Origin of the sequence: Pannonibacter phragmitetus DSM 14782 (assembly GCF_000382365.1) — a bacterium.
Lineage (GTDB): Bacteria > Pseudomonadota > Alphaproteobacteria > Rhizobiales > Stappiaceae > Pannonibacter > Pannonibacter phragmitetus.
Genome location: NZ_KB908226.1, coordinates 57,672 through 113,647 on the forward strand (window position 1 = coordinate 57,672; position 55,976 = coordinate 113,647).

53 protein-coding genes and 1 pseudogene (2 of these 54 cut by a window edge) are annotated in these 55,976 nt (G+C 63.5%); 32 read left to right on the forward strand and 22 right to left on the reverse strand.

What is annotated here, in order from left to right; all coding sequences use genetic code 11:
* A protein-coding gene (locus tag H163_RS0115735; RefSeq protein ID WP_019965564.1) for a LysR family transcriptional regulator crosses the window boundary here: on the forward strand, positions 1 to 284 show its final stretch. Its footprint begins 667 nt before the window's first position; only the last 284 of its 951 coding nucleotides appear in the window; its start codon lies beyond the left edge, outside the window; its stop codon occupies positions 282 to 284.
* A gap of 129 nt (positions 285 to 413) precedes the next feature.
* Complete coding sequence (locus H163_RS0115740; protein WP_019965565.1) at positions 414 to 767, forward strand: cupin domain-containing protein; 354 nt, start codon at positions 414 to 416, stop codon at positions 765 to 767.
* A 229-nt stretch (positions 768 to 996) separates the two neighbouring features.
* On the opposite strand, the gene argE is transcribed toward H163_RS0115740, so the two are convergent.
* A complete protein-coding gene (gene argE / locus H163_RS0115745) occupies positions 997 to 2,148 on the reverse strand; it encodes an acetylornithine deacetylase (protein WP_019965566.1) in 1,152 nt (383 codons plus the stop codon).
* A 268-nt stretch (positions 2,149 to 2,416) separates the two neighbouring features.
* Here argE and H163_RS0115750 point away from each other — a divergent pair.
* From H163_RS0115750 to H163_RS0115760, 3 genes and pseudogenes are all read left to right on the forward strand, one after another.
* Positions 2,417 to 2,662: pseudogene (locus tag H163_RS0115750) on the forward strand (aldehyde dehydrogenase family protein); the annotation flags it as partial.
* Between the two features lie 6 nt (positions 2,663 to 2,668).
* Positions 2,669 to 3,703: a tartrate dehydrogenase gene (locus H163_RS0115755; protein WP_019965568.1), complete on the forward strand. Its 1,035-nt coding sequence runs from the start codon at positions 2,669 to 2,671 to the stop codon at positions 3,701 to 3,703.
* 34 nt (positions 3,704 to 3,737) lie between these two features.
* Positions 3,738 to 5,189 (forward strand): NAD-dependent succinate-semialdehyde dehydrogenase, encoded by a 1,452-nt coding sequence (locus H163_RS0115760; RefSeq protein ID WP_026355921.1) that lies wholly within the window; start codon positions 3,738 to 3,740, stop codon positions 5,187 to 5,189.
* 283 nt (positions 5,190 to 5,472) lie between these two features.
* Here the strand turns inward: H163_RS0115760 and H163_RS0115765 are convergent, their stop codons facing one another.
* The 3 genes from H163_RS0115765 to H163_RS0115775 form a co-directional block, all read right to left on the reverse strand.
* Positions 5,473 to 5,883, reverse strand: a complete 411-nt coding sequence (locus H163_RS0115765) for a VOC family protein (RefSeq protein ID WP_019965570.1) — start codon at positions 5,881 to 5,883, stop codon at positions 5,473 to 5,475.
* A 351-nt stretch (positions 5,884 to 6,234) separates the two neighbouring features.
* Positions 6,235 to 7,512, reverse strand: coding sequence for an NAD(P)/FAD-dependent oxidoreductase (locus H163_RS0115770; protein WP_019965571.1), 1,278 nt, complete (start codon positions 7,510 to 7,512; stop codon positions 6,235 to 6,237).
* 39 nt (positions 7,513 to 7,551) lie between these two features.
* A complete protein-coding gene (locus H163_RS0115775; protein WP_026355922.1) occupies positions 7,552 to 8,217 on the reverse strand; it encodes a haloacid dehalogenase type II in 666 nt (221 codons plus the stop codon).
* A gap of 350 nt (positions 8,218 to 8,567) precedes the next feature.
* Here H163_RS0115775 and H163_RS0115780 point away from each other — a divergent pair, with 350 nt between their 5' ends.
* The 8 genes from H163_RS0115780 (at position 8,568) to H163_RS0115815 (ending at position 17,916) form a co-directional block, all read left to right on the forward strand.
* Complete coding sequence (locus H163_RS0115780; RefSeq protein ID WP_019965573.1) at positions 8,568 to 9,425, forward strand: GNAT family N-acetyltransferase; 858 nt, start codon at positions 8,568 to 8,570, stop codon at positions 9,423 to 9,425.
* A gap of 48 nt (positions 9,426 to 9,473) precedes the next feature.
* On the forward strand, positions 9,474 to 10,850 hold the full coding sequence (locus H163_RS0115785; protein WP_019965574.1) for an aspartate aminotransferase family protein: 1,377 nt from the start codon (positions 9,474 to 9,476) through the stop codon (positions 10,848 to 10,850).
* Between the two features lie 4 nt (positions 10,851 to 10,854).
* On the forward strand, positions 10,855 to 11,769 hold the full coding sequence (locus tag H163_RS0115790) for a 2-hydroxyacid dehydrogenase (protein WP_019965575.1): 915 nt from the start codon (positions 10,855 to 10,857) through the stop codon (positions 11,767 to 11,769).
* 227 nt (positions 11,770 to 11,996) lie between these two features.
* Complete coding sequence (locus tag H163_RS0115795) at positions 11,997 to 12,713, forward strand: HAD-IA family hydrolase (RefSeq protein WP_040679063.1); 717 nt, start codon at positions 11,997 to 11,999, stop codon at positions 12,711 to 12,713.
* A 68-nt stretch (positions 12,714 to 12,781) separates the two neighbouring features.
* Positions 12,782 to 14,395, forward strand: coding sequence for an ABC transporter substrate-binding protein (locus H163_RS0115800; RefSeq protein ID WP_019965577.1), 1,614 nt, complete (start codon positions 12,782 to 12,784; stop codon positions 14,393 to 14,395).
* Positions 14,396 to 14,468: 73 nt separating this feature from the next.
* A complete protein-coding gene (locus tag H163_RS0115805; protein WP_019965578.1) occupies positions 14,469 to 15,422 on the forward strand; it encodes an ABC transporter permease in 954 nt (317 codons plus the stop codon).
* Positions 15,419 to 16,258: an ABC transporter permease gene (locus tag H163_RS0115810; RefSeq protein WP_019965579.1), complete on the forward strand. Its 840-nt coding sequence runs from the start codon at positions 15,419 to 15,421 to the stop codon at positions 16,256 to 16,258. The genes H163_RS0115805 and H163_RS0115810 overlap by 4 nt, the downstream gene beginning before the upstream one ends.
* Positions 16,258 to 17,916, forward strand: coding sequence for an ABC transporter ATP-binding protein (locus tag H163_RS0115815; protein WP_019965580.1), 1,659 nt, complete (start codon positions 16,258 to 16,260; stop codon positions 17,914 to 17,916). Before H163_RS0115810 ends, H163_RS0115815 begins: the two co-directional genes overlap by 1 nt.
* A 234-nt stretch (positions 17,917 to 18,150) precedes the next feature.
* Here the strand turns inward: H163_RS0115815 and H163_RS0115820 are convergent, their stop codons facing one another.
* On the reverse strand, positions 18,151 to 18,627 hold the full coding sequence (locus H163_RS0115820) for an Lrp/AsnC family transcriptional regulator (protein WP_019965581.1): 477 nt from the start codon (positions 18,625 to 18,627) through the stop codon (positions 18,151 to 18,153).
* A gap of 209 nt (positions 18,628 to 18,836) precedes the next feature.
* On the opposite strand from H163_RS0115820, the gene H163_RS0115825 reads away from it, so the two are divergent.
* Complete coding sequence (locus H163_RS0115825) at positions 18,837 to 20,153, forward strand: NAD(P)/FAD-dependent oxidoreductase (protein WP_019965582.1); 1,317 nt, start codon at positions 18,837 to 18,839, stop codon at positions 20,151 to 20,153.
* 50 nt (positions 20,154 to 20,203) lie between these two features.
* Here the strand turns inward: H163_RS0115825 and H163_RS0115830 are convergent, their stop codons facing one another.
* Both H163_RS0115830 and H163_RS0115835 read right to left on the reverse strand, forming a co-directional pair.
* Complete coding sequence (locus tag H163_RS0115830) at positions 20,204 to 21,067, reverse strand: GNAT family N-acetyltransferase (RefSeq protein ID WP_019965583.1); 864 nt, start codon at positions 21,065 to 21,067, stop codon at positions 20,204 to 20,206.
* A 73-nt stretch (positions 21,068 to 21,140) separates the two neighbouring features.
* The gene (locus H163_RS0115835) at positions 21,141 to 22,184 is read right to left on the reverse strand and encodes a LacI family DNA-binding transcriptional regulator (RefSeq protein ID WP_160118274.1); all 1,044 of its coding nucleotides are present in this window, start codon (positions 22,182 to 22,184) and stop codon (positions 21,141 to 21,143) included.
* Between the two features lie 125 nt (positions 22,185 to 22,309).
* Between H163_RS0115835 and H163_RS23010 the strand changes: the two genes are divergently transcribed.
* Genes H163_RS23010 through H163_RS0115850 form a run of 3 tightly spaced genes read left to right on the forward strand, consistent with a single transcriptional unit; the run spans position 22,310 to position 25,098 of the window.
* Positions 22,310 to 22,801, forward strand: a complete 492-nt coding sequence (locus H163_RS23010) for a TRAP transporter small permease (RefSeq protein WP_019965585.1) — start codon at positions 22,310 to 22,312, stop codon at positions 22,799 to 22,801.
* Positions 22,798 to 24,078: a TRAP transporter large permease subunit gene (locus tag H163_RS0115845; RefSeq protein ID WP_019965586.1), complete on the forward strand. Its 1,281-nt coding sequence runs from the start codon at positions 22,798 to 22,800 to the stop codon at positions 24,076 to 24,078. The genes H163_RS23010 and H163_RS0115845 overlap by 4 nt, the downstream gene beginning before the upstream one ends.
* A gap of 42 nt (positions 24,079 to 24,120) precedes the next feature.
* Positions 24,121 to 25,098, forward strand: coding sequence for a TRAP transporter substrate-binding protein (locus H163_RS0115850; RefSeq protein ID WP_019965587.1), 978 nt, complete (start codon positions 24,121 to 24,123; stop codon positions 25,096 to 25,098).
* A gap of 552 nt (positions 25,099 to 25,650) precedes the next feature.
* Here the strand turns inward: H163_RS0115850 and H163_RS0115855 are convergent.
* From H163_RS0115855 to H163_RS0115875, 5 genes are all read right to left on the reverse strand, one after another.
* Entirely contained in the window at positions 25,651 to 26,667 is a 1,017-nt protein-coding gene (locus H163_RS0115855) for a LacI family DNA-binding transcriptional regulator (protein ID WP_019965588.1), read from the reverse strand.
* A gap of 66 nt (positions 26,668 to 26,733) precedes the next feature.
* The gene (locus H163_RS0115860; protein ID WP_019965589.1) at positions 26,734 to 27,072 is read right to left on the reverse strand and encodes a hypothetical protein; all 339 of its coding nucleotides are present in this window, start codon (positions 27,070 to 27,072) and stop codon (positions 26,734 to 26,736) included.
* The gene (locus H163_RS0115865; RefSeq protein WP_019965590.1) at positions 27,069 to 27,956 is read right to left on the reverse strand and encodes an NAD(P)-dependent oxidoreductase; all 888 of its coding nucleotides are present in this window, start codon (positions 27,954 to 27,956) and stop codon (positions 27,069 to 27,071) included. Before H163_RS0115865 ends, H163_RS0115860 begins: the two co-directional genes overlap by 4 nt.
* Positions 27,953 to 28,459 (reverse strand): gluconokinase, encoded by a 507-nt coding sequence (locus H163_RS0115870; RefSeq protein ID WP_019965591.1) that lies wholly within the window; start codon positions 28,457 to 28,459, stop codon positions 27,953 to 27,955. The genes H163_RS0115865 and H163_RS0115870 overlap by 4 nt, the downstream gene beginning before the upstream one ends.
* Positions 28,459 to 29,214 (reverse strand): SDR family oxidoreductase, encoded by a 756-nt coding sequence (locus H163_RS0115875; RefSeq protein ID WP_019965592.1) that lies wholly within the window; start codon positions 29,212 to 29,214, stop codon positions 28,459 to 28,461. The genes H163_RS0115870 and H163_RS0115875 overlap by 1 nt, the downstream gene beginning before the upstream one ends.
* 100 nt (positions 29,215 to 29,314) lie before the next feature.
* Between H163_RS0115875 and H163_RS0115880 the strand changes: the two genes are divergently transcribed.
* The 4 genes from H163_RS0115880 (at position 29,315) to gndA (ending at position 33,777) form a co-directional block, all read left to right on the forward strand.
* A complete protein-coding gene (locus H163_RS0115880) occupies positions 29,315 to 30,262 on the forward strand; it encodes a 2-hydroxyacid dehydrogenase (RefSeq protein WP_019965593.1) in 948 nt (315 codons plus the stop codon).
* A gap of 11 nt (positions 30,263 to 30,273) precedes the next feature.
* Entirely contained in the window at positions 30,274 to 31,305 is a 1,032-nt protein-coding gene (locus H163_RS0115885; RefSeq protein WP_019965594.1) for an L-idonate 5-dehydrogenase, read from the forward strand.
* 178 nt (positions 31,306 to 31,483) lie between these two features.
* Positions 31,484 to 32,374 carry an SMP-30/gluconolactonase/LRE family protein gene (locus H163_RS0115890; RefSeq protein ID WP_019965595.1) on the forward strand — a complete coding sequence of 297 codons (891 nt, stop codon included), beginning with the start codon at positions 31,484 to 31,486 and terminating at the stop codon, positions 32,372 to 32,374.
* Positions 32,371 to 33,777, forward strand: coding sequence for an NADP-dependent phosphogluconate dehydrogenase (gndA, locus tag H163_RS0115895; RefSeq protein WP_040679077.1), 1,407 nt, complete (start codon positions 32,371 to 32,373; stop codon positions 33,775 to 33,777). Before H163_RS0115890 ends, gndA begins: the two co-directional genes overlap by 4 nt.
* 282 nt (positions 33,778 to 34,059) lie before the next feature.
* Here the strand turns inward: gndA and H163_RS0115900 are convergent, their stop codons facing one another.
* A complete protein-coding gene (locus H163_RS0115900) occupies positions 34,060 to 35,067 on the reverse strand; it encodes a LacI family DNA-binding transcriptional regulator (protein ID WP_019965597.1) in 1,008 nt (335 codons plus the stop codon).
* Positions 35,068 to 35,210: 143 nt separating this feature from the next.
* Here H163_RS0115900 and H163_RS0115905 point away from each other — a divergent pair, with 143 nt between their 5' ends.
* From H163_RS0115905 to H163_RS0115945, 9 genes are all read left to right on the forward strand, one after another.
* Positions 35,211 to 36,704, forward strand: coding sequence for a sugar ABC transporter ATP-binding protein (locus H163_RS0115905; RefSeq protein WP_019965598.1), 1,494 nt, complete (start codon positions 35,211 to 35,213; stop codon positions 36,702 to 36,704).
* 8 nt (positions 36,705 to 36,712) lie between these two features.
* Entirely contained in the window at positions 36,713 to 37,735 is a 1,023-nt protein-coding gene (locus tag H163_RS0115910; protein ID WP_019965599.1) for an ABC transporter permease, read from the forward strand.
* 36 nt (positions 37,736 to 37,771) lie between these two features.
* Positions 37,772 to 38,863 (forward strand): substrate-binding domain-containing protein, encoded by a 1,092-nt coding sequence (locus H163_RS0115915; RefSeq protein WP_026355924.1) that lies wholly within the window; start codon positions 37,772 to 37,774, stop codon positions 38,861 to 38,863.
* Positions 38,864 to 39,023: 160 nt separating this feature from the next.
* Positions 39,024 to 40,544, forward strand: coding sequence for an ABC transporter substrate-binding protein (locus tag H163_RS0115920; RefSeq protein WP_019965601.1), 1,521 nt, complete (start codon positions 39,024 to 39,026; stop codon positions 40,542 to 40,544).
* The gene (locus tag H163_RS0115925) at positions 40,544 to 41,512 is read left to right on the forward strand and encodes an ABC transporter permease (protein WP_019965602.1); all 969 of its coding nucleotides are present in this window, start codon (positions 40,544 to 40,546) and stop codon (positions 41,510 to 41,512) included. The genes H163_RS0115920 and H163_RS0115925 overlap by 1 nt, the downstream gene beginning before the upstream one ends.
* Positions 41,512 to 42,327 carry an ABC transporter permease gene (locus H163_RS0115930; protein WP_019965603.1) on the forward strand — a complete coding sequence of 272 codons (816 nt, stop codon included), beginning with the start codon at positions 41,512 to 41,514 and terminating at the stop codon, positions 42,325 to 42,327. The genes H163_RS0115925 and H163_RS0115930 overlap by 1 nt, the downstream gene beginning before the upstream one ends.
* The gene (locus H163_RS0115935) at positions 42,324 to 43,721 is read left to right on the forward strand and encodes an ABC transporter ATP-binding protein (protein ID WP_026355927.1); all 1,398 of its coding nucleotides are present in this window, start codon (positions 42,324 to 42,326) and stop codon (positions 43,719 to 43,721) included. The genes H163_RS0115930 and H163_RS0115935 overlap by 4 nt, the downstream gene beginning before the upstream one ends.
* A 219-nt stretch (positions 43,722 to 43,940) precedes the next feature.
* Positions 43,941 to 45,371 (forward strand): alanine/glycine:cation symporter family protein, encoded by a 1,431-nt coding sequence (locus H163_RS0115940; protein WP_019965605.1) that lies wholly within the window; start codon positions 43,941 to 43,943, stop codon positions 45,369 to 45,371.
* A 73-nt stretch (positions 45,372 to 45,444) separates the two neighbouring features.
* Positions 45,445 to 46,818, forward strand: coding sequence for an aspartate ammonia-lyase (locus H163_RS0115945; RefSeq protein WP_019965606.1), 1,374 nt, complete (start codon positions 45,445 to 45,447; stop codon positions 46,816 to 46,818).
* A 102-nt stretch (positions 46,819 to 46,920) separates the two neighbouring features.
* Here the strand turns inward: H163_RS0115945 and H163_RS0115950 are convergent, their stop codons facing one another.
* Together H163_RS0115950 and H163_RS0115955 are read right to left on the reverse strand one after the other, a co-directional pair.
* Positions 46,921 to 47,997, reverse strand: coding sequence for a hypothetical protein (locus H163_RS0115950; protein WP_026355928.1), 1,077 nt, complete (start codon positions 47,995 to 47,997; stop codon positions 46,921 to 46,923).
* Positions 47,994 to 48,689, reverse strand: a complete 696-nt coding sequence (locus tag H163_RS0115955) for a hypothetical protein (protein ID WP_019965608.1) — start codon at positions 48,687 to 48,689, stop codon at positions 47,994 to 47,996. The genes H163_RS0115950 and H163_RS0115955 overlap by 4 nt, the downstream gene beginning before the upstream one ends.
* 183 nt (positions 48,690 to 48,872) lie before the next feature.
* Between H163_RS0115955 and H163_RS0115960 the strand changes: the two genes are divergently transcribed.
* Positions 48,873 to 49,745 (forward strand): hypothetical protein, encoded by an 873-nt coding sequence (locus H163_RS0115960; RefSeq protein ID WP_019965609.1) that lies wholly within the window; start codon positions 48,873 to 48,875, stop codon positions 49,743 to 49,745.
* Positions 49,746 to 49,750: 5 nt separating this feature from the next.
* Here the strand turns inward: H163_RS0115960 and H163_RS0115965 are convergent, their stop codons facing one another.
* The 4 genes from H163_RS0115965 to H163_RS0115980 form a co-directional block, all read right to left on the reverse strand.
* Positions 49,751 to 50,356 carry a hypothetical protein gene (locus tag H163_RS0115965; RefSeq protein ID WP_019965610.1) on the reverse strand — a complete coding sequence of 202 codons (606 nt, stop codon included), beginning with the start codon at positions 50,354 to 50,356 and terminating at the stop codon, positions 49,751 to 49,753.
* Between the two features lie 8 nt (positions 50,357 to 50,364).
* A complete protein-coding gene (locus tag H163_RS23755; protein ID WP_019965611.1) occupies positions 50,365 to 51,000 on the reverse strand; it encodes a hypothetical protein in 636 nt (211 codons plus the stop codon).
* Between the two features lie 119 nt (positions 51,001 to 51,119).
* On the reverse strand, positions 51,120 to 51,965 hold the full coding sequence (locus H163_RS0115975; protein ID WP_019965612.1) for an asparaginase domain-containing protein: 846 nt from the start codon (positions 51,963 to 51,965) through the stop codon (positions 51,120 to 51,122).
* The gene (locus tag H163_RS0115980) at positions 51,965 to 52,693 is read right to left on the reverse strand and encodes an aspartate/glutamate racemase family protein (protein ID WP_019965613.1); all 729 of its coding nucleotides are present in this window, start codon (positions 52,691 to 52,693) and stop codon (positions 51,965 to 51,967) included. Before H163_RS0115980 ends, H163_RS0115975 begins: the two co-directional genes overlap by 1 nt.
* Before the next feature lie 109 nt (positions 52,694 to 52,802).
* Here H163_RS0115980 and H163_RS0115985 point away from each other — a divergent pair, with 109 nt between their 5' ends.
* On the forward strand, positions 52,803 to 53,609 hold the full coding sequence (locus H163_RS0115985) for a helix-turn-helix domain-containing protein (RefSeq protein WP_019965614.1): 807 nt from the start codon (positions 52,803 to 52,805) through the stop codon (positions 53,607 to 53,609).
* A gap of 8 nt (positions 53,610 to 53,617) precedes the next feature.
* Here the strand turns inward: H163_RS0115985 and H163_RS0115990 are convergent, their stop codons facing one another.
* The 3 genes in view from H163_RS0115990 to otnK are tightly spaced (each overlapping or abutting the next) and all read right to left on the reverse strand, a layout consistent with a single transcriptional unit that may run on beyond the window.
* Positions 53,618 to 54,382, reverse strand: a complete 765-nt coding sequence (locus tag H163_RS0115990; protein WP_019965615.1) for a hydroxypyruvate isomerase family protein — start codon at positions 54,380 to 54,382, stop codon at positions 53,618 to 53,620.
* Positions 54,382 to 55,029, reverse strand: coding sequence for a 3-oxo-tetronate 4-phosphate decarboxylase (otnC, locus tag H163_RS0115995; RefSeq protein ID WP_019965616.1), 648 nt, complete (start codon positions 55,027 to 55,029; stop codon positions 54,382 to 54,384). Before otnC ends, H163_RS0115990 begins: the two co-directional genes overlap by 1 nt.
* On the reverse strand, positions 55,026 to 55,976 hold the 3' portion of the coding sequence (gene otnK, locus H163_RS0116000; RefSeq protein ID WP_026355931.1) for a 3-oxo-tetronate kinase. It continues 303 nt past the right edge of the window; 951 of the gene's 1,254 nt are visible here — the last part of the coding sequence; its start codon lies off the right edge, out of view; its stop codon occupies positions 55,026 to 55,028. The genes otnC and otnK overlap by 4 nt, the downstream gene beginning before the upstream one ends.

Sequence of the window (55,976 nt, forward strand, 5' to 3'; positions counted from 1 at the left end):
GCTTGAGCAGCCTTGGGCTTCCCCCGCCGCGCCAGCAGCTCTCCACCGCCTCCTTCCTGCTGACGCTCGCCATCATCCGGGAGAGTGACTCCATCGCGCCCGTCGCCAAGGCCGTCGCCGACGCCTTTGCCCAGGACGAGGGCACCGTCTACGGCGTGCTGCCTGTGGAACTGGGCATAGAGGTGGAACCCTATGGCCTCATCCGCCGCAGCGGCAGCGAACTGACGCCAGCCGCCAGCAAGATCGCCGGTCTCATCCTCGAAGGCAGCCGGGCGAAGAGCTAGCCGCAGGATCTTGGGCACAGAGTGGGTAATACGGCAGAATTTCCTGCCGTGCGGCAGCGGACGGCAGCACCCGCGTGCGGCGGACGGGTCTAATGGCAGTGATCATCCCCCTAAGCTCAGGAGCCTGTCATGAGCCTCATCAAGACCATCGACCACAACCCCACCTTCGAGCCCACCCACGCCCTGCCCGCTCCCGAACGGCTGATTTCCGGCAATCCGGAATTCTCCACCTGGGCCATGGACGAATCGCGCGACGGCAAGATCAAGTCCGGCATCTGGCAGGCCACTCCCGGCCTCACCCATTCGATCAAGGGCGAAACCTTCGAATTCTGCCACATCCTTGAAGGCGTCGTCGAAATCACCGAAAACGGCAAGGAGCCCATCACCTACCGCGCCGGTGACAGCTTCGTCATGAAGCCCGGCTTCGTCGGCACCTGGCGCACCATCGAAACCGTCCGCAAGATCTACGTGGTTTGTTACTGAGCCGTTCTATACACGCAAACACCAGCCACCACGCAGTCCCGGCCTTGTGCCGGGACCTGTCAGGCGAGCAACGCTTCTCTACACTCTTTCTTTTGAAATCAACGTCTTAACCAACCCAGCACAAAAGCCGCCGTGCCCATATCACAGGTCCCGGCACAAGGCCGGGACGGCGCGAGTGGGGGTGCTGCGCCTTCAAATTTGCGTCCAGACGGTGAGCTTCCAATGCCCCCTACCCCGCCAGTTCCCCCGCTAGCCGTTCCAGCATGGCCATGCAGGCGGCGAGTTCCTCGCGCAGGATAAATTCATCGGGCCGGTGGGCGCGGGTGATGGAACCGGGGCCGCAGATGATCGAGGGCACGCCTGCGGCCTGAAACAGCCCCGCCTCCGTGCCATAGCTGACCGACTGGATCGCTGCGCCGCCCGACAGCCGCTCCATCAGCGTGATGAAGCCTGCATCCGGCGTGGGGGCCAGCGCGGGATAGCTCGCCAGTTCCTGCCAGCTTGCCGACAGCGCCCGCCCTTCCGCCTGTGCCTGCGCCAGCAGCGCATCGAGCTTTGCCAGCACCTTTGCACTCACATCCTGCGGCGCGGCACCGGGCACGGAACGCACCTCGAAAGCCAAACGGCAGAGATCGGGAATGATGTTGACGGCGCTGCCGCCGGACACAATCCCCGCCACTACCGTTGAGGAGGGCGGCGAGAAACGCGCATCAAACGGGCCTTCCACTTCCATCTTCGCCGAGAGATCGCGGATGAACAGCAGCAGTTCCGCCGCCGGATAAAGCGCATTCTCCCCCAGCGCCGGCTGGGAACTATGCGCCGCCTTGCCGGTGAAGGTAATTTCCACCGCCTGCTTGCCCTTGTGGGAGAGGACGGGCCGCATGTCCGAGGGCTCGCCGACGATGCACCCCACTGGCAGGGCGCACAGCTCCGGCAGCCTCGCAATCATGTGCGGCACGCCCCGGCAGCCGATTTCCTCATCATAGGAAAAGGCGATATGCACCGGCCGCTTCAGGTTTGCGGCCTTGAACAGAGGCACCGCCGCCAGCACGCAGGCGAGAAAGCCTTTCATGTCCGTGGAGCCGCGCCCCGTCAGGCGCCCGCCAAGGTCCGTCAGGCGGAAGGGATCAGCCGTCCACACCTGCCCCTCCACCGGCACCACATCCATATGGCCGGACAGTACATAGCCCGGCACGTCCTTCGGCCCGATGGTGGCAAAGAGGTTCACCCGGTCGCCTTCCGGCCCCGGCAGCACGGCACAGTCCAGGCCATGGCCCGCCAGATAGTTGCGCACATAATCCGCAATCGTGCCATTGGCCGCCCCGGGCAGCACGTTGAAGCCAACCAGATCCGCCAGCAGTGCCTCAGCCGAATGCGCCATTCCCATTTCTCCAGTCAGTCCACAAAGTCTCTGCCTGCCATCATCCGCGCTTTGCCGCGCAGTTCCTGCCGAAGACACGCCGCCCCGCAGGATATCCTGCGGCAGGCTGGCCTCCTGCTTGCGGATGGACTTTACCAGCCCCTCGGCCCCGCCGCACAGAATTGCGCCGAAGGGCTCCCGAACAGCGCAATCCGCCGCGCGCTGCAAACATATGGCGCATGGTTGTGCCGCCTGAAGCCTAGGATCGCTCCAGATTTACCGGAGCCTTGCAGTGTCCCTGTCCTTTCACCCCACCTATGGCCTTGCAGCCGGGGTCGATACCCGCGATGTTTCGCGGGCGCTGAAAAGCCTCAAGCTTATTGAGGCAGGCACCACCCGTATCAACCGCAACGGCCGGTCGCGCGTTTCCATCCTGCCGGCGGGAGGCTCCAAGTCCTCCGGCACCCGCAAGGATCCGGGCCGCGACGCCTGCAACGCCAACCGCCGCTCCAAGAGCGTGCTCATCGACCTGTGAGAGAACATGGCACCCTATCGTATTGCAGTCATCCCCGGCGACGGCATCGGCATTCCGGTCACGGAAGCCGCACTCGCCGTTGCGGCCAAGGCCCTGCCCGGCAAGCTGGAAACCGTCACCTTCCCCTGGTCCTGCGACTATTATCTGCAAACGGGCCGGATGATGCCGGAAGACGGCATCGAGACCCTGCGCGGCTTTGACGCCATCTACCTCGGAGCCGTCGGCTGGCCGCAGAAGGTGCCGGATTCGGTGTCGCTCCACGGCCTGCTGCTGCCGATCCGCAAGGCCTTCGTGCAATATGCCAACATCCGCCCGCACCGCCTGCTGACAGGCGTCGAAGGCCCGCTGCGCAAGGGCGGGTTCGACATCCTGTGCATCCGCGAGAACACCGAGGGCGAATATTCCGGCGCCGGCGGGCGCGTGCATCAGGGCACGGCCAATGAAGTGGCCGTTGAAACCGCCGTCTTCACCCGTGCGGGCGTCGAGCGCATCCTGCGCTTCGGCTTCGAGCAGGCCCGCAAGCGCAGCAAGCGCCTTGCCTCGGTCACCAAGTCCAACGCGCAGAAATACTCCATGGTGTTCTGGGATGAAGTGACGAAGGAACTGGCCGCCGAATATCCGGACGTTGCCGTCAGCCACTACCATATCGATGCCATCGCCGCCCGCATGGTGATGGCACCGGAAAGCCTCGACGTGGTGGTCGCCTCCAACCTCTTCGGCGACATTCTCACCGATCTGGGCGCAGCCATTCAGGGCGGCCTCGGCTTTGCCGCTTCGGCCAACATCAACCCGGACCGTTCCGCCCCGTCCATGTTCGAGCCGGTGCATGGCTCTGCGCCCGATATCGCGCATCTGGGCATCGCCAACCCGCTGGCCGCCATCTGGTCCGCCGCCATGATGCTGGAGAATCTGGGCGAGGCAGAAGCCGCCAGCCGCATCATGACCGCCATGGAACAAGCCACCGCGCAAGGCATCGGCACAGTGCCGGGGCAGAACAAGACGGATGAAATCACCCAGGCCGTCATTGCGGCGCTGGATTGAGGATAAAGCTATGACGATTGCAATTTCTGACCTTCTGCCCGGCCTCAAGGATGCAGACCTGTTCCGCCAGCAGAGCGTGATCGGCGGCGTCTGGTGTGACGCCTCGACGGGCAAGACCATTGAGGTCACCAACCCGGCCACCGGCAAGGCCATTGGCACCGTGCCGGACATGTCCGCCGAAGACACCCGCCGCGCCATCGAGGCCGCAGACTCCGCCTTCCGCGCCTGGCGCAAGGTTCCCAATGGCGAGCGCGCCGCCAAGCTGGAGCGCTGGTTCACCCTGATGGAAGAGCATGCGGATGACCTCGCGCTCATCCTGACACTGGAACAGGGCAAGCCGCTCAGCGAGGCCAGGGGCGAAATCACCTATGGCGCCTCCTTCGTGAAGTGGTTTGCCGAGGAAGCCCGGCGCATCGAGGGCGGCATCATCCCCGCCCCCACGAATGACCGGAAGATCCTGGCGCTGAAGGAGCCGGTGGGCGTTTCGGCCATCATCACGCCGTGGAACTTCCCCAACGCCATGATCACCCGCAAGGTCGGCCCGGCGCTCGCCGCCGGCTGCACCGTGGTGATCAAGCCCTCCGACTTCACCCCCTATTCCGCGCTGGCGCTGGCCGTTCTGGCCGAGAGGGCCGGCATTCCGGCGGGTGTCATCAACATCATCACCGGCCTGCCAACAGAAATCGGCGCGGAACTGACCTCGAACCCGGTGGTGCGCAAGCTCTCCTTCACCGGCTCCACCCGCGTCGGCTCCCTGCTGATGGCACAGTGCGCCCCGACGGTGAAGCGGCTCAGCCTCGAGCTGGGCGGCAATGCACCCTTCCTCGTCTTTGACGACGCAGATCTCGATGCAGCCGTGGAAGGCGCCATCGCCTCCAAGTTCCGCAACGGCGGCCAGACCTGCGTCTGCTCCAACCGCATCCTCGTCCAGTCCGGCATCTACGATGCCTTTGCATCAAAGCTCGCCGAGAGGGTGGCTGCGATGAAGGTGGGTGCAGGCCTTGAGGCGGGCGTCGCCATCGGCCCGATGATCAACCGCGCTGCAGTGGAGAAGATCGATCGGCACGTGGCCGACGCTGTCGCCAAGGGTGCAAACATCGCCGCGAAGGCCGCAACGCCGGAAGGCAGCCAGTTCGCCGCCCCGGTGGTGCTGACTGGCTGCACCACGGACATGCAGCTGGCGAGCGAGGAAACCTTCGGCCCCGTCGCCCCGCTCTTCCGCTTCGAGACGGAAGAAGAGGCGGTGCGGATCGCCAACGACACGCCCTTCGGCCTTGCTGCCTATTTCTACACCCGCGACATGGCCCGCGCCTGGCGGGTAGGCGAAGCACTGGAATCGGGCATGGTCGGTCTCAACACCGGCGCCATTTCCATGGCCGTCTCGCCCTTCGGCGGCGTCAAGCAATCCGGCCTCGGCCGCGAAGGCGCCCGCGCCGGCATTGAGGAATACCTCGAAACCAAATCCTTCCACATGTGCGGGCTTTGACGAGACCGGAGCGGGCCAAACGGCCCGCTCCTTGGGTTTCAGGGGTGGAAAGCAGCCCCCCTCTCCTCGTTCAGCATCCCCAAGATCCCCCTCCTCCTTCGTCATGCCATGACTTGATCATGGCATCCATTCCCTGACCTCTCAGACAGGGACAAACCAAAGAAAATACAGAGGGTTACGGGCCAACCACGCCGTCATGAAAGGCAACGGCGTGGATGCCATGGTCAAGCCATGGCATGACGGAGAGGGATGGGAGGGCGCCTGAGCAGCACCGGAGTTGGTATTAGCTGACCGTTCCGCTGCGATCCGGCCTGGCGAATTCGATCAGATCCCACCGGTTACCCCAAGGATCGTTCCAGACGGCAACCCTGCCATAGGGTTCATCGCGCGGCCCGGCTTCAAACTGCACCCCTTCGGCCAGCATACGGGTGTAGTCGGCTTCAAAGTTCTCTGTTTCAAGGAACAGCCACACACGCCCGCCCCCTTGTTCTCCTATGGCAGCCGACTGCCTGTCACCCACGGCGCGGGCGAGCAGGATTTCCGTCTCGCCGCCGGAAGGAGCAATCCGGACCCAGCGTTTTCCATTACCCAGATCGGTATCTTCGCGGCATTCGAAGCCTATCCGGAGAAAGAAATTCAGGGCTTCGTCATAATCTGGAACGAGCAGGGAGAAGAGCGCAATACGTCTTGGCATGAAGACAGCCCGTCATTGAGTGATCAAATCTGCCTGCCGATGATCGTCTGAGTCGGCGGCTGCCCAAAGACGTTTCTGACGCAGTCAGCACTTCCTCCACCGCCCTCCGCCGCATTCGTCTTGCCATGGCTCGACCATGGCATCCATTCCCTGACTTTTCAGTCCGGGGTAAACGGAAGAAATACAGATATTACGGGCCTGTCCGCCGCAATGAAAGGCAACGGCGTGGATGCCATGGTCAAGCCATGGCATGACGGAGAGAGATGGAGAGCCGCGAGCGTGAACGCCGCTCACAACAAAAAAGGCAGGCCCATTCCCGCCTTTTTCACTGCCATGCTACCCGCCTGCCCCTCACCCGATCATGTCCTTGAACTTGTAGTAAGCCCCGACGAGCGGCAGGAACCAGGGCTGGCCGAGGTGGCCGGGGATGGCGGGCCAGGGGAGGCTGGCCCAGGGGTTGGCGCGGGTGCGGCCAAGGATCTGGTCGGCGACGATTTCGCCCATGTGGGTGGCGATCTGCGCGCCGTGGCCGGAGTAGCCCATGGCGAAGTGCACGCCATCAGCTTCGCCTGCACGGGGGAAGCGGTCCTTGGTCATGTCGACGAGGCCACCCCAGCAGTAATCCACCTCGATATCGCCGAGTTGCGGGAAGATGCCTTTGAGCGCGTCCTTGAGGATGCGGCCGCTCTTTTCGTCCGAGGTCTGGTTGGAGGTGGCGGAAAAGCGGGCGCGGCCGCCGAAGATCAGGCGGTTGTCCGGCGCCAGGCGGAAGTAGTTGCCCACATTCAGCGACGTGACACAGGTGCGGTTGCCCGGCATCACCGATTGCACTTCCGCGTCCGTCAGCGGGCGGGTGGCCAGCAGGAAACTGCCGACGGGCACGATGCGGCGGCGGAAGAAGCTGAAGGTCTTGGGCGTATAGGCACCGGTCGCCAGCACCACCTTGGCCGCCCGCACAGTGCCCTTCGGCGTTTCCAGCTCGTGGCCGGCAGCCGTCTGGCGGCGGCCGGTGACGGGCGTGTTCTCGTGGATCTCCGCTCCATGCCGGGCGGCAGCATGCGCAAGGCCAACGACAAATCGGCCCATGTGCATCATGGCACTCTTCTTCTGCAGCATGCCACCGTGGAAGATGTCCGAGCCTATTTCCCCCGCGAGCCCGGCTTTGCTCAGCATCGCCGTTTCGGGATCAACCGTGCGGTTGATCGCTTCAAAATTACGGGCAAGCACCTCATAATGCTGCGGTTTGGAAGCAAGCTTCAGCTTGCCGGCGCGGCGGAAATTGCAGTCGATGCCTTCTTCCCCAACGATGCGCTCGATGGTTTCGATGCCATCGTCAAAGGCCTTGTACATGGCCTTGGCGGTTTCGACCCCATAGGTGGCAATGGCGCCGGTGAAGCTGTGGGCCACCCCGTTGTTGAGGTGGCCGCCATTGCGGCCCGAAGCTCCGAAGCCGACCGTTGCCGCCTCCAGCACGATGACCCGGCGGCCTTCCATGGCCAGACGCCGCGCCGCGCCAAGGCCGGTGAACCCGGCCCCGATCACCGCAACATCATAAAGCCCGGAGGGGGCTGCCGTGGCGCCGCCGGTGAAGGCGGGCGCCGTATCCTGCCAGTAGGATGCAAATTTCATGGGTCAGCTCCCGGAGCTTGCGCGGATCACAGCCGGATTTCAGAGACCGAACACGCCGGGCAGGCCGGAAATGTCCTTGATTTCGGTGTATTCGTAGAAGGGGTTGGCCGGCTCGTGCTTGCGGTTGACCCAGACCTTGGACTTGATGCCGAGATCATAGGCGGTCATCAGGTCATAGCGGAAGGAGGACGACACATGGGTGATGTCCTCCGGGCCACAGCCGAGCACGTCGAACATGTACTCAAAGCCGTTCATCTGCGGCTTGTAGCTGCCGGCCTGTTCTGCCGTGATCACCTTGTGGAAGGGCGCGCCGAGCTTCTCCACGTTGGACATGATCTGGCTGTTCATGGCGTTGGAGAGGATGACGAGCGGGATTTCCTTCGCCAGTTTGGCAAGGCCTTCCGGCACATCCGGATGCGGCCCCCAGGTCGGCACTTCATTATAGATGCGCACTGCGTCTTCCTCGCGGAAGGTAACGCCATTGCGCTTGCAGGTGCGCTTGAGGGAGTTGTGCACCACATCCGCATAGGGCTTCCAGGCGCCCAGCACCTCGTCCAGCCGGTAGGCCGAGAAATCACGGATGAAGACGTTCATCTTCGCTTCGTCGAGCATTTCGCCATAGATGCGGCGCGCAGCGCCTGCCATGTCGAAGTTGATCAATGTGCCGTAGCAGTCGAAGGTCACGAATTTCGGGCGGAAGGTCATTTGGGTCCCCGTGCTGAAAGTGCCGGAAGGAAGAAGGCTGAGGCAGGTCATCGCTTGCCTGCTGATCTATCCTAGACAGCCGGCAAAAAAGCCCCCGCCGCTTTCGCGCCGTCCCAAAGCACATTCCGCCGTATCACAAGGGCTCCACGGCACCTTATTGCGCAAGCGCCGTCTGGCGTCCGCTCCCGCCCCAGGTCCGCTCCGGCCATCGCCACACGCCTGTGGCAGATCATGCTTAGAAAGCCCCGGCGAACAGCGGAAGATACCGCCAGCACAGAGGCCAAGGGCGGTAAGTTTGCCTGCGCGAGGCATAGGCTCTCATCATCACACGTTTTCCAGCGCAGGTTCACATGCTGACAGATGAAACACTGACCATCCAGCCGATGGAACCGGAACACCTCGCCGGGGCGCTGCGCCTGTCGCAAGCTGAAAAGTGGCCCCACAGGGCTGAGGACTGGAGCCTCCTTCACAGCCTGTCGAAAGGTGCCGTCGCCATCGAGAATGGCGAGGCCGTCGCCACCGCGCTGACGACCCCCTTCGGTGACGTGGCGACCATCAACATGATCATCGTTGACGGGCGCATGCGCGGGCGCGGACTTGGCCGCAAGATGATGACCAGCGTCATGAGCCTGATCCAGCCGCAGCAGTGGCGGCTGGTGGCAACGAAGGACGGCTTGCCGCTTTATGAAAAGCTGGGCTTCCGTGCGGTGGGCGGAATCTTCCAGCATCAGGGCATCGCCCGAGCACCGGAACAGGTACCAGCTCTTGCCGGAGAAGGTGCTGACGGGCTGCATCTGGCCGGTCCTGAGGATGCACCCGTTCTGGCGCAGCTTGACAAGGCAGCCACCGGCATGGACCGGACCTCGCTGATCAGCGCGCTGTTCCGGACCGGCAAGTTCCTCACGATCCGCGAAAACGGCCGGATAACGGCCTTTGCTGCCCTGCGCCCCTTCGGACGCGGCGAAGTGGCTGGTCCCGTCATCGCCCACGATGCTGATCAGGCCCGGCAGCTGCTGTCCTGGTGCCTCAAGGAATGCGAAGGCCGCTTCCTGCGGGTGGATACGGGTGCGGAGACCGGCCTTGCCCCCTGGCTGGCAGAACATGGCCTTGGCCATGCGGGCGGCGGCATCCCCATGCGCCTTGGAGCCGCCAGCGATGCGTCTGGCCCGGTTCACACTTTTGCCCTCGCCGCACAGGCGCTCGGCTGAACGAATGATCCGGCGGCCGCAGAGCCGGCCGGAGAGAAAGGACGTCCCATGCTTGCCAACTCACTGGTCGAACTCGACCGTGCCCATCTCATCCATCCGGTTGCCAGCTGGCGCGGCCATGAGGCCGCCGGTGTCCGCGTGCTGAAATCCGCCAAGGGCGCCACGGTAACGGACGCCAGCGGCCGCACCCTGCTGGATGGCTTTGCCGGCCTGTGGTGCGTCAATGCCGGCTACGGGCATGAAAGCATCATCGAGGCCGCCACCAAGCAGCTGCGCGAGCTGCCCTATGCCACCGGCTATTTCGGCCTCGGCTCGGAACCGGCGATCCGCCTGGCTTCGCGTCTTGCCGAACATGCACCAGGCGATCTCAGCCATGTCTATTTCACGCTTGGCGGCTCGGATGCGGTGGACACCACGGTCCGCTTCGTACGCTACTACTGGCAGGCCAAGGGCCAGCCGGAGAAGGAACACTTCATCTCCGTCGAGCAGGGCTACCACGGCTCCACCACCGTGGGCTCCGGCCTCACCGCCCTGCCCGCCTTCCATGCCGGTTTCGGCGTTCCCTACACCTGGCAGCACAAGATTCCCTCGCACTACAGCTACCGCAATCCGGCCGGGGATAGCCCGGAGGCAATCATTGCCGCCTCGCTGGCGGCCCTGAAGGCCAAGGTCGCGGAACTGGGCGGCGCAGAGAAGGTCGCGGCCTTCTATCTGGAGCCGATTCAGGGCTCGGGCGGCGTCATCGTGCCGCCGAAGGGCTGGGTCAAGGCCATGCGCGACGCCTGCAAGGATATGGGCATCCTGTTCATCGCCGACGAGGTGATCACCGGTTTCGGCCGCACCGGCCCGATCTTCGCCTGCCTTGAGGAAGGCATCGTGCCGGACATGATGACCACCGCCAAGGGCCTCACCTCCGGCTATGTACCGATGGGTGCGGTGTTCCTGTCGGACCACATGTATCAGGTGATGGCAGATGCGGCGGGCGCTGCCGCCATCGGCCACGGCTTCACCTATTCCGCCCATCCGGTCAGCGCGGCTGTCGGCCTTGCGGTGCTGGATCTTTACGAAAACGGCCTGTTCGACAACGGCGTGAAGATGGGCAACCTGCTGCAACAGGGCCTTGCCTCTCTCGCAGACCACCCGCTGGTGGGTGAGGTGCGCGGGCGCGGCATGCTGGCGGCGGTGGAGCTTGTCACCGACAAGGCGAAGAAGACGCCCTTCCCCGCAGCCGCCAAACCTGCCACCCGCATCTTTGACCGGGCCTGGGAGAACGGCCTCGTCATTCGCGCCTTCGCACAGGGTGTGCTGGGCTATGCCCCGCCGCTGTGCTGCACGGAAGACGAGATCGCCCAGATCGTCGAGCGCACGAAGCTGACGCTGGACCAGACACTGGCGGACCCGGACGTCCGCGCGGCAATGGCCTGACCCGGTGGCAGTCCTCTACACCTCAGAGGCAAAGCGCGGCGAAGTGTTCGCCGCGCATTTTGCCGCCGAACTGCCCGCCCTGCCTTTCCACCGCAACGAAGCGCCCGACCCGGCAGCGGTGGAATATCTCGTCGCCTGGACGGCGCCGCAGGATGTTGGCACCCGTTACCCCAATCTCAAGCTGCTGTTCTCGGTGGGCGCAGGCGTCGATCAGCTGAACCTTGCCGCCCTGCCGCCGCAGGTGCGCGTGGTGCGCATGCTGGAGCCCGGCCTTGCCGAGCAGATGAAGGAATATGTGACGCTCGCCGTCCTTGGCCTGCACCGGGACCTGCCGCGCTACATCAGCCAGAAATCCGCCAGCCTCTGGCAATCGGGACGCAATGTTCCGGCGCGGGAACGGCGCGTGGGCGTCATGGGCCTTGGACAGCTCGGCAAGGCGGTGCTGGAAGCCCTTGCCCCCTTCGGCTTTCCGCTGGCCGGCTGGAGCCGCAGTCCGCAGGACATTCCGGGCACCGGGACCTTTACGGATCTTCCCGCCTTCCTCGCCCGAACGGACATTCTCATTTGCCTGCTGCCGCTGACGGCTGAAACCACCGGCCTTCTGAATGCAGAGCTTTTCGCGCAATTGCCGCGCGGCGCCGCGCTGGTTCATGCCGGGCGCGGGCGCCAGCTGGATCACGATGCCCTGCTGCAGGCGCTGGAAAATGGCCAGCTCTCCAGCGCCTGGCTGGACGTGACGGACCCGGAGCCGCTGCCACCGGATAATCCCTTCTGGCAGCATCAGCAGATTGTGCTGACACCGCATGTGGCCTGCCAGACGCGGGCAGATGACGGGGCAAGACATGTGATCGCCGGAATCCGCGCGCATCAGGCGGGATTGCCGGTGCCGGGGCTGATCGACCGCGCCAGAGGTTACTGAGGCAGCGAACTCATAGGTGCACCCAAAACAGCAGATTGTGCCGAAGCGGGGTTGGATTCGGAGCATATGCCGCGCAAAAGACCCGCAAACTGACCTGCAGAAATCAAGGCAATGCATACAAAATGCAAGCCAAGCCCGGAAATCAGGCTGGGCCAACAAAACTGGCAGAAAATGCCGGAAACCAACCAGAGAACGCCGCGGCTAATGCGGCAGATACGGGGCTCAGTATGACGGCACAGCCTCTCGCTTCGTTCCGGTATATGACATTTGATGTCGTCGGAACGCTCATCGACTTTGAAGGCGGGTTAATATCCGCCCTGTCTCAGATCGCGGCAGATCAGGGCGTCAGCCTCGACGGAGAGGAAGCCCTCAGCCATTACCGCGCTGCCCGCTACATGCCGGAGGCGCTGCGCTTTCCCGATGACCTCGCCCGCGTTTACACGGTCATCGCTCCGAAGCTTGGCCTTGATCCGGATCCGGCGCATGGGGAAAGGCTGCGGGATGCAGTGGCGGACTGGCAGCCCTTTGCAGACAGCGTCGAGGCGCTGACGGAACTGAAGAAGACCTACCGCCTGATCGCCATGACCAATGCGCAGCGTTGGGCTTTCGAGCATTTCAACGAAAAGCTCGGCCATCCCTTCCACGCGGCCTTCACCACCGATGACACAGGCACGGAAAAGCCGGACCCGGCCTTCTTCGAGCAGGTCTTCCGCTTTGTGGAACAGGAAGGCGCGGACAAGAACGCGATCCTGCATGTGGCACAGAGCCAGTATCACGACATCGGCATCTCCCGCAGCCTTGGCATGACCAACTGCTGGATCGAGCGCAGGCACGCCCAGCCGGGCTACGGTGGCACCATCGAGCCCGCGCAGTTCACGAAGCCGGATTACCACTTCACCTCCATGGCCGGGCTCGCTGCGGCTGCGGAGGCCGGACCCTCCTGACAGCCGGCAGGCAGGTTCGCGGCAATAAAAACAACAAGCCGGGCATATCTACGACAAGGGGAACACTGATGAGCAAATTCGAAATCAACAACTGGACCCGCAACGATGATGCGATGGTCGAGGATGCAATCCGCCGCGGCGCCAGCCGCCGCGACATCATGCGCATGTTCCTTGCTGGCGGTATCGGCCTTGCGGCCGGTGGCTCCATCTTTGCCCGTGCCACATCGGCACTCGCTGCCACTCCGGTCAAGGGCGGCCACTTCAAGGCAGCAGGCTGGTCTTCGTCCACCTCGGACACGCTGGACCCGGCCAAGGCCTCGCTCTCGACTGATTATGTGCGCTGCTGCTCACTCTACAACCGCCTGACGTTCCTGTCGGACGGCGGCGTTCTGAACATGGAACTGGCCGACAGCATCGAAAGCTCGGACGCCAAGGTCTGGACCGTGAAGCTGAAGTCCGGCGTCACCTTCCATGACGGCAAGTCCCTCACCTCTGCCGATGTGGTGTTCTCGCTGAAGCGCCACCTCGACAAGGAAACCGGCTCAAAGGTCAACGCCATCGCCAAGCAGATGCAGGAGATCAAGGCCGTTGATCCGCTGACCGTGGAAATCACGCTGGAAGCCCCCAACGCCGACCTTCCGACTATCCTGGCCATGCACCACTTCATGATCGTGCAGGACGGCACCACCGACTTCTCCAAGGGCATCGGCACCGGCGCCTTCAAGCTGGAAAGCTTCGAGCCGGGCGTGCGCTCGCTGATGAGCCGCAACGAGAACTACTTCAAGCCGGGCGGCGCCCATGTCGACAGCTTCGAGTATTTCGCCATCCCCGATGAAATGGCCCGCGTCAGCGCTGTCATCTCAGGCGACATCCACGTCGGCGCCTCAATCAAACCACAGTCCATGCGCCTGCTGGAAACCGCAAGCGGTGTTGATCTGGTGAAGTCCACCGCGGGCAACTACACCAACCTGAACTTCCGCATGGACATGGAGCCGGGCAGCAAGTTCGACCTCATCGAAGGTGTGAAGTACCTGTTCGACCGCGAACTGATCCAGATGGCAGTGATGCGCGGCCTCGCCGAAGTCGCCAACGACCAGCCGATTTCGCCGATGAATGCCTATCACAACGCGGACCTGAAGCCGCGTGCCTTTGACCCGGAGAAGGCCAAGCACCACTTCGAGAAGGCTGGCGTTCTGGGCCAGACGATCCCGGTCGTCGCCTCCGATGCCGCCACCGCCTCCGTCGAAATGGCCACCGTGCTGCAGCAGGCCGGCAGCAAGATCGGCATGAACTTCGACATCCAGCGCGTGCCGTCCGATGGCTACTGGTCCAACTACTGGCTCAAGGCCCCGGTCCACTTCGGCAACATCAACCCGCGCCCGACGCCGGACATCCTGTTCTCGCTGCTCTATGCCTCTAACGCACCGTGGAACGAGAGCCAGTACAAGTCCGAGAAGTTCGACAGCATGCTGGCCGAGGCCCGCGGCGAACTGGACAACGAAAAGCGCAAGACGATCTACGGCGAAATGCAGGTGATGGTGGCCAACGAAGCAGGCACCGTCATCCCAGCATACCTCTCCAACGTGGACGCCAAGCAGACCAAGCTGAAGGGCCTGGAGCCGAATCCGCTGGGCGGCCAGATGGGCTATGCCATGGCAGAGTACATCTGGCTCGAAGCCTGACATATTGCCAGCATCGAACCGGAGGCGCTTGCCGCCTCCGGTCTCCTTCCTCCCATCTGCAGAGGCTGCCTGAATGTCGGGGCAAATCGCTTTCCTGGTTCTTGGACGGCTCGGCGTGACATTGCTCACGCTGCTGATCGTGTCCTTCGTCGTCTTCGGCGCAACCCTCCTGCTGCCGGGCGATGTGGCGGAGATCCTGCTGGGTCAGGCTGCCACGCCCGAAGCCGTCGCAGGCCTGCGCGAAGCCATGCATCTCGATTCCCCCGCAATCGTCCGCTACGGCCAATGGCTTCTTGGCATGGTCCAGGGCGATTTTGGCATCTCCTATGCCAACAACATGCCGATTGCGGACATGATCGGCGGCCGCCTTGCCAACACGCTGCGCCTTGCGGCGGTAACAACCGCCATCGCAGTTCCTCTGGCCCTGTTTCTCGGCATCACCATGGCCGTCTACAAGGGGTCCATCTATGACCGGGCCGTCACCACCACCGTGGTTTCGGTCATCTCCGTTCCCGAATTCATGATCGCCACCTTTGCGGTGCTGGTCTTTGCCGTCTGGCTGCGCTGGCTGCCTGCCCTGTCGCTGGCCAATGATGTCAGCAGCTTTGGACAGCTTCTGAAGGTCTTCGCCATGCCGGTGATCACGCTGACCTGCGTCATCTCGGCCCAGATGATCCGTATGACCCGCGCCGCCGTGATCGAATCGCTGAAAATGCCCTATGTGGAGATGGCGCTTCTCAAGGGAGCCTCGCGCAGCCGCATGGTGATGCGCCACGCCCTTCCCAATGCCATCGGCCCGATCGCCAATGCGGTCGCCCTGTCCCTGTCCTATCTGCTGGGCGGCGTCATCATCGTCGAGACGATCTTCAACTATCCCGGCATCGCCAAGCTGATGGTGGATGCGGTTGCCACCCGCGACCTGCCGCTCATCCAGAGCTGCGCCATGATCTTCTGCTTCGGCTTCCTGCTGCTGATCACAATCGCCGACATCGTCGCCATTCTCTCCAACCCGAGGCTGCGCAAATGAGCCAGACACCCGTCTCTTCGCCCCGCTTCGGATTCCGGATCAACGCGACCGGCATCATCGCCGGGCTGATCGTCCTGTTCTGGGCGCTCGTGGCCATCGCCGGCCCCTCGGTTGCCCCTTACGCTCCCGGCGATATCGTCGATTTCGATTTCTACGGCCCCATCTCGGAAAGGCTGTGGCTGGGTTCGGACTATCTGGGACGGGATATCTTCTCCCGCATCCTGCTGGGCACGCGCTACACCGTCGGAATGTCGTTTGCCGCCGTCTGCATCGCCTGCTTCTCCGGCGTAGTGCTGGGCATGACGGCGGCCGTCACCGGCGGCTGGTTCGACACTGTGCTGAGCCGCCTGCTGGATGCCCTGAACTCGATCCCGTCGAAGCTCTTCGGCCTCGTCATGGTCGCGGCCATCGGCTCGTCCATTCCGGTGCTGATCATCCTGCTGGCCGTCATCTATACCCCCGGCTCCTACCGCTTTGCCCGGGCGCTGGCGGTCAATTGCAACACGATGGATTACGTCACCGTGGCGCGGGCGCGCGGCGAGCGGACGCTGTATCTCATCTTCCAGGAGATCCTGCCCAACATCACCGGCCCGGTGCTGGCTGACCTTGGCCTGCGCTTCGTCTTCATCGTGCTGCTGCTGTCGGGCCTCTCGTTCCTTGGCCTTGGCGTGCAACCGCCCAATGCGGACTGGGGCTCTCTGGTGAAAGAGAATATCGGCGGCCTGCCCTTTGGCGCCCCGGCTGTAATTGCACCATGCCTCGCCATCGCCAGCCTGACGATCAGCGTCAACCTTCTGATCGACAACCTGCCAGTCAAGATCCGGGACCGCGCCTGATGACCAAACCTCTTGCCGAAATCCAGGATCTGCATGTCGAAGCCCGCACCGACTCGGGCCGCCGGGTGGAGATCATCAGAGGCGTCAGCCTGACCATCAACCCGGGCGAGATCGTTGCGCTGATCGGCGAAAGCGGATCAGGCAAGACCACCATTGCCCTCACCCTGATGGGCTACACCCGCACCGGCTGCAAGATCAGCGGTGGCAAGGTCCTGCTCGGCGGGCAGGATCTGGTGACGATGAGCGAATCCTCGCGCCAGAAACTGCGCGGCACGGATGTCGCCTATGTGCCGCAAAGTGCAGCCGCTGCCTTCAACCCCTCGCACCGGCTGATCGATCAGGTCGTCGAGGTAGCCAGCATCCACAAGCTGATGAGCCGGACGGAAGCCCGCGCCAAGGCCGTGGAACTGTTCCGTGCGCTCGCTCTGCCGGAGCCGGAAACCATCGGCGAGCGCTATCCGCATCAGGTTTCCGGCGGCCAGCTGCAACGCCTTGCCGCTGCCATGGCTCTCATCGGCGGTCCGCAGCTCGTCATCTTCGATGAGCCCACCACCGCGCTGGACGTGACCACCCAGATCGAGGTTCTGCGCGCCTTCAAGTCCGTCATGCGCAAGGGCGGCATGGCCGGTGTCTATGTCTCCCATGACCTTGCCGTCGTCGCCCAGATCGCGGACCGGATCATCGTGCTCAAGGGCGGCGAGATCCAGGAAGAAGGCTCGACGGAGCAGATCCTGCACGCGGCCACTCACCCTTATACGAAAGAGCTTCTGGCCGCGTTCCAGCCGGTACCCTTCGCAGCTCCTGCTGACGCCGAGGTGGACATGCCCGTCAAGCGGCCCATCCTCGAGGTCAGCGGCGTTTACGCAGGCTATGGCCCGCTCGAACCCACCGGCCTGCCCTTCAAGACCGTGCTGAAGAACGTCAGCTGCAGGCTGGAGCGCGGGCATAATCTCGGCGTCATCGGCGAAAGCGGCTCGGGCAAATCCACCCTCGCCCGCGTCATCGCCGGTCTGCTGCCGCCGGTGCGCGGCCATGTGCAGCTGGATGGCCGGGAGCTGGACCCGAAAGCCAGATCGCGCAGCAAGGAAGAGCTGCGGCGGATGCAGATCGTTTTCCAGCTCGCCGATACGGCGCTGAACCCCTCCCGCTCCGTCGCCGATATTCTTGGCCGCCCGCTTGCCTTCTACCATGGCCAGAAAGGCGCTGCGCAGGAGGCCCGCGTCAACGAGTTGCTGGACATGGTGCGGCTGCCGCGTGCCCTGCGCCATCGTATGCCGGGCGAACTTTCCGGCGGCCAGAAGCAGCGCGTCAACTTCGCCAGAGCCCTTGCCGCCAAACCGGATATCATCCTGTGCGACGAAATCACCTCCGCCCTCGACACGGTGGTGGCGGCAGCAGTGATCGAACTGTTGAAGGAGCTGCAGCGGGAGCTGGGCCTCTCCTACGTCTTCATCAGCCACGACCTCTCCACCGTCCAGTCGATCTGCGACCAGGTGATGGTGATGCAGCATGGCGAAATGGTGGAGCTCCTGGCAAACGATCAGCTCCCGGCCGGCGCCACGCACCCCTATTCCAAACTGCTCTTCTCCTCCGTGCCGAAACTCGACACCGGCTGGCTCGACAGCCTGCCAGAGAACTTCGCCAGCACGGCAGCCTGAGAGGCTGGGCTTTGGGAGCACAAGTTCTCGCCGGAACAGATCCGGCGGGGACCTTCGCAGGCTGATTCCCATCGTCACCCCGGACGCAGCGAGGCGGAGATCCGAGGCCGGTGGGTCGAAGCGTCCCGGCTTTAACTTATTGAATGAACATACCGCACGGCTCACCGGCCCCGGACCCGCGAGGCGCCTCCGGGATCACGGCGGAGGAGCACAACCAGCGATCTGAGCGCCCCCTCACATCGGAAAAATCGTCTTCAGCGGCAGGTGGGATTTCACGAAAGGGGACTTCATCACCACGAAGCTGAAGTATTTGTCGATGCCGATGTCCATGTCGATCATGCGTTCCATGATCGCCTGATAATCGCCGATGCTGCCGGTGACGAATTTCAGCAGGTAGTCATAGCCACCCGAGATCAGGTGGCACTCGATGATCTCCTCCACCTTTTCCGCCGCCTGCTGGAAGCGGTCGAAGTCCATCTTGCGGTGGTTCTTCAAGGTGATCTCGGTGAAGACGGTCAGCGTCGGGCCTAGCCTGGCAAGGTCGATCTGGGCCGCATAACCGGTGATGTAACCCGCCTGCTGCAGCTTCTTCACCCGCATCAGGCAAGGGCTGGGCGACAGGTGAACCAGTTCAGCCAGCTCCACATTGGTGATGCGGCCATTTTTCTGCAGCTCGTGCAGAATACGGATATCGATCCGGTCCAGCTTCATGATGCCCTCTTATGACAAGATGAGAGTAAGCAGAAAATGCCGGATAGGCAATCAGCCAAATTCCACTGAATACAAAAAGATTTCCTGAAAGGGAGAATTCCCTGAGCCAGCGTCACCCCCAACTTCAGCATAAAATGCCGCATCACCGCACCTGTGCAGTAGCCACGCCTGACAGGCTGCCGCTAGGGTGCAAGGCAAAGGAGTTTTCCATGCGCGCACCCCTGCTGACGATCGAGACTGCCGGTGACCTGCCAGCCGAGGCCGATGTTGTAATCATCGGCGCCGGCATTGTGGGCACTTGTGCGGCCTATTACCTCGCAAGACGCGGCGTGAAGGTGGTACTGGTGGAAAAAGGCCGCCCCGGCGCCGAGCAGTCCAGCCGCAACTGGGGCTGGTGCCGCCAGCAGAACCGCGACGCGCGCGAGCTTCCGATGGCAACACGCAGCCTTGCGCTCTGGGATGAGCTTGCCGCAGAAATTGGCCCCAGCCTCGGTTTCCGCCGCTCTGGCCTTTTGTATTTGTCCAACAATGAGGCCGAGATCGAGGGATGGGCGCGCTGGCGTGATTTTGCCCGTAAGCAGAATGTCATCACCCACATGCTCACCGCCGAAGAGGCCGCCGAACGCGGGCGGGCCACAGGCAAGAGCTGGAAGGGCGGCGTCTTCTCCCCCACCGATGGCATCGCCGATCCGGCCAGCGCCGTGCCGCTGATTGCCAGGGCCGTTGAAACCCACGGCGGCCGCGTGCTGCAGAACTGCGCCGTGCGCGGGCTGGAGCTCTCCGGCGGACGGGTCAGTGGCGTTGTCACGGAACGGGGCACCATCGCCACGAAAATCGCCGTCATGGCGGGCGGCGCCTGGGCCTCCAGCTTCTGCCGCCAGCTCGGCATCCGCTTTCCGCAGGCCTCCGTCCGCGCCTCGATCCTTGCCGTCAGCGAGGCAGCAGGCATTCCGGATGCACTGCACACGGCACGCGTGTCGCTGACCGCACGCAAGGGCGGGCACACGCTGGCCATTTCCGGCCGCGCCCGCGTGGACCCGACCGCGCAGATGCTGCGCTTCGGCACCACCTTCATTCCAATGTTTCTAAAGCGGCACAAGTCGCTCGCCGTAGGCGGACTTGAAGGCCTGCGCAGCGGCCACGAGAGCCTCTCACGCTGGCGGCTGGACCGGGAAACGCCGATGGAACGCATGCGCATCCTCGATCCGACGCCTGATCCGTCCCAGATCCGTGAAACCCTTGCCCGTGCCCGCGAACTGATTCCGGCTCTCAAGGAAAGCCAGGTCACCGCCGCCTGGGCCGGCTATATCGACAGCACGCCGGACGGCGTGCCAGCCGTTGGCGAAACCCAGATCCCCGGCTTCGTGCTTGCCGCCGGCTTCAGCGGCCATGGCTTCGGCATTGGCACGGGTGCGGGCGAAATGATTGCCGATATCGTCATGGGCCAGGAGCCCGTGCTGGATGCAAAACCCTACCATCCTTCCCGCTTCAGCGAGAGTTCCTGGGGCAAGGTCGCCGATTTCTGAGATGGAAGGGGCGGTCACACCCGTGCTGCCGCCCCCATCAGCCACCCGGCTCACCCCAGGGCGTGATTGACGAGGCCGAAGGTGATGGCGGGGCCGCATTCAGGCACGCTGCCAAGGGTCATGGTCGTCACCGTATCGAAGACGCCAAGACCGGCGTCCTGCAGGAAACGGCGCAGCGGGCCATCTTCGGCCCACGTATCCATGCGCAGGAACACGCCTTGATGGGCGGCAACATGCGGGCGGATGAGGGCAATGGCGTCCTCTTCCGTATCCGCCACCACCGGACCGATCACACGCCCGCGCCCGAATTCGCGGCAGAGGGCAAAGCCGGCCACCTTACCATCGCGCAGGATGATTGTGCCTTCGGAAAGCTCGAAGAGCCGCTCGAACACCTGACTGCGGTCTGCGCCATAGGCACTGGCATCAAGAGCCACGATCTCCGAAGCATGCTCGGGGAGCATCGGCACCGCGGTTTCAGGCCCATCAGGCAGTTTTACCGCCATGCCCTGATGCTGATAGACGGTCGCCCGGGGAATAAAGCCGAGCGACAGATAGAGCCGGTAGGCGGCCTTGGTGGCATTGAGCACCTTGCCCCGGTCTGCCGTATCAGCCAGCACGTGCTGCATCAGCCAGGCCCCTGCCCCGTGCTCCTGCATCCGGGGTGAGGTGATGACCATGCCCACTGTTGCCAGCTTCGGTCCCATGGGAAACCACATGGCAGAGCCCAGCACACGGCCGATTTCGTCGCGGGCAACGTAGCCATGGCCGAGGCCGATGGCGAGTTCCCAGTCCTTGGGACGGTGCGGCCAGTTGACGCCAATCGACAGCTCATGCAACCGGGGAATGTCATCCGGCAGCATGTCCGTGCGGGTCACCTCGTAGGTGTCGAGCGTCTTGGTCAGACCGGCCTCCACGCGCTTGCTCCCTCAAGTTGCGGTCAGGACGAGTCTAACAGCTGACGGCGGAATTTCGTGCCATTTCCGGGTGTTACGAAGCAGAATCTGCCACAGCCCGCTGTTTGCCCCATTCCGGCAGCAAGGGGCGCGCCGTGTTACCCTCAACAATGCGCAATCCGATCTCCTGTCCGGGCACGGCAGAATTCTTGCGGCAAAGCTGGAGCAGGCAGCAGGCCGCATCGCGCCCAAGCTGCAGACGCGGCAGGTCCAGCGTGGTCAGCCGCGTGCGGATGGAGAAGGCATCTGACGTGCCGTTGAAGCCGATGACAGACACCTGCCCCGGCACATCGATCCCCGCCTCGAAAAGATAACGCAAGCCGCCTGCCGCCATCGCATCATTGAGGAAGTGGATCCCTTCCACATCCGGCACGCTTCCCAGCAGCTGACGGACCAGCTGATTGCCGCTTTCCACCTGCCGCGGCAAAGTGCCGCCATCCAGAACGGTCAGGCGCGCACCGGCAGCCGAGACCTCTGCAGCAAATCCCTTGAAGCGCTCACGGGCGCACAGATCGGCCTCCAGCTGCGAGCCGACATAGGCCAGGCGCCGGAGGCCTGCATCCAGAAGACGGCGTGCCGCCATGCGTCCGGCCCCGGCGTGATCAACCCCCACCGCCGCATCGAGACCGGCATTGCGCTGATCCCACATCTGCACCGCCGGCACCTGCCGCCGCTCCAGCAGCACCCGCGCCTTTTCCGTGCGCAGGATCCCGCCGGACACCAGCAAACCCGCAGGCTTCAGCGACAGCATGGTCCGCAGCAGGCTCTCTTCCAGCCCGGGATCGAAGAAGGTTTCGCCAATGAAGGTCTGCATCCCCTCCGGCCGCAGCACGCCATGGATACCGCCCAGAACCTCCGCATAGACGTGGTCACTGATGGAGGGAATGAGAACGGCCACAAGCTTGCTGGTGCGCGAACTGAGCGCGCCCGCAAGCGAGTTGGGCACATAGCCCAGTTCATCGGCCAGCTGCTTGATCCGTGCCCGCGTCTCCGCACTCAGGCGCCCGGTATCCCGGAGCGCTTTCGATACGGTCATGGGACTGACGCCAGCCCGCGCCGCCAGATCGGCAATGGTCACGGGACGCTCTTCGGGAAGAGCTTGACGCTCAAATTTGTTATCGATATCATCCATGGTGGGTTAACGATAACCCAAACGCACAGCCCGTGCAATTTGAAGCATTCCAACTTCTGGGAGGAGGACGGATGCACAGCATAATCCGCCTCATCTGGCGCTCGATCGATCTCATCATGGCGGCGCTTCTGACCGCGATGATCGCCATCGTCTTTGCCAATGTCGTCCTGCGCTACGGTTTCTCATCCGGCATCCGCGTCTCGGTGGAATTGTCGCGCCTCTGGTTCGTCTGGGTGGTCATGCTCGGTGCTGCCGTCACCCTGCGCCGGGGCGAGCATCTGGCGCTGGCCGAATTCGCCGAAGGTGTCTTCCCGAAGTACATCGGCATCCTGCGCCGCGCCTGCTGGCTCGTCATCCTCGGCACCGTGCTGCTTCTGTTCTGGGGCTGCATGAAGCAGACCATGATGAACATGGCCAACATCTCGCCGCTCACGGGCCTGCCCTCCGGGCTGTTCTATCTGTCCGGTGTTGTTTCCTCGGTGCTCATGGCCGCCATCGCAGTGGTCCGCATCATCAATCCTGACAGTGTGAAGCAAGTCCTTGCGGAGGATGGCGCGGAATGACCCTCGTTCTCTTTCTGGCCGTCCTGATTGGCTCGATCCTGCTTGGCCTGCCGGTCGCATTCGCACTGCTGCTCGCCTCCATGGCGCTGATGCTGCAGATGGATCTGCTCAGCACCGACATTCTGGCGCAGAACCTCATCAACGGCGTCGACAACTTCCCGCTGCTGGCCATTCCCTTCTTCCTGGTTGCCGGCGAAGTCATGTCGCGCGGCGGGTTGTCCACGCGCATCGTGCGCCTCGCCTCCTCGCTCGTCGGCCACCGCAAGGGCGGGCTCGGCTATGTGGCGATCATGACTTCCATCGTGCTGGCCGGCCTGTCCGGTTCGGCCGTGGCCGATGCTGCCGCACTCGTCTCGATCCTTTATCCGATGATGCGCGACGGCAACTATCCGGAAGGCCGCAGCCTTGGCCTTCTGGCTGCAGGCGGCATCATTGCGCCGATCATCCCCCCGTCGCTGCCGCTGATCCTCATCGGCGTCTCGGGCAACATCTCCATCGCCAAGCTGTTCCTGGCCGGCATCGCCCCGGGCCTGATGATGGGCCTGACGCTGGTGCTGGTGTGGAGCTTCATGATCCGCAAGGAAAACCTGGAAGTCCTGCCCAAAGCCTCTGGCGCGGAACGCTGGAAGGCCCTGAAGGATGGCGTCTGGGCACTGCTGCTGCCCGTGATCATCATCGGCGGCATCCGCACCGGCGCCTTCACGGCCACGGAAGCGGCTGTGGTCGCGGCAGTCTATGCGATCCTTGTTTCCACGCTTGTCTACCGCGAGCTGACATTCCGTGACTTCCTGCAGGTGCTGATCAGCGCTGGCCGCTCTACCGCCATGGTGATGTTCCTCGTCGGTGCAGCCATGGTCGCCGCCTGGCTCATCACGGTTGCCCAGCTGCCGCAGCAGCTTGCAGCCCTGCTCCAGCCGCTGATCGACAGCCCGCGCCTGCTGATGCTGGTCATCATGCTGATCGTGCTGGCTGTGGGTATGGTCATGGATCTTTCACCAACAGTGCTGATCCTTGTGCCGTTGTTCATGCCCGTTATCAAAATGGCAGGGATCGACCCTGTCTATTTCGGGCTCATGTTCATCATGAACTGCTCCATCGGCCTCATCACCCCGCCGGTCGGAACAGTTCTCAACGTCATCTGCGGCGTAGGCCGTGTTCCGATGAGCCGCGCCGTTCAGGGCGTCTGGCCTTTCGTGATCGCCTACGCCCTTCTGCTCGGCCTGTTCATCCTGGTGCCCGAGCTGATCACCGTTCCAGCCCGTTTCATGGGCGGATAACCGTACCCTGGCTCAACGCCATCATTCTGGGAGGAGTACAGCATGAAGAAAGTCCTGAAAGCCCTTGGCCTCGCCACTGCCCTGACCCTTGCCGCTGTCAGCGCACAGGCGCAGACCACGCTGAAGTTCGCACATGCCGCACCGGAAACGGATCTGCAGCAGAACCTTGCCGTTTTCTTCAAGGAGCAGGTCGAGGCCCGCACCAATGGTTCGGTAACGGTCAACATCTTCCCTCAGGGCCAGCTGGGCAATGATGCGGCCATGATCGACGGCACCCGTTCGGGCATCATCGACATCGCCATGTCGGGCCTCAACAACTTCACCGGCCTCGTCAAGGACGCCGGCGTGGTCGAGCTGCCCTTCATGTTCCCGAACCGCGAAATCGCCTACAAGGTTCTGGATGGTGAAATCGGCCAGGGCATTGCCGCCAAGTTCGAGCCGCTGGGCATGAAGGTTCTGGGTTTCCCGGAAAACGGCTACCGCAACATGACCAACAGCCGCGGCCCGATCAAGACGCCGGCTGACCTTGCGGGCCTGCGCATGCGCGTCAACAACTCCAAGGCCCTGAACGACATGTTCACCCTGCTGAGCGCAAACCCGCAGCAGCTGCCGGTGGCCGAGCTCTACACCGCGCTGGAAACCGGCGTTGTGGACGCGCAGGACCATCCGATCGGCATCGTTCTGTCCTTCAAGTTCTACGAAGTGCAGAAGTACCTGTCGCTCACCCAGCACGCCTACTCCAACCTTGCTCTCGTCATGAACAATGACAAGTTCAAGGGCCTCACCGCTGACGAGCAGAAGGTCATCACCGAAGTGGCTGCCGAAGCCGTCGCCATGCAGCGCAAGCTGGCCCAGGAAAAGGAAGCGACCATGATCGCCGAACTGACCTCTGCCGGCATGACCGTCAACAGCGACGTCGACGCCGCCGCCTTCCAGGAAGTCGTCCGCCCGGTGTGGGACAACTTCATTGCCGAGAACGGCGACACCCTCGTCAACGCCATCGTCGCCCTGCAGAAGTAATCTGCAGCGCATGAGTGTTCAGAAGGGCGGTCCGGCAACGGGCCGCCCTTTTGTATTTGGTGAGGGGAGAGGCGGGAAAAATCAATAGCTTTCGTCATGCCATGGCTCGACCATGGCATCCACGCCGTTCCCCACCCGCACGGCACAGCCTCGCCCCCCCCCCGTCACGCACCCCCAATCACACGCCTACACCGCTGAGGCGGCAGGGAATGGATGCCATGATCAAGTCATGGCAGGACGGAGGATGGAGCGGGCGCAACACGAGAGAACAGAAAACCCATTAAAATCAATAACTTTCGTCATGCCATGGCTCGACCATGGCATCCACGCCGTTCCCCACCCGCACGGCACAGCCTCGCCCCCCCGCACCGTCACGCACCCCCAATCACACGCCTACACCGCTGAGGCGACAGGGGATGGACGCCATGATCAAGTCATGGCAGGACGGAGGATGGAGCGGGCGCAACAGGAAAAATCAGAAAACCCATTAAAATCAGAAACATCACTATACCATCATCACCCCATGACGGAGGATGGGGGCAACCGAATGCCTTAAACGCTGCTGCCGCGGATCTGCAGGACGGGGGCGATGGCGATGGTCTGGCGGGAGATGGTCTTGCCACCAAGGGCCTCGATGATGATCCCGGCGGCCCGCTCGCCGATCTGGCGCGGATGCGGGTTGATCGTGGTCAGCGAGGGCACGGAAATGCCGGCAATTTCATAGTCACCGAAGCCAGCGATGGAAATGCGCTCCGGCACCGGCACGCCCCGGCGCTGGCATTCGGTGAGAGCGCCGAAGGCCGAAAGATCGGACACGCAGATGACGGCTTCCGTGTCCGGCATTTCTTCCAGAAGGCGGCCCATGGCATTGGCCCCTTCCCGCATGGAAATAGGCGGCACACCGGCCGCAATCAGCCGGCCTGTGTCCAGTCCGTAAGCCTTCATGGCCAAGATGAACCCGTTGCGGCGGTCGGTGCCGCGTGTGTCGCGGTCCGCATCCCCGCCGATGAAGGCGATCTTGCGCAGGCCCCGCGCCACGAAATGCTCCACCATCGCGCGCACGGCAGCCTCGTTGGAAAAGCCGACCACATGGCCGATGGGCGCGCGGGGCAGATCCCAAGTCTCGATGACGGGAATCGCAGCGTTTTCCAGCAGCTTGCGGGCACGCGGCGTATGCCTGCCGCCGGTGACGACAATTGCCTCGGGCCTGCGCTGCAGCAGCTGCTCGATCAGCTGCTCTTCGGCGTGAATATCGTAATTGGTGTAGCCCAAAAGGATCTGGAGGCCATGTTTCTTCAGCGTGTCGGACAGGCCGCCGACCGTCTCGGCAAAGTTGGCGTTGTTCAGCGAGGGAATGCTGACGGCGACGAAGCCCGTGCGCTGCGAGCGCAGGTTGGAGGCCGTGCTGTCGAAAACATACCCCAGCTCCTCGGCCGCCTGATGGATCGCCGTGCGCGTTGCCTCGGAGACCGAACTGCCGTCCTTGAAGGCCCGGCTGACGGTCATGGGTGAGACGCCCGCGACGCGGGCGACATCAGCCATGGTGGGCGGTTTGCGGGTCTGGCGCATCGGGGGCCGTGGAGCTGGAGTTAATGTGACCTTCCGGTATTACCGCAAGGCTCTCCGGCTGGAAACTCAGCCAGCCAGAACGTGGTCGTGTGCCGTGGTGATGTGGTGATGGATCCGGCCCGTGAAGAAGCGCTCCAGCACGGACTCGGTCGCAGCACGCGCCTCGGCCCGGATCGGGCTGGCAAGAGCAGCTTCAACCGTGGCGAGGTCCGGATAGCTGATGGCGAGGATCATCGGATATTCCGGAGCGCCCTCGTCGCGGCTTTCCGCGAAGGTGACACGCACGGCCAGCGCACCGGGGAAACCCTTCCACTTCGGCAGGATTTCAGACAGAACGGCCTCACGGAAAGCTGCGTCCTGGCCTTCATGAACCTTGCCCTCGAACAGGGCGTAGCGGGTGATCATTCGAAGTTCTCCTGGTTGGGCCCCTTGAAGAACTCCATCAAGGCGGCCTGATCTTCTCCGCCAAGGCCCGCTGCGGTCAGCATGCGGTGCACCTCGGCGCAAATGGCGGTCAGCGGCATGGCGGTGTGGGTCAGGCGGGCAAGATCCTGCGCGCCGTTGAGGTCCTTCACCATGTTGTCGATGCGCCCCGTGCGGCGGTAGTCGCGCGCGGCAAAGCGGGGCATGTATTCCTGCAGGATGGCGCTATCGGCGCGCCCGCCCTTGAGCGCCTGCGGAATGCGGGTCACTTCCACACCGGCGGCTTCCGCCAGCGCGGTGGCTTCGGCGACGGCCAGGAAGCCAAGGCCGCAGAGCACCTGGTTGATCAGCTTGGTGGTCTGGCCTGCGCCCGCCGGGCCCATGTGGGTCTGGTTGCTGGCAACGCCGGAAAGCACCTGCTGCGCTTCCTTCACGTCTGCCTCTGCCCCGCCCTGCATCAGGGTAAGCTGGCCGATGGCCGCCTTCGGAATGCCGCCGGACAGCGGGCTGTCCACCCAGCGCAGGCCCTTTTCAGCCGCATCCGCAGCAAGCTGGCGCGTGGCTTCCGGATCGATCGACGACATGTCGATGATCAGCGTGCCCGATGCCGCCCCTTCTGCAACGCCGCCAGCGCCGAAAACGGCGGCACGGACGATGCGAGGAGCATTGAGGCTGAGGATCACGGCCTTGGCGCCAGATGCAGCTTCCGCAGCACTGGCCGCAGCCACAGCGCCCTTGGCCACGAGCACATCCACCTTGGCGGTGTCCAGATCGAACACCTTCAGCGGCGTGCCGGTTTCAACGATACGGGCGCCAATTGCACCGCCCATGGCGCCTGCGCCAATCAGCGCAACATGTCCAGTCATGCCTTGATCTCCTCCAGATTCAGCCCCTTGACGATGCCATCCACCAGCACATCGAGCGGCTGGCTGATGTCGGCGGTCAGCGCGCCTTCATCCGGCTGCGGCACTTCCAGCGCCGCGAACTGGCTGTCGAGCAGCGACAGGGGCATGTAATGCCCCGTGCGCTGCGCCATGCGCCCGGCGATGAGATCGCGCGAGCCGGCCAGATGCACGAAGGTCACCGGCCCGCCGGCCAGCGCCCGGATGCGGTCGCGGTAGACCCGCTTCAGCGCCGAGCAGCCGATGATGAGCGGTGCCTTGTCCGCAAGTTCCCGGCCCACCTGATCGAGCCAGGGCCAGCGGTCCTCGTCGGTCAGGGGAATGCCTGCGCGCATCTTCTCGACATTGGCAGCCGGATGCAGGTCGTCACCGTCCCGGTAGGCAATGCCAGTGCGGGCGCTGATGGCCTCGCCCACGCTCGACTTCCCGCAACCGGCAACGCCCATGAGAATGATGCGGGTGCTCATCACAGCGAGGCCGTGATGCCGCCGTCAACGAACAGCACGTGGCCGTTGACGAAGGAGGCTGCTTCCGAGGACAGGAACACGCAGGCGCCAACCAGTTCCTCGACCTTGCCCCAGCGGCCCGCAGGCGTGCGCTTTTCCAGCCATGCGGAGAAGGCTGGATCGGCCACGAGCGCGGCGTTGAGCGGCGTGTCGAAATAGCCCGGCGCGATGGCGTTGCAGTTGATGCCATACTTGGCCCAGTCGGTGGCCATGCCCTTGGTCAGGTTGCCGACAGCGCCCTTGGTGGCGGTGTAGGGGGCGATGGACGGGCGGGCGAGCGCGGTCTGCACGCTGGCGATGTTGATGATCTTGCCCTTGCCGCGCTTGATCATGTGGCGGGCAACGGCCTGACCCACATGGAAGATGCTGGCAATGTTGGTCTGCAGCAGGCGCTCGAAGGCATCCGCCGGGAAGTCTTCCAGCGGGGCGCGGTGCTGCATGCCGGCGTTGTTCACAAGAATGTCGATGGCGCCATTCTTCGCCTCGAAGGCATCGACGGCAGCGCGGACACCTTCGTGATCCGTCACGTCAAATGCGAGGGTTTCCGCACCCGGAATCTGGGCCGCAGCTTCGGCCAGACGCGCCGCATCCCGGCCATTCAGGACCACCTGCGCACCGGCCGCAGCAAGCCCCTTGGCAAGCGCAAGACCGATACCCTGCGAGGAACCGGTTACCAGTGCACGGCGTCCGGTCAGGTCAAATAGCTGAAGGCTCACTCTCTTCCCCTTTGTCAGAAAACCACTCGACAAGTTCGTGTGACCCTGTTTATGTTATCGATAACATTTGATGTCAAGCACGAAGCTTACGGAGACAAGAATGAGCAAGCCCCACCTCCTCCAGGTTGGACCGTACCCGGAGTGGGACCAGATTCCCCTTGATGAAGCCTTCACCGTGCACCGCTATTTCGAGGCGGCGGACAAGGCGGCTTTCCTTGCTGAAGTAGGCCCGCAAATCCGCGGCATCGCCACACGCGGCGAGCTGGGCGCCAATGCTGACATGATCGCAGCCTGCCCGAATCTCGAAGTCATCAGCGTCTATGGCGTCGGCTATGATGCGGTGGATCTGAACGCGGCCAAGGCCCGCGGCATCCGCGTGACCAACACGCCGGACGTGCTGACCAATGACGTTGCCGACCTTGGCGTTGCCATGATGCTGGTGCAGTCGCGCGGCATGATCGGCGCGGAAACCTGGGTGAAGGACGGCTCGTGGGCTGCCAAGGGGCTTTATCCGCTGAAGCGCCGCGTCTGGGGCCGCAAGGCTGGCGTGCTGGGCCTTGGCCGCATCGGCTATGAAGTGGCCAAGCGCCTCGCTGGTTTTGACATGGAGATTGCTTACTCGGACGTGTCCGCCAAGGATTACGCCTCGCAGTGGGAGTTCATTCAGGACCCGGTTGCACTGGCTGCCCGTTCCGATTTCCTGTTCGTCACCCTCGCCGCATCGGCTGCCACACGGCACATCGTTGGCCCGAAGGTGATCGAGGCTCTGGGGCCGGAAGGCATGCTGATCAACATCAGCCGCGCTTCCAACATTGACGAAGAGGCGCTTCTGGATGCACTGGAGAGTGGCAAGCTCGGTTCGGCCGCGCTTGACGTGTTCGAAGGCGAGCCGAAGCTCAACCCGCGCTTCCTCAAGCTCGACAACGTGCTGCTGCAGCCGCACCATGCCTCGGGCACTATCGAGACCCGCAAGGCCATGGGCCAGCTGCTGCGCGACAACCTGACCGCCCATTTCGCCGGCAAGCCCCTGCCGGCGCCGGTTCTGTAAGGATCACACCCATGCGTGCCATCGTCATTCACGCCGCCAAGGATCTTCGCGTCGAAGAGCGCCCGGAGGAAACCCCGGGCGAAGGCCAGCTGCGCCTGCGCCTTGCCACCGGCGGCGTCTGCGGCTCGGACCTGCATTACTACAACCACGGCGGCTTCGGCACCGTGCGCCTGCGCGAGCCGATGATTCTCGGTCACGAAGTCTCCGCCTATGTGGAGAGCGTCGGTCCCGGCGTCACCGGTTACACCGAAGGCCAGCTTGTGGCCGTGTCCCCGTCCCGCCCCTGCCGCGCTTGCAAGTACTGCCTTGAGGGCCTGCCGAACCAGTGCCTCAACATGCGCTTCTACGGCTCGGCCATGCCCTTCCCGCACATTCAGGGCGCCTTCCGCGAAGTGCTGGTGGCTGACCAGTTCCAGTGCGTCGACGCAACCGGCCTGACGCCGGGCGAAGCTGCCATGGCTGAGCCGCTGGCCGTGACCCTGCACGCCACCCGCCGCGCGGGCGACATGCTGGGCAAGCGCGTGCTGGTGACCGGCTGCGGCCCCATCGGCATCCTGTCGATCCTCGCCGCCCGCCGCGCCGGCGCGCAGGAAATCGTGGCGACCGACCTGTCGGACTTCACGCTGGCGCTGGCACGCAAGGTAGGCGCAGACCGCACCATCAACATGGCGAGCGAACCGGACGCGCTGGCTGCCTACAACGCTGACAAGGGCTATTTCGACGTGCTCTACGAGTGCTCGGGTGCGGCCCCGGCGCTGGCTGGCGGCATCGCGGCCCTGCGCCCGCGCGGCATCATCCTGCAGCTTGGCCTTGGCGGCGACATGAGCGTGCCGATGATGGCCATCACGGCCAAGGAACTGGATCTGCGCGGCTCGTTCCGCTTCCATCCGGAATTCGCCGTGGGCGTCAGCCTGATGCAGAAGGGCCTCATCGACGTGAAGCCGCTGATCACCCACACGGTTGGCCTCGACAAGGCAGAGGAAGCCTTCCTGCTGGCCTCAGACCGCAGCCAGGCCATGAAGGCACAGATCGCCTTCTCCTGACGGGGTCCTCACCCAGCTGCCGCGCCCGGCACCCCACTGGCCCGCGAGGGCCGCCGGGCGCGGCCTTTCTCAAACTCAGACCGCCTCGTCGCGTAAACGCCTTTCTTGCCCACGCCTCAGGTGGTAACGCTACCTGCAATCAGGCCGGACCAGCGGCCCGCAGGGACAGGGAGGTTTCATGTCGTTCTTCGAGGTCATTGACCCGGTTTTCCAGACCTACGTCCTCGGCAATGCGCCGGTGAAACGGATCGCCGCCGGCTTTGACTGGGTGGAAGGCCCGGTCTGGTTCGGCGATGCCGGGCACCTGCTTTTCTCCGACATCCCCAACAACCGCATCATGCGCTGGACGCCGGACGGGGTGACCACCTACCGCGCGCCCTCCAACTATGCCAACGGCCACACCCGTGACCGGCAGGGGCGGCTGATCTCCTGCGAGCATGGCACGCGCCGCGTCACCCGCACAGAATGGGACGGCTCGATCACCGTGATCGCCGGCCAGTTCGAGGGCAAGCGGCTGAATTCCCCCAATGATGTCATCGTCTCGCGCGATGGCGCCATCTGGTTCTCCGATCCCCACTACGGGATCATGACCGATTACGAGGGCTTCAAGTCCGAACAGGAACTGCCCTGCGCGGTCTACCGGGTTGACCCCGACGGCACCATTGACAAAGTGATCGATGATATGGCCTGTCCCAACGGACTGGCATTAAGCCCGGATGAGAGCCTGCTCTATGTTGCCGATACCGGCCGCATGTTCGGCAGCGATCCCCAGCACATCCGGGTTTATGCCATGAAGAACGGCAGACCCAGCGAGGGGCGTGTGTTCCACACGATCCAGCCAGGCTGTGCCGATGGATTCCGGGTAGACGAGGACGGCAATCTGTGGTCCTCGGCTGCCGATGGCGTCCACTGCATCGCCCCGGAGGGCCACCTCATGGGCAAGATCCTTGTGCCGGAACTGGTGTCCAACCTCTGTTTCGGCGGCAGGGCGAAACATCAGCTCTTCATCACGGCGACGACCAGCGTCTACTCCGTGATCCTGAACCGGAAAGGACTACAATGGCCATGACTTCGGCAGAGATCGGGCTCATCGGACTTGGCACGATGGGTGCCGCACTGGCGCTGAACATCGCCGAAAAAGGCTTTCGCATTGCAGTGTGGAACCGCACCACGGACGTGACCCGCCGCTTCCATGCAGAAGCCGGCGGTCTGGCCGCGAACGTGGTTCCCACCGAGAGCCTGAAGGAGCTGGTGGCGGCCATCAAGCCGCCGCGTGCCATCATCCTCATGGTCCCGGCCGGCAAGGCCGTGGATGACCAGATCGAGGCCTTGGCTCCGCTGCTCGGCAAGGACGACCTGATCATCGACGCGGGCAACGCCAACTTCCACGACACCAACCGCCGCGCCGCCGCAGACCTTGGCGTCCGCTTCATGGGCATCGGCGTGTCCGGCGGCGAGGAAGGGGCCCGTCACGGCCCCTCGATCATGGCTGGCGGCAACCCGGCCGATTTCGAGCGGGTGAAGCCGGTTCTCACCGCCATTGCCGCCCGCCACGGTGACACGCCTTGCGCCACCTGGATGGGCGAAGCTGGCGCCGGCCACTTCGTCAAGGCCGTGCACAACGGCATCGAATATGCCGACATGCAGATGATCGCCGAAGTCTACGGCATCATGCGCGACGGCATGGGTCTTGGTGCAGCCGATGCAGCCGCCATCTTCCAGAAGTGGAACGAAGGCACCCTGCGCTCCTATCTGGTGGAAATCTCCGGCGCCGTCGCCGCCGCCACCGATCCGCTGACCGGCCAGCCGATGCTGGACGTGATTCTGGATGCTGCCGGGCAAAAGGGCACGGGCCGCTGGACCGTCATCGAAGCCCAGCATCTCGGCGCTCCGGTGCCGGTGATCGAGGCTGCCGTGATGGCGCGCAACGTTTCGTCCCGCGTGGACGAGCGCAAGGCCGGTGAAGCGCTCTATGGCGCAGCCCCGCAGAAGCTCGCCGATGCGCCTTCTGCTGACGAGCTGGAGCAGGCCCTCATCGCGGGCAAGATCCTGTGCTATGCGCAGGGCTTCACCATGATGACCGCAGCCTCGGCCACCTTCGGCTGGAATCTGCCGCTGCCGGACATCGCCCGCGTGTGGCGTGCTGGCTGCATCATCCGCTCGGACATGCTGAACGACATGGCCAGCGCCCTGACGGAAGATGCCACGCGCAACCTGATCATGGCGCCGGACTTTGCCCGCCGCATCGAGGCAGCGCTTCCGGCCCTGCGCAAGATCGTCGCCCTCGGCGCGCTCAACGGCCTGCCGGTTCCGGCTCTGGCCTCGGGCCTTGCCTGGTTCGACCTGATGCGCACGGCACGCGGCACCGCCAACATGATCCAGGCCCAGCGCGACTTCTTCGGCGCCCACGGCTTCGACCGCCTCGACGGCAAGGACGCCCACCACGGCCCCTGGGGCCTGTCGGCGTCCTGACAACAAAACTGAACACTGCCCCTCCTCTAAGGGATGGGGCAGTGTTTGAAGCGGACTGCGGGCGGAGCAGACCGCAGAGCCCCTCTCCCCCCTTGAGGGGGAGATGTCAGCGCAAGCTGACAGAGGGGGGTAGCAGCGCCTCAGTACGGCAGAATCTCTCTCGCAAGCAGACAGCCCCTTACCCCCCTCTGCCCCCTGCCGGGGGCATCTCCCCCTCAAGGGGGGAGAGGGATCGGAGCCCAGCGGCTGTAGCCTTCACAAGGCTGAAGCCGACACTCCCTCCTACGCCGTCTCCCCCGGGACCAGCCGCGTCGGGACAACCGTGATATCCTGCCCCGGTTCGCCGCGCAGGCGGGCGACGAGGGCTTCGGCGGCGGATTTGCCGATGGCGGTGGCGGGAACAACCGTGGTCGTCAGGCGGCGCGGCAGGACGGAAGCCGCTTCCATGCCGCCCCAGCCGGCGATGCCCAGATCCTCCGGCACGCGGATGCCTCGCGCCTCGCAATAGGCAAGGCCGCCGATGGCCATTTCGTCGTTGTGGAAATAGACCGCATCAAGATCCGGCTCGCGCGCGAGCAGGGTCTCCAGCCCGTAGAAGCCCCGGTAGAAGCCGGGGTTGTCGATGAGGATTTCCTTCGCCGCCAGCGGATGACCGCCCGCCGAGAGCGCCGCCTCGAAGCCGTCCAGCCTGGCCGAGCTGATCACATCCGACAGGCCCAGCGCCCCGACATAACCAACCTTGCGCCGCCCGCGCCGCAGCAGGAACTGGCCCATTTCCATGCCGCAATCGAAATGGGAAAAGCCGACCGCCATGTCGACGGGGCTTGTCGTCAGCTCCCACACTTCCACCACCGGCATGGCGGACTGGCGCAGCAGCTCGACTGTGGCCGGCGTGTGGAGACGCCCGGAGAGGATGACGCCGGCCGGCCGCCAGCTCACCACCTGCCGCACCCAATCCTCTTCCTGCTCCACCGCATGATTGCTGGCCCCGATCATCAGCTGATAGCCGAGCCGGGACAGGGCGCGGTCCACGCCGTCCAGCACCTGGCCGAAGAGGCTTGAACTCAGGCGCGGCACGCACATGCCCACCAGCGTCGAGGCCTGATCCGAACCGAAAGCAGCGGCCAGACGGTTGGGCACATAGCCAAGCGTCTCCGCCGCGGCGAGAACCTTCCCGCGCGTTTCCTCGGAGAATCCGCTGCCGCCGCGCAGAACGCGGCTCACCGTCATCTTCGACACCCCCGCCACGCGGGCGATGTCATCCATATTGGCCTTGTTCCGCCGGTCCATCACGCTTTCAGCCTACCGCATACGCAGAACATGTTATCGATAACTTTGCCCTTGACAACCCATCAGAGGCGATACAGGCTACATAACGTTACCGGTAACTCAGCCGCAAGAGCAGAGACGGAGACATGGGAGGAGATACCGGTATGCAACCGGCTAATGATGGTCTGTTTTTTGACCGTATCGTCAAGTCATTTGGCGGCACGCAGGCCCTGCGCGGGGTTTCACTGAAGGTTGAGCGGGGAGAAATCCTCGCACTTCTGGGCGAAAACGGCGCGGGCAAGTCAACCCTTATCAAGGTTCTGTCCGGCACCCACAAGGCCGACACCGGAACGGTGTCGATCGATGGCGTGCCCTATCATCACGAAGCGGGCAAGGGCGGCCATCAGAAAGTCGCCTTCATCCACCAGGACCTCGGCCTCATCGAATGGATGAGCGTTGCCGAGAACATCGCCCTGGCGCTCGGCTATGTGCGCAAGCGCGGCCGGATCGACTGGAGCGCCACGGAGGCCATGGCCACCGAAGCGCTGAAGCTGGTGGATGCGGATTTCCCCGCCACCGCCCGCGTTGCCAATCTGACGCGCACGCAGAAGTCCCTCGTCGCCATCGCCCGCGCGCTGGCTGCCGATTGCGACTTTCTGGTTCTGGACGAGCCCACCGCCAGCCTTCCCGCCGACGAGGTGGAGCGCCTGTTCAACGCGCTGCGCCCGCTGAAATCCCGTGGCGTCGGCATGATCTATGTCAGCCACCGGCTGGACGAGATCTTCCGCATTGCCGACCGGGTGGCTGTGCTGCGCGACGGACAGATGGCAGGCCTGCGCGCCATCGGCCACACGACGCCGGAAGAACTGGTGAGCCTGATCGTTGGCCGCAAGACCCGTGAGATCAGCCGCCCCGAGGTGCAGGAAGGCACGGCCATACTCTCCGTCCGCTCCCTGCTCACCCGGCAGGTGGGGCCTGTCGATTTCGAGCTCAGGCGCGGCGAACTGCTGGGCCTTGCGGGCCTGCGCGGTGCGGGTCATGAGGACATTGGCCGCGCGCTCTTCGGCGTCATGCCGCATTCCGGCACTGTGGTGCTGGACGGGCGCACGCCGGATCTGACGTCGCCGATCACCGCCATGGCTTCGGGCATCGGCCTTGTCGCCCGCGACAGGGTGGCGGAAAGCGTCGCCACAGGCCTGACCATCCGCGAGAACGCCTATGTCAATCCGGCGGCGACCGGACGGGGCATGCTGTCGCTGATGAGCCCGCGCAAGGAAGAGGACATGGCGGCGGAAATCGGCCGCCGGGTCGGTCTTTCGCCCAACGACCCCACCTTGCCGATCGAGGCGCTGTCGGGCGGCAACCAGCAGAAGGTCATCGTCGGCCGGTGGCTGGACAGCGGCCGGCGGCTGCTGATCACCGAAGATCCGACTGCCGGTGTCGATGTCGGCGCCAAGGCGGAGATCTATCACCTGCTTTACGAAGCTCTCGCCAGCGGCATGGGCGTGCTCGTGGTCTCCACCGACTTCGAGGAAATCGCCAACATCTGCCACCGCGCCATCGTCTTCTCCCGCGGCCAGGCGGTCGCGGAGCTGAGCGGCGTCGAACTGTCCACTGAATCCCTCATCCAGGCCGCATCGGCCGGTGAAGCTGCCTGAGGCCCCTCATGCCCTCCATCGAATCCAACGCCATCGAACCGACCAAGGATGAACTGCAGGGCCTGTCCCTGATGGGCCGGGCCCTGCGCCTTGCGCCCACTTATGGCCTCGTCATCCTCATGTTCGGCCTCATCATCCTGTTCTCGATCCTGTTGCCGAACACCTTCCCGACCATGCTGAACCTCAGGTCGATCCTGTCGGACAAGGCGATCATCGCGCTGCTATCGCTTGCGGCCATGATCCCCATGGTGGCGGGACGCATCGACCTGACGGTCGGCTACGGCATCGTGCTGTGGCATATCCTCGCCATCTCGCTGCAGACGGTCTACGGCCTGCCCTGGCCGGTGGCCATCGGCATCGTGCTGGTGCTCGGCATTGCCACAGGTATTCTCAACGGCATCCTCGTCGAGGTCGCCCGCATCGACAGCTTCATCGCCACTCTCGGCACCGGCACCATCCTTTATGCGCTTGCCCTGTGGCACACCGGCGGGCGGCAGATGGTGGGCCAGCTGCCGGATGCCTTCTATGCCATCAACGGCACCTTCATCTTCGGCTTGCCCATCACGGCCTTCTATGTGCTGGCGATCACGCTGGTGATGTGGGTGGTGCTCGAATACACGCCTGTCGGCCGTTACCTCTATGCCATCGGTGCCAACCAGCGCTCGGCAGAGCTGAACGGCATTCCGACGCGCAAGTTCGTGATCGGCGCCTTCCTCACCTCCGGCCTGTTGACGGCGCTGGCGGGCATCCTGCTCGCCTCCAAGCTGCGCATCGGCCAGGCCTCGGTGGGTCTTGAGTTCCTGCTGCCCGCCCTTGTCGGCGCCTTCCTCGGCTCCACAACGATCAAGCCGGGCCGCGTCAATGTCTGGGGCACCATTGTCGGCGTGATGATCCTCGCCGCAGGCATCTCCGGCATCCAGCAGTTTGGCGGAAGCTTCTGGGTCGAGCCGCTGTTCAACGGCACCACCCTGCTCATCGCCATCGGCATCGCGGGCTATGCCCAGCGCAAGAAAGGCGCAAAGTCCCGCTGACCCTTGATGACACTCAGCAACCGGGAGGAAAACAACATGCTGAAACGTCTCTTGACTGTAACCATCCTGCTGGCCGGCACCACGCTGGCAGCCCATGCAGATGCCGTCTCCGACGCCATGGCGGACGTGCAGAAATACGCCGGCCAGAAGACCACCTGGGACGGCCCCACTTCCGGTCCCACGGCCGTGGAAGGCAAGAACATCGTGGTTCTGGCCGCCGACATGAAGAACGGCGGCGTCCTCGGCGTCACCAACGGCATCCAGGAAGCGGCCTTCATGATCGGCTGGAACGTCAACGTCCTGGACGGTGCGGGTTCCATCCAGAGCCGTGCCGCCGCCTTCGGCCAGGCCCTTGCCCTCAAGCCGGACGGCATCATCATCAACGGCTTTGACGCGGTGGAGCAGAAGGCTGCCCTTGATCAGGCCAAGGCTGCGGGCATCCCCATGGTCAGCTGGCACGCCAGCCCGGTCATTGGCCCGGATCCGGAGAACGGCATCTTCGCCAATGTCTCCACCGATGCCATGGAAGTGTCGGCGGCTGCGGCCAAGTGGGCCTTTGCCGATGCTGGCGGCAAGCCGGGCGTGGTGATCTTCACCGATTCCACCTATGCCATCGCCATCGCCAAGGCCGACAAGATCAAGGAAACGATCGAAGGCCTCGGCGGCACCGTGCTCGAATATGTCGACACCCCGATTGCCGACACATCCACCCGCATGCCGACGCTGACCACCGCGCTTCTGCAGAAGTACGGCGCAAGCTGGACCCATGCGCTGGCAATCAACGACATCTACTTCGACTTCATGGGCCCGAGCCTTGCCGCAGCCGGCATCCCCGGCGATGGCGCCCCGAAGTCTGTTGCGGCCGGTGACGGATCGGAAAGCGCCTACCAGCGCATCCGCTCCAGCCAGTATCAGGCCGTGACTGTGGCCGAGCCCCTGAACCTGCAGGGCTGGCAGCTGGTGGACGAACTGAACCGCGCCATGAACGGCACCGAATGGTCCGGCTACACCTCGCCGCTGCATGTGGTGACGAAGGACAACATCTCCTTCGATGGCGGTGACAAGAACATCTTCGATCCGGGCAACGGCTACCGCGAGCAGTACGGCAAGATCTGGGGCAAGAAGTAAGCCTCTGAAGCCAAGCCGCTTCTGACATGATTGGCGCCGGTGGGGTTTGCTCCACCGGCGCCGTTGTTTTTGCTGCGCACAAATTTTCATGGCTGACGCCTTGCGCTCCAAAACCGTTATGTTATGTCGTAACGCAATTCGAACCCAAGTGAGGTCTGCGATGCGTTACCGTTCCAACCTGAAGGCCTTCGCGCTGGCGATAGCCCTTTCCAGCACGCTGCTTTCAAGCTCCGCCTTTGCTGCCGATGACAGCATCGACGTGGCTGGCCCCTTCGAGATCAAGGGCGCAGACCCCTCACTTTCCGGGAACATCTTCCTGGCCATGGATGTGGCCGAGACGCTGGTGAACACGGATCAGGACGGGCGCCTGACGCCGGGCCTTGCGGCCAGCTGGGCCGTGGAAAGCGATGGCCTCGTCTGGCGTTTCAAGATGCAGGACGGCGCCCAGTTCCATGACGGCACCCCGGCGGATGCGGCAGCGGCGGCCAATGCGCTCAACATCGCCCGCGGCAAGCCGGGCCTCTTGCAGCGCGCGCCCATCGAAGCCATCGAGGCGGATGGCGCGGACCTTGTGGTGAAGCTGAAGGAGCCCTTCGCCGCCCTTCCCGCATTTCTGGCCGAATACCGTTCGCAGATCCTTGCCCCGGCCTCCTATGGCGCCGATGGCATGGCAACCTCCGTCATTGGCTCGGGCGCCTACAAGATCACCCTGCTGCAGGCGCCGGGCAAGATGGAAGCAGACCGCTTCGACCAGTATTGGGGCGGCCCGGCCAAGATCGGCAAGGCCACCTATAACTCCGTCAGCCGCGCCGAGACCCGCGCACTGATGGCCGAAAGCGGTGATGCCGACTATGTGCTGAACCTTGATCCGGCCTCCGTCGCCCGGCTGAAGGACAAGGAGGGGCTGGACGTGCGCTCCGTGCCGATCCCACGCTCGCTGCTGGTCAAGGTCAACTCGGCCAACCCGAAGCTCAACACCGTGGAAGCCCGCAAGGCGCTGAGCCTTGCCATCGACCGGGAAGGCCTCGCCATCGCTGTGCTGCGCTATCAGGCCGGCGCCACCCAGCTGTTCCCGCCGTCCGTTGGCGACTGGCACAATGCGGCCCTTGCCCCGCTCTCCTATGACCCGGAGGCCGCTGCCGCACTGCTGGCAGAGCTGGGCTGGAAGGCCGGTTCCGATGGCATTCTCGAAAAGGACGGTGAGCGCTTCACGCTGGAACTGCTGACCTATCCGGACCGGCCGGAGCTGCCGCTGGTGGCTGCCGTGCTGCAGCAGCAGCTGCAGGAAGTGGGCATCGAGCTGACGATCAACTCCACCAACTCCTCCGAAATTCCCGCCCGTCACAATGACGGCTCGCTGGAACTGGCGCTGCTGGCCCGTAACTTCGCGCTCGTGCCAAACCCGATCGGCACCCTGCTGCAGGATTATGCCCCCAATGGCGACTGGGGCGCGATGAACTGGCAGAACACCGAGATCGCGGATCTGCTGAAGTCCATCGGCCGCAACGGCGGCAGCGCAGAGCAGTTCGCCACCGCAACCGCCATCCTGCAGGAAGAGCTGCCGGTGCTGCCCATCGCCTGGTATCAGCAGAACGCCGCCATCTCCGGCAAGCTGCAGGGCGCAATCCTTGATCCTTACGAGCGCAAGCTCGGCCTGAAGGATGCGAGCTGGAAGAACTGATGTCTTCTCCTTCCCTTGCAACGCGTGCAGGCCGCCTCTCCGGCGGCCTTGCCATGCGGGCTGCACAGGCGGTGCTGGTCGCACTGCTTGTCGGCATTCTCACCTTCCTGATGATGCAGAGCCTTCCTGGCGACATGGCTTACCGGATCGCTGCCGGACGCTATGGCTATGACATGGTGAGCGCCGCCGCCGCCGAGGCCGTGAGGCAGGAGCTGGGGCTGGATCGTGGCCCCGTCACCGCCTTCCTCATCTGGATGCGGGATCTGGCAACCTTCGATCTCGGCAAGTCGCTGATCTCCGGCGAGCCGGTGTGGCACGAAATCCGCCACCAGCTGGGCGCCAGCGTGCAGCTGGCTGGCGCAGCCATCGTGCTGTCCCTGTTCATGGGCCCGCCGCTTGGCATTCTCGCCGGGCTGAAGCCGGGCGGGATGCTGGACCGGGTGCTGCTGACGGTTTCGGCCGGCATCCGCGCCCTGCCGCAGTTCCTGCTGGCGCTGGTGCTGATCCTGCTCTTTGCCGTGCAGCTCGGCTGGCTGCCCGCCGCAGGGCATGGCAAGCCGGTGCATTTCATCCTGCCTGCGGTCACTCTCGCCCTCGGCCTTGCCGCCTTTTCCGCCCGTGTGACGCGGGACGTGATGGCAGGCGTTGCCAAAGCCCCCTTCTACCAGTTCTCCAGAACCAAGGGCCTCAGCGATGGCCAGATTCTGCTGCGCCACGGCCTGCGCAACATCGGCGCGCCGGTGCTTGCCTTCCTCGGCATGCAGTTCGTCACGCTGGTGGAAGGCGTCGTCATCGTGGAAAGCATCTTCGGCTGGCCCGGCATCGGCCATGCGCTGGTCCATGCCATCTTCGGCCGCGACATCCCGATGGTGCAGGGCACCGCGCTGGTGCTGGGCCTCGGCTTCGTGCTGCTCAACACGCTGCTGGACCTCGTCATCCAGCGCATCGATCCCCGGAGGGCCGCCTGATGGATATCTCCGCAATGCCGCAGCAGGGGCGCGGCTTCCGCCCCCTGCCCTTCTGGGCCGGGATCGTGCTTGTGGGCCTGCCCGTGCTTCTGGCCATCATCGCGCCGATGATCTCGCCGATGAGCCCGGTGCGCCAGAGCCTGAGGCTGGCGCTTGCTGCCCCCGACCTTGCTGCCCCCTTCGGCTATGATCATCTGGGCCGCTCGCTGATGGCCCGCCTTGGCGAAGCCCTGCGCCTGTCGCTGACGGTTTCGGCTGCAAGCGCCCTGAGCGCAGCGGCAATCGGACTTGGGCTCGGCGTCACCGCCAGCCGCATGGGCGGCATGACCGACCGCATCCTGACCCTGCTGGCAGACTCCCTCATGGCCATTCCCGGCCTGCTGATCGTGCTGATGATCGGCGTGATCGTGCCGTGGAAGCCGCTGGCCTTCTGGCTCGGCCTGACGCTGGTGCTGTGGATCGAGTTCTTCCGCCTCGCCCGCGCGGCCTCAAGGCCCATCTTCGCTTCTCCGGCGGTTCAGGCGTCTGGCCTTCTCGGCTTCGGCAAGGCCTATGTCTTCCGCCGTCATGTCTGGCCGGAACTCGCTCCGGTGATGCTGACCTCCACCGCCTTCGGCATGGCCACCTGCATCATGACCATTGCCGCTCTCGGCTTCGTCAGCGCCGGCGTGCGCCCGCCTACCCCGGAACTCGGCCAAATGATGGTGGAGCTGATGCCCTATTGGCGCGAAGCGCCCTGGGCGCTGCTGCAGCCGGTCGCCGCCATCTTCAGCCTCATCCTTGGCCTCAACCTGATCGCAGGCTCGCGCGCATGACACATTCCGTTTCCATCCGAAATATGAGTGTCCTGGCGGGCAAGGACGTGCTCGTGCAGCCCGTGTCGCTGGAGCTGCAACCCGGACGGCCGCTGACGATCCTTGGCGAAACCGGCTCGGGCAAGAGCCTGCTGCTGCAGGCCGTGCTCGGCACCCTGCCGGAGGGCCTCACCGCCACGGGCGAAGTCGTGTTCGAGGGCCAGCGCTTTGCCGCAGGCGATGCCGATGCCATCCGCCCCCTGTGGGGCCGGCTTCTCGCCATCCTGCCGCAGGAGCCGTGGCTTGCACTCGACCCGCTGATGCGCGGGGCTGAGCAGATCCGCGAGACCCATGCGCTGGTGGGCGGCGCTGCCGATGCCTCTGCGCTGACAGACAAGGATCTCACCAGCCTCGGTCTAGCCGGGTCCGGCGCAAAACGTCCCTATGAATTATCAGGCGGCATGGCACAGCGGCTGGCCTTTGCGGTCGCCCGTGCAGGCGGCGGACGGCTGATCTTTGCCGATGAGCCGACCAAGGGGCTGGACGCCGCACGCCGCGATGACGTGGCCCGCATGCTGCTGGAAGGCCTTGGCACAGATGGCGCGCTGCTGACCATCACCCATGATCTGGAACTGGCCCGCCAGCTGGGCGGCGACTTCATGATCATGAAGGAAGGCCAGATCACCGATCAGGGCAAGACGAAAGACCTGCTGTCTCCCGAAAGACCGGCCTATACGCGGACACTGGCCCAGAGCGACCCGCTGCACTGGCCCAAACGCGCCTCCACCCGCAAGGACGCAACGGCTGTCCTGACCGCCGAAGGCGTAGCCGCCTCGCGCGGCGGGCGGCGGCTGTTCTCGGGTGTCAGCCTGACGGTTCACCCCGGCGAAATCACCGGCATCACCGGCCCCTCCGGCTGCGGCAAGTCCACGCTGGGGGATATTCTCATCGGCCTGATGAGGCCGGATGAAGGCAGGATAGAGCGCAAGACAGCATCAGGACGCCCGCTCTACCAGAAGCTCTACCAGGACCCGCCCGCCAGCTTCCCGCGCCATTCCACAATGCAGCAGCTGGTGGAGGACCTGACCCGCCTGCACAAGCTCGACCGCAGCCGCGTTGCCCCCCTCATGAAGCAGCTGGGCCTCGCAGACCGCCTGCTGACCCGGCGTGCTGACGAGATTTCCGGCGGCGAGTTGCAGCGCTTTTCCATGCTGCGGGCGCTGCTGCTGGACCCTGTCCTGCTCTTTGCCGACGAGCCCACCTCCCGCCTCGACCCCATCACCCAGAAGGATACCATCACCCTGCTGACGGACATCGTCGCCAAACAGGGCCTGGCGCTGATCCTGGTCAGCCATGACGAGAATCTGGTGAAGGCCATCGCGGACAGAACGGTGCAGCTGTCCGCCGCAGAGTGAAAGAAAACCCAGACAAAAAACGAGAGGGACGCTCATCCGGGCGTCCCTTTTTTACTGTCAAAAATGCGTAAGAAAGCATTGTTTGCTCCGCTTTGCGCGCAAATAGCGCAAAACAGCGCCACTCCGCAGCGAAGTGCGGAATCCTTAAGCAGCAACACTCTCTCTAAAATAGTGGGGATGAATAGCGGCCAATTCAAGGCCGGTGGTTAGGAGGAAACCATGGAGTACATTCAGTCGTTCTTCGGCTTGGTTGACAGTTTGACCTGGGGATGGGCGCTTATCCCGATCCTCGTCGTGTTCGGTGTTTTCATCACCATCATGTCGGGCTTCGTGCAGTTCGAGTTTTTCGGGCGCATGTTCCGCGTGCTCGGTTCCAATGCCAACAACTCCGATCCCAACACCATCTCCGCCCGTGAGGCGCTGCTTGTCTCCGTCGGCGGGCGCGTCGGCGGCGGCAACATTGCCGGTGTGGCCGTGGCCATCACCCTTGGCGGGCCGGGCGCCGTGTTCTGGATGTGGGCCATTGCGCTCTGCGGTATGGCGACCAGCCTGATCGAGTGCACCCTTGCCCAGCTCTACAAGAGCAAGGAGAGCGACGGCAGCTTCCGGGGCGGCCCGGCCGACTACATCCGCCGCGGCCTTGGCCAGCGCTACAACTGGCTTGCCATCGTTTATGGCATCTGCCTGCTGGCCTCCTTCGGTTTCGGCTTCAACGCCTTCCAGGGCAACACCATGGCCGGTGCCGTGCAGGACTCCCTCGGCATCGACCGCATGTATTCGGCCATTGCCATCGTGGCTGTCACCGCTTTGGTGATCTTTGGCGGCATCAAGCGCATTGCCAAGGCGGCTGATGTTGTGGTTCCGGTCATGGCGCTTGGCTACATCGCCTTGGCGCTGATCGTCATCGCCCTCAACATCACCGAAGTGCCGGACATGCTGATGCGCATCATCCGCTCGGCCTTTGGCTTTGAGGAAGTGGTTGCCGGCGGCATGGGTGCGGCGATCGCACAGGGCCTGCGCCGCGGCCTGTTCTCCAACGAAGCCGGTCTCGGCTCGGCGCCCAACGTTGCAGCCACCGCGCTTGTCCGCCACCCGGTCAGCCAGGGCATCACCCAGTCGCTGTCGGTGTTCATCGACACCATCCTGATCTGCACCTGCACGGCGCTGATCATCCTGCTGGGCGATGTCTACGTGCCGGGCGCACAGGGCATCGACGGTGTGGTTCTGACGCAGCAGTCGCTGGTCAGCCATGTGGGTGAATGGTCCAAGTATGCCCTCACTGCAGCCATCCTGCTCTTTGCCTTCTCGTCGATCATCTACAACTACTACCTCGGCGAGAACGCATTGGCCGTCGTCACCCGCTCCAAGCCGGCCGTCTTCGTGCTGCGCCTGCTGATCCTCGGTGTGGTGTTCCTCGGCGCCGTCGCTCCGCAGGCAACCTCGGTGTTCTTCTTCTCCGATCCGATGATGGGCCTGCTGGCGCTGGTCAACCTGATCGCCATCATCATGCTGTTCCCGATCGCCATGCGGGTTGTCGATGACTACCGGACACAGCTGAAGGCAGGCGTTGCCCGCCCGATCCTCGATCCGGCCAAGTTCAACGACCTCGACCTTGACCGCAAGGCCTGGGACCCGGGCATCTGGAAGTAATCCGGACAGAAGCCTCATGGGCCGCCAACTGGCGGCCCATTTCACATCCCTGACATTGTTGTGAGAGAGAGCGATGCAACAGCAGATGCGCATCGAAGAAGACAGTCTTGGCCGCATGTCCCTGCCGGCAGACTGTGTGTGGGGCATTCATACCGCCCGCGCCATCGAGAACTTCCCGATTTCCGGCATTCCGCTCAGTGCCTTCCCGGAGTTTGTCCGGGCGCTGGCCTGGGTGAAGAAGGCCGCCGCTGCCGCCAACCTTGCCCTCGGCGTGCTGCCACAGGCAAAGCATGACGTGATCGCCTCCGTCTGCGACGAGATCATCGCAGGCCACCATCACGAGCATTTCCGGGTGGACATGATCCAGGGCGGGGCCGGCACCTCGACCAACATGAACACCAACGAGGTGATCGCCAATCTTGGCCTCATCCGTATGGGTTACCGGCCGGGCGACTATGCCCAGCTGCACCCCAATGACGACGTAAACAGGTCTCAGTCCACCAACGATGTCTACCCGACCGCCCTGCGCCTTGCCATCGTCAGCCAGTGCGACGCGTTCCGCGAGGCGCAGACCCGGCTTGCAGGCGCCTTTGCAGAGCGCGCCGGAGCCTTCGCCAATGTGCGCAAGATCGGACGCACCCAGCTTCAGGATGCGGTGCCGATGACACTCGGCATGGAGTTCGCCGGCTTTGCCGCGACCATCCGCGAGGACATCGACATCATCGGCCGCCTGTCGGAGCTGCTGCTGGAGGTGAACCTTGGCGGCACCGCCATCGGCACCCGCGTCAACACGCCGGACGGCTATGCCGAACGGGCGGTGGAGGAACTGTCAGCCGTCTGCGGCATGAAGGTGAAGCTCGCGACCGACCTCGTGGAAGCTTCCTCCGACGCCGGTGCCTATGTCACCTTCTCCGGCGTGCTGAAGCGCATTGCGGTGAAGCTGTCCAAGATCTGCAACGACCTGCGGCTTCTGTCCTCCGGTCCGCGCTCCGGCTTCAACGAGATCCGCCTGCCGCCGATGCAGGCCGGCAGTTCGATCATGCCGGGCAAGATCAATCCGGTGATCCCGGAAGTGGTCAACCAGGTGGCCTTCCAGGTGATCGGCAACGACCTGACCGTCACCATGGCCGCCGAGGCCGGGCAGCTGCAGCTCAACGCCTTCGAGCCGGTGATCATTCTCAACGTGCTCCAGTCCATGCGCATCCTCATGCAGGCCATGGACACGCTGAACGAGCGCTGCGTCAGCGGCATCGAGGCCAACGTGGCCCAGTGCGAAGGCATGCTGGAAAACTCGCTGGTGCTGGCCACCATGCTGGTGCCGCATATCGGCTACGCCAAGGCCGCCAAGGTGGCCAAGACCGCACTCTCCGAAAACGCCAGCGTCACCGAAACCGCCGTCAAGCTTGGCTTTGGCACGGCGGAGGAAATCACTGCCATGCTGCAGTGATACGGCAAGGGGCGGTCCAAGCCCACCCAGCGCCGCCCCTTGCCACCTTCGGGAGACATACAAAACCCGCCGCCCGATCTGGAGCGGCGGGTGTTTTTTTAATCAGCGAACGAGGCTCTGAGATCCGGGCGTCTCATCTTGCAAAGCAGATGAAGTCGCGGCATTCGCCATGGTGACGGATCGCCCTTCTGCCACAACGGCGTCACTCTCAGTTGCGGCGGTGTCTTGAGGCTGAGACGAAGCCGGAGCGTCAGCTTCAGCACCTTCCTCCAGGCCACGCAGCGACAACAGGGACGAAGCAGCAGTCCCCGAAAGCTGCCCAACACTCAAGACAACAGACAGAATGACAGCCAGAGCGAGAATGAGCGGGCTCGTCAACGCCCTGTCCATCCACGTTGGCGCCACCTGAACCGGCTCCTGAGCCCCGAAAAATCCGAGTTGCAGCAGAACATCACCCGGCGAGGACACAACCCCGACAGCAAAGCCGGGTTTACCCGTGTCGAGCGGGGTTATGTGACCGAAAACTTCCACACTCTCGGCGGCACCGTCTGCCAAAGAGACAATGGAAACGCTTTCTCCACGCCAGATCGAACCGCGCTTGAGGACTTCCGTGTTCTGTGACCAGAATGGTTGCTCCCGGATATCAAAACTGCCGTTCAGGATCATCTTGGTCTCGCCCGAGGCAAGCTGATCGCCGATTTGAACTATGCCGCTAAATGTCAGGGCACCGGCGGCCAGCCAGCTTTCGCGGTTCACGATCACACGCGTGCGGTCAAGCATGCGGGCCTGCCCGGTTATATCCAGCACAAGCACACCTGGTGAGGGTGATGTAACTTGTGCAGATGACCCCGCACTCCAGTTGATACGGAAGTCGTCCTCATTGCTTTCTATGTAACGCCGGGCATCACATTGGCCGCTGCCCCGCTCCGCAGTGCGCTCAATCTTCGCACGCGGTACGCAGACCACCACATCACTGAATGCCCAGTCATTTGACTGTCCGGAAAACCTGACCACCATACCGGTGGCCTGCGCTTCCAGCACGATTGACCGGACAGATCCGACGCCGGAGGAAATGGCCAATAGCAACAGGAGGGCAGAGAAGCCGAGCAATCCAGCCGATGAAGAGATAAGCAGCAGAACTGCGGGCCGCCTCACCAATGAGGGTACGGCCTTGCTCAAAGTTTACGCCCCGGCCGGAGAATGATGTGCTCTTCGCGCCCCATTTCTCCATTTCTGAATGAGAGAAACACAGCCTTCAAACTGTCTTTGCTGGCCAGGGCCTCAGGCAGGCTGCACATCACATCAAACGCTGTTCTTGAGGCAGTATCCACGGGCTCACAGACAACCTCTTGCTGATCCGGATAGTCAGAGAATGTCAAATAGGTCTCATCGGCCCGCGATGTATTCAGCAAGATCTTCAGTCCGCCATGAGGCCCCTCGCCCCAGAAGACCGGAGCCACCTCAGCCGCATCGGCGTCACAACTGCCCTTCAGCAGAACGCCCGAGATGAGGTTAGCTGGGATACTGAGCACGTCACCTGGAACTTTACTTGGGTAGGGAAGGACCACCTCGCCCCCCTCCCAATCTGGCGCAACGGTGTAAGAATTGTAGGATTCATACAGTCCGTCAGCGGAAACAACCTTGAGGCAAACCTCCTCATTCTTCCAGTCAGCAGGAATGTTTGCCGCAACACTCAACTTGTCACTTTTGGGACCGGCTGAAATCAACCCGACAAGCCGGGCTCCCGATATCTTTGCAGCCTCGCGCATAACTTCGTTAAAAGGATCCGAGGTCAAAAAAACTTTACTTCCCTCTCCTGCAAACGCAAAGTTCGGAATCAGCGCCAGCGCAATCGCAAAAGTACGGATCATTTGATGCATCTCCCCGCTGCTATCGCGTTTATATTAGCCTGTCTTAGTCTGAGCTGCACCTCTGCATTTGCACAGACGGTGGCAGTACATAGCGGCGAGAATCAAGGTCACGGCCTCATATTCCGGGAAGGAGCGACCTGCTACGTCATTCTGCCCCGGCATGTCTCAGCGGGAAGGCGGAATGTGACGCTGTTCTCTGCAGTTCCGGCTGTACACGCAAGCGCTCTGATCGAAACGCCTTTCTGGGAGGATATGGATCTCGCCATTGGCATTGTCCGGGGAGACCTCGAGAAACGCTGCAGCCTGCGGCTGACTGATCTCGATGCATCCGCACAGCCGGAAAAAGGCAGCCAACTTCAATTGCAGCGCCTGCGCCAGTCGGGAGAACTGGAGCGCATCGGCATGGTCATAACGAATAGCCGATACCGTGAGTTCGACGCCGGGATCGTCAATGGCACCAGTGAGGTCTTCAAAGGCACCAGTGGCGCCTTCCTGTTCTCCGGAGAGACGCCAGCCGGCATGATTATTGAAGCTCTCTCGCCTACGTCAGGACGCTTTATCCGGATCGAAGAGATTTTTCTGAACGTCAACCGGTGGGTGAAGCGCCGCTCCGGATTTGCGGCAACTGAAACACGCCCGGCAAATCAAAGCTCTCAGCCAGGCAAGGAGAGCCCATTTGAGCTTGCAAGCGCGTCTCTGCCTCCCATCGACCCCAAATATTCGGAATACAACCTGAGCGGATCCGGAAATTATGTGTTTGAGCTTTCCGCTCCGAACCGCATCGCCTTCAAGGCGAAAGGGAACGCGGCAGTTACCTTGTCAAAGATTGAAATGCGCGCAACACCAGAACCAGAGGTGAGCGTTCCCCGCAATGTCGTGATCGAACTCTCCAACACCGAAGATGGAATGAGGACCCGCGTCGGCGCAGCAGCGGAAATGGGCCCCGACGGTGTTCTCGACATCACGCTTAATCAGAAGACGCGCTGGGTCTTCATCACCATCAGGTCCGCATGGGACAGCACGACAGTGGGCCTCGACACCATACGGTTCGAATAGCAAAGCTATCTCAGCTGGATACGAACAGGAACCTGCTCAGCCCACCCCAGATCGACATTTCCAACCAGAGCCGCATCGTCGTTGAATGTGACCTGGTTCCAGTTGTTGTTAAACTTGACCTGAATGACTTCAGGACGAACCATAAGCCAGCATCTGCCGCCATTGCCCTTATCGATGTAGCAGTCCCCGGACGGATCGTACTCACCAACAGTCACGCTGACGGCGGCAACGCCGGACCCATTGGGCTGGACCTTGAACCTTTGCTCCATCGCCTCGCTGAAGTCCCCTTTCGAACCCTTTTCGGAAAAGAACATGTCGATACGGGGATTGGTCGCCAGAAAGCCCTTGAGCGCCTCAGCCCGCACAGCCGGATTTGAGCTATACAGGCCATGGTCAGCAGCAAGCTTGATCAGTTCCGGATCTCCGGAAGCCAGCATGACCTTCAGCGCAGTCAGCGCCCGTTTTGGATCAGAATGATCGAGCAGCGCGATATACTCGCTGCCTTTCGCCATTTCCTGGTCAATCTGCTTCTGCAGATCCTCGACGGACAGTGATTGTGCCGGGCAAAGCGCCGGCCAAAGGCAAGCTGCAACGGCGATGAGAAGACGCATGGCTTACCTCAGTTGCTGATGGGGACACGGAGCGTCACAGGTTTCTCAACATCGGGAAGTTTGACTTCTCCGACCAACTCCCCCTTGTCGTTCATTCTCAGCGCGGCCTTGCGGTCAAGAACCTCGATTGAAACTCCAAGATCTGATATAGTTAAAAAACAGGCCGTATTGCGAAGTTTACTCGGGTAGCATCTTGTTTCCGGATTGAATGCGCCGATTGGCGCCACAAAGTAACCTTGACCAGCTGCATCAACAGATCCATACAGATAGTCGTGAATTGATCTTTTATAGCGAGCATCCTTCGCCCCGCCCTCGACATTTGTATAGATGCTCATGTTGGGCGCACTGCTCAGAAAGCCCTCCAGTGCCAGCCGCTGCACCACGGGATTGGGGCTGTAGATCCCATAGTCCAGCGCCATACGGACTAGCTTCGGATCCCCGGATTCAAGCATGACCTCCATCGCGGCCATGGAGCGGTTTGGATCTGAATCGTTCAACAGCGCCTGATATTCAGACACCGTTGCTACCTTGGCGTCGATCTTACTCTTGATATCCGAGGGCTTGAGCGATTGAGCCCCAGCCTGACCGCTGATGAAAAGAGCCAATACAAGAACACCCAGACCAGAAACAGAACGCAACTTCATATCTCCCCCGCACAATATCTCCAGTTCAGGATTGTATGTGACGGAGCCTAAATCAAGCGATAATCCTGCCAGATCTGCATTCCGCCTCCGGCTTCAGGGGCTGCGGGGTATATTTCCACTCAATTCAACCACAGCCGCACCAGCGCGGCTTCCGGCGTTTCGAGGCCGCCGTTTTCGACGCCGCAGGACCACAGTCCGGCTCCCGCGGCATAGCTGCCGGGGATAAGGCCGCCCTGCTCGCACTGGCTGACGGCGCGGATACGCTTGCCCGCAGCCACTGCGTCACGCAGGGCGCCAAGCACGTCCTCGCAGGACATGGCCGTGCCGGAGCCGAAGACGCGCAGCACCGCGCCATCAAGCTCGGCAAGCGCAGCCCGCAGCATGGCCGCAGGCATGCCCGGAGACAGGGAAAGGACAGCGATACGCCGGTCATCAAAGCGGCGGCGGGCAGGCAAGCCCGGCTTCAGCTGCGGCGTGGCGCGGAAGGCATCGGCATCCTGGCTCTCGTGCTTCACCAGCCCTTCGGCAGGCATCAGCTTGCCGTCAAAGGCCAGCCACACGCCTTCGCCCGGCTGGAAGGCAGCGCGGATGGCAAGATCGAGATTGCCCTCCGCATCGCCGTGATGGTGCAGCGGCACCATGGAGCCGCACAGCACCACATGCCGGCCAAGCCCCGCCAGCGCCTGCGAAAGGGCCGCACCCGTGAAGGCCATCGTATCGGTGCCATGGGTGATGATCACCCGCGCGCCGGGATGGGCCTCGATGGCATCCAGCATCCCGTTCCAGTGAGACGGCCCGACGTTGGAACTGTCCAGCAGCGGATTGAAGACATGGGCAAGCAGCACCGCGCCTTCCGGCAGCCGGGCTTCCAGCGCCTCTTCCACGATCCCAGCCATGGGTGCAAGACCGTGCTCCGTGTCACCCATGCCGATGGTGCCACCCGTATGTATCAGCAGAAGTTCCATCACGCTGCTGCCCGGTGGTGCTCAAGCGCAAGGCCGGCCAGAGCGGCGGCCACGGCATCCGTCACGTCAATCAGCGTCTTGCCCTGAACGGGACGGGCGATCAGCGGCAGCTCGGTGCAGGCGAGCAGCACCGTCTGCGCCTCCATGGACAGGATGATCTCTTCCAGCCGGGGCGCAAGCGAGGCATCCATGCTGCCAAGGCGCTTCACGTCGTGAATGAGGCCTTGCAATGCCTGCGGCTCGACCGGAGTCTCCAGATCGAAAACCGGCGTCAGCGTCGCATAGGCGGAATATTCGTCCAGTGCGACAACAGGCGCTGCACCCAGAAGGCCGACGCGGCCGGAGCCGGAACGGCGGATTTCGGAAGCCACCACGGACTGGAACGACACCAGCCGCGCACTGACGCCCATCTTGGCCAGCAGCACCTCGATCTTCGGCGCAAACCAGTTCAGCGTGTTGCAGGCAATGGCGAAGGCATCCACCTGCGGCGCGATCTGCCGCACGGCACGCTCCATCGCGGCCCAGACGGCATCCTCGTTTTCACGCAGGTCCATCGACAGGCCGAGTTCCGGCTCGGATACCGCCACAAGACGCGGCGCATCAAGATCGCCGCGGAAACTGCAGCCCATCATGTCCTGGGTGTGGCGCAGGATCTTGGCCCACATGTCCAGACCCGCTTCGGGGCCTGATCCGGTGATGATGCCAAGGGTGTAAGATCTCTGGTTCATGGTGTTCCCCCTTTTCCCAGATGGTGCAACCCCGCAGTTTCCTTGACAATTCGGCATTCATCCACTAAATGATGCACTCTTGTGCATTTTTAGCATCAAAGAGCGCAAAATGGACGAAATCGCCGGGAATCTTCGCCTGCTTTGCTCCTACCGCCCCTCGATTTCCCATGTGGGGCGGGATCTCGGCATCAACCGCAGCCAGCTGAACCGCTATCTGGCAGGCACCTCGACGCCGCGCACGGCGCTCATGCGCAAGATCTGCGATTACTTCGGCGTCGAACCCTACGAGATGATGCTGCCGCACAAGGAATTTGCGGAGATCGTCCGCATTCGCGGCCTTGGCAATGACACGGTGACGCGGCGCCTGCGCCAGCATTTCGACCAGGTGATGACGCTGAGCGACGCCCGTGTGCAGAACCTCACCGGCATGTTCTACGAGTATTACTACTCAATGTCGCAGAAGGGCAAGATCATCCGCGGCCTCATCGTTTTCACGATGGAAGACGGGCACATGTTCTACCGGCGGCTGGAGCGCATGGGCCAGCATGACCGGCCGTGCCTGCGGCATTACCGCTATCAGGGCGCTGCACTTCTGACCGGCGACCGGGTGTTCATGTCCGACTATGAATACAGCGCCGGCATCGAGCTGACCCAGACCATCCTCTACCCGGATTACTCCCTGCGCTGGACGCGCCTGCACGGGGTGAAGCTCGGCGTCTCCGCCGACCAGATCCACATGCCGTGCTGCGTGCGGGTCTATCTGGAGCGCACCCCGGCCCGCCTGAACATCACCGGCGCCCTGCGCACCTGCGGCCTGTTTCTTCCCGAGGACCCGCAGATTCCCCGCCACGTGCTGGAGATGATCGACAACACCCAGTCCGGCCCCTTCACCTTCGACGCCTACAGCAGGCGGTGAGGGAGGGTTCACCCCTCCCGCCAGCCAAGCCCCTCTTCCACGGAACCGCCGCGCGGGCGGTATTCGGCGCCGATGGGGGTGGACCAGCCGAGGGCATCGATGCGGGGGAGGAGCCAGCGGTAGTCGAGTTCGCCCCGGTCAGGCTCGCCCCGGTCGGGCACGGCGGCAATCTGGATGTGACCCACATGGGGGAGCGCTGCTTCAAGCCGGCGCAGCACATCGCCCTGCTGGATCTGGATGTGATAGCAGTCGAACATCAGCTTGAGGTTCGGCGCGCCCACGGAAGAGATGATGGCCAATGCCTGATCGGCACTGCTGAGGAAGTAGCCGGGCGCATCGTGGCGGTTCAGCGGCTCGATAAGGATGGTGAGCCCGTGCGGTGCGGCGAGTTCTGCGGCATAGGCGAGGTTGGCGCGGAAGGTGGCTTCGGAGGCATCCGTCACCGGGGCCTTGCCCGCCATCACATGCACGGCGCCGCAGCCGATGGCGGCAGCATAGGTGATGGCCTCGCTGATGACAGCACGGGCCTCTGCCTCACGGCCCGGGATGGCGGCAAGGCCGCTGTCACCGGCGGCCACATCGCCCCGGCGGGTGTTGAGGCCCAGCATCGTCAGGCCGGTCTCGTGAAGCGCGGCCTTCACCTCGTCAGCGGGCGTATCATAGGGCCAGTGGCACTCCACCGCATCAAAACCGGCGGCCTTTGCGGCGCGGATCGCCTGCGGCAGCGGCAGGGCGGACCACAGGAAGCCGAGATTGGCGGAATAACGCGGCATCAGTCCCACTCCACATTGAATTTCGTCACCAGACCGCGGATCTGCGCGTCCGTGAGCAGCTTCGGATTGAGCCCGCGCGTCAGCAGCGCAAGCTTTGCCGTCTCTTCCAGCTCCTCGATGGCATAGACGGCGGATTCCAGATCCTTGCCCGCCACAACGGGGCCATGATGGGCCAGCATCACGGCGGAGCGCTTGCCTGCAAGGCCACGGATGGCATCGCCCATGGCCGGGTCACCGGGCATGAAATACGGCAGCATCACCACCTTGCCCAGCTTCATCACGCCATAGGCCGTCAGCGGCGGCAGCATGTTGTCCGGGTCCGTGTCCGGCAGCAGCGACAGGGCCACCGAATGGCAGGAATGGAGATGCACCACCGCCCCCGCCGTGCTGCGGGTTTCGTAAAAGGCGGCATGCAGCGGCATTTCCTTGGTGGGCTCATCCCCGCCGATGAGGCGCCCGCTGGCGTCAAACCGGCTGAGGCGGGCGGGATCAAGACTGCCCATGGAGCTGCCGGTGGGTGTCACCAGCAGGCCGCCATCTTCCGTGCGCACCGATATGTTGCCCGAAGAACCGCCGGTGAGGCCGCGCTCGAAAATGGAGCGGGCCATCGCGCAGATCTGTTCCCTCAGGCGCGCCTCGCTGCTCATGCCTGCCCCTCCAGCCGCCTTGCGGCCTTGGCGAAAAAGTCTTCCGCACCGAAGTTGCCGGATTTAAGCGCAATGACAAGCCCAGGGCCCGCCCGCATGGCAGGAACACCCGGATCAATTTCCGGCCCGATCTCCAGCGTGCCGAGCTTCAGCCCCTCCACCACGGCGCCGGAGGTTTCCCCGCCTGCGCTGATCAGCCGGGTAACACCCCCCGCCACGAGGCAGCGCGCCAGTTCTGCGAAGAAGCCTTCGAGCGCGGCGGCTGCCTTTTCCTTGCCGTGCCGCTCCTGCACGGCGCGCACACGGGCAGGATCAGCAGAGGAATAGGCAAGCGGCAGCCCCTCCTGCGCAAGGCACCAGTCCGCCACCGCCTGCGCGGTCAGTTCCCCGGCGATCACCTTGTCTGCATCAATCTCGAAGGCCGGGCTCGTCTGCCTGTGGGCAGCAACCTGCTTCTGCGTCATCACAGAGCAGGAACCGCAGACGGCTGCCGCCCTGCCTTCGCCCTGCCCCTGCCAGCCGGAAGAAGCCCCGCTGATAAGGCCCGCCTTGCGGAAGTTGGCCGGGAGCCCCATGGCAATGCCGGAGCCGCCGGTGACCAGCTTGCGGCTGGCTGCGGCCTCGCCGATGGTCATCAGATCCGCATCAGACAGCGCATCGGCCACGATCAGCCCGCGCCCTGCCCCGCTCTCGCGCTGAAGCGCAGCCTCGACAGCAGCCGCACCTTTGGCCACCTCTGCGTAGGACACGTGACCAACGCAGCCCTTCACCTGACGGGCGAGCACGCGGCGGATGTCCGGATCGGTCATGGGGGTGAGCGGATGGTGCTGCATGCCGCTTTCGCTGAGCAGGCGGTCACCAACGAAGAGATGCCCATGCACCAGCGTGCGGCCCGTGGCCGGGAACACCGGGCAGAAGATCACTGCATCCTCCCCCAGCGCCGCTGC

Excerpts from the sequence above, each read along its gene's own strand:
- H163_RS0115740 (WP_019965565.1), top strand. The coding sequence starts at position 414 with ATGAGCCTCATCAAGACCATCGACCACAACCCCACCTTCGAGCCCACC.
- argE (WP_019965566.1), bottom strand. The coding sequence starts at position 2,148 with ATGGCGCATTCGGCTGAGGCACTGCTGGCGGATCTGGTTGGCTTCAAC.
- H163_RS0115755 (WP_019965568.1), top strand. The coding sequence starts at position 2,669 with ATGGCACCCTATCGTATTGCAGTCATCCCCGGCGACGGCATCGGCATT.
- H163_RS0115765 (WP_019965570.1), bottom strand. The coding sequence starts at position 5,883 with ATGCCAAGACGTATTGCGCTCTTCTCCCTGCTCGTTCCAGATTATGAC.
- H163_RS0115770 (WP_019965571.1), bottom strand. The coding sequence starts at position 7,512 with ATGAAATTTGCATCCTACTGGCAGGATACGGCGCCCGCCTTCACCGGC.
- H163_RS0115775 (WP_026355922.1), bottom strand. The coding sequence starts at position 8,217 with ATGACCTTCCGCCCGAAATTCGTGACCTTCGACTGCTACGGCACATTG.
- H163_RS0115780 (WP_019965573.1), top strand. The coding sequence starts at position 8,568 with ATGCTGACAGATGAAACACTGACCATCCAGCCGATGGAACCGGAACAC.
- H163_RS0115785 (WP_019965574.1), top strand. The coding sequence starts at position 9,474 with ATGCTTGCCAACTCACTGGTCGAACTCGACCGTGCCCATCTCATCCAT.
- H163_RS0115795 (WP_040679063.1), top strand. The coding sequence starts at position 11,997 with ATGACGGCACAGCCTCTCGCTTCGTTCCGGTATATGACATTTGATGTC.
- H163_RS0115800 (WP_019965577.1), top strand. The coding sequence starts at position 12,782 with ATGAGCAAATTCGAAATCAACAACTGGACCCGCAACGATGATGCGATG.
- H163_RS0115805 (WP_019965578.1), top strand. The coding sequence starts at position 14,469 with ATGTCGGGGCAAATCGCTTTCCTGGTTCTTGGACGGCTCGGCGTGACA.
- H163_RS0115810 (WP_019965579.1), top strand. The coding sequence starts at position 15,419 with ATGAGCCAGACACCCGTCTCTTCGCCCCGCTTCGGATTCCGGATCAAC.
- H163_RS0115815 (WP_019965580.1), top strand. The coding sequence starts at position 16,258 with ATGACCAAACCTCTTGCCGAAATCCAGGATCTGCATGTCGAAGCCCGC.
- H163_RS0115820 (WP_019965581.1), bottom strand. The coding sequence starts at position 18,627 with ATGAAGCTGGACCGGATCGATATCCGTATTCTGCACGAGCTGCAGAAA.
- H163_RS0115825 (WP_019965582.1), top strand. The coding sequence starts at position 18,837 with ATGCGCGCACCCCTGCTGACGATCGAGACTGCCGGTGACCTGCCAGCC.
- H163_RS23010 (WP_019965585.1), top strand. The coding sequence starts at position 22,310 with ATGCACAGCATAATCCGCCTCATCTGGCGCTCGATCGATCTCATCATG.
- H163_RS0115845 (WP_019965586.1), top strand. The coding sequence starts at position 22,798 with ATGACCCTCGTTCTCTTTCTGGCCGTCCTGATTGGCTCGATCCTGCTT.
- H163_RS0115850 (WP_019965587.1), top strand. The coding sequence starts at position 24,121 with ATGAAGAAAGTCCTGAAAGCCCTTGGCCTCGCCACTGCCCTGACCCTT.
- H163_RS0115855 (WP_019965588.1), bottom strand. The coding sequence starts at position 26,667 with ATGCGCCAGACCCGCAAACCGCCCACCATGGCTGATGTCGCCCGCGTC.
- H163_RS0115860 (WP_019965589.1), bottom strand. The coding sequence starts at position 27,072 with ATGATCACCCGCTACGCCCTGTTCGAGGGCAAGGTTCATGAAGGCCAG.
- H163_RS0115865 (WP_019965590.1), bottom strand. The coding sequence starts at position 27,956 with ATGACTGGACATGTTGCGCTGATTGGCGCAGGCGCCATGGGCGGTGCA.
- H163_RS0115870 (WP_019965591.1), bottom strand. The coding sequence starts at position 28,459 with ATGAGCACCCGCATCATTCTCATGGGCGTTGCCGGTTGCGGGAAGTCG.
- H163_RS0115880 (WP_019965593.1), top strand. The coding sequence starts at position 29,315 with ATGAGCAAGCCCCACCTCCTCCAGGTTGGACCGTACCCGGAGTGGGAC.
- H163_RS0115885 (WP_019965594.1), top strand. The coding sequence starts at position 30,274 with ATGCGTGCCATCGTCATTCACGCCGCCAAGGATCTTCGCGTCGAAGAG.
- H163_RS0115890 (WP_019965595.1), top strand. The coding sequence starts at position 31,484 with ATGTCGTTCTTCGAGGTCATTGACCCGGTTTTCCAGACCTACGTCCTC.
- gndA (WP_040679077.1), top strand. The coding sequence starts at position 32,371 with ATGACTTCGGCAGAGATCGGGCTCATCGGACTTGGCACGATGGGTGCC.
- H163_RS0115900 (WP_019965597.1), bottom strand. The coding sequence starts at position 35,067 with ATGGACCGGCGGAACAAGGCCAATATGGATGACATCGCCCGCGTGGCG.
- H163_RS0115905 (WP_019965598.1), top strand. The coding sequence starts at position 35,211 with ATGCAACCGGCTAATGATGGTCTGTTTTTTGACCGTATCGTCAAGTCA.
- H163_RS0115910 (WP_019965599.1), top strand. The coding sequence starts at position 36,713 with ATGCCCTCCATCGAATCCAACGCCATCGAACCGACCAAGGATGAACTG.
- H163_RS0115915 (WP_026355924.1), top strand. The coding sequence starts at position 37,772 with ATGCTGAAACGTCTCTTGACTGTAACCATCCTGCTGGCCGGCACCACG.
- H163_RS0115920 (WP_019965601.1), top strand. The coding sequence starts at position 39,024 with ATGCGTTACCGTTCCAACCTGAAGGCCTTCGCGCTGGCGATAGCCCTT.
- H163_RS0115925 (WP_019965602.1), top strand. The coding sequence starts at position 40,544 with ATGTCTTCTCCTTCCCTTGCAACGCGTGCAGGCCGCCTCTCCGGCGGC.
- H163_RS0115930 (WP_019965603.1), top strand. The coding sequence starts at position 41,512 with ATGGATATCTCCGCAATGCCGCAGCAGGGGCGCGGCTTCCGCCCCCTG.
- H163_RS0115935 (WP_026355927.1), top strand. The coding sequence starts at position 42,324 with ATGACACATTCCGTTTCCATCCGAAATATGAGTGTCCTGGCGGGCAAG.
- H163_RS0115940 (WP_019965605.1), top strand. The coding sequence starts at position 43,941 with ATGGAGTACATTCAGTCGTTCTTCGGCTTGGTTGACAGTTTGACCTGG.
- H163_RS0115945 (WP_019965606.1), top strand. The coding sequence starts at position 45,445 with ATGCAACAGCAGATGCGCATCGAAGAAGACAGTCTTGGCCGCATGTCC.
- H163_RS0115955 (WP_019965608.1), bottom strand. The coding sequence starts at position 48,689 with ATGATCCGTACTTTTGCGATTGCGCTGGCGCTGATTCCGAACTTTGCG.
- H163_RS0115965 (WP_019965610.1), bottom strand. The coding sequence starts at position 50,356 with ATGCGTCTTCTCATCGCCGTTGCAGCTTGCCTTTGGCCGGCGCTTTGC.
- H163_RS23755 (WP_019965611.1), bottom strand. The coding sequence starts at position 51,000 with ATGAAGTTGCGTTCTGTTTCTGGTCTGGGTGTTCTTGTATTGGCTCTT.
- H163_RS0115975 (WP_019965612.1), bottom strand. The coding sequence starts at position 51,965 with ATGGAACTTCTGCTGATACATACGGGTGGCACCATCGGCATGGGTGAC.
- H163_RS0115980 (WP_019965613.1), bottom strand. The coding sequence starts at position 52,693 with ATGAACCAGAGATCTTACACCCTTGGCATCATCACCGGATCAGGCCCC.
- H163_RS0115985 (WP_019965614.1), top strand. The coding sequence starts at position 52,803 with ATGGACGAAATCGCCGGGAATCTTCGCCTGCTTTGCTCCTACCGCCCC.
- H163_RS0115990 (WP_019965615.1), bottom strand. The coding sequence starts at position 54,382 with ATGCCGCGTTATTCCGCCAATCTCGGCTTCCTGTGGTCCGCCCTGCCG.
- otnC (WP_019965616.1), bottom strand. The coding sequence starts at position 55,029 with ATGAGCAGCGAGGCGCGCCTGAGGGAACAGATCTGCGCGATGGCCCGC.